This is a genomic window from Candidatus Chloroploca sp. Khr17, from assembly GCF_004138165.1.
Classification (GTDB): Bacteria; Chloroflexota; Chloroflexia; order Chloroflexales; family Chloroflexaceae; genus Chloroploca.
This window is the reverse complement of record NZ_RYFF01000033.1, coordinates 1-57,671: the sequence shown is the minus strand read 5'-3', so window position 1 is coordinate 57,671 and position 57,671 is coordinate 1. Positions and strand designations below refer to the sequence as shown.

General features: G+C 58.5%; 45 protein-coding genes and 1 pseudogene. 18 read left to right on the top strand and 28 right to left on the bottom strand.

Features of this window, described 5'->3' with window-relative positions:
* Nucleotides 1-95 precede the first annotated feature (95 nt).
* From EKD05_RS17695 to EKD05_RS17680, 4 genes are all read right to left on the bottom strand, one after another.
* Complete coding sequence (locus EKD05_RS17695; protein WP_129675165.1) at nt 96-1,025, bottom strand: serine/threonine-protein kinase; 930 nt, start codon at nt 1,023-1,025, stop codon at nt 96-98.
* 29 nt (nt 1,026-1,054) lie between these two features.
* On the bottom strand, nt 1,055-1,531 hold the full coding sequence (locus EKD05_RS17690) for a PH domain-containing protein (RefSeq protein WP_129675162.1): 477 nt from the start codon (nt 1,529-1,531) through the stop codon (nt 1,055-1,057).
* A 325-nt stretch (nt 1,532-1,856) separates the two neighbouring features.
* Nucleotides 1,857-3,818, bottom strand: coding sequence for a DNA-binding response regulator (locus tag EKD05_RS17685; protein ID WP_129675160.1), 1,962 nt, complete (start codon nt 3,816-3,818; stop codon nt 1,857-1,859).
* A 102-nt stretch (nt 3,819-3,920) separates the two neighbouring features.
* Complete coding sequence (locus EKD05_RS17680) at nt 3,921-10,478, bottom strand: GAF domain-containing protein (RefSeq protein WP_165360788.1); 6,558 nt, start codon at nt 10,476-10,478, stop codon at nt 3,921-3,923.
* Nucleotides 10,479-10,894: 416 nt separating this feature from the next.
* Here EKD05_RS17680 and EKD05_RS17675 point away from each other — a divergent pair, with 416 nt between their 5' ends.
* Nucleotides 10,895-11,203, top strand: coding sequence for a hypothetical protein (locus EKD05_RS17675; RefSeq protein WP_129675154.1), 309 nt, complete (start codon nt 10,895-10,897; stop codon nt 11,201-11,203).
* Between the two features lie 176 nt (nt 11,204-11,379).
* On the opposite strand, the gene EKD05_RS17670 is transcribed toward EKD05_RS17675, so the two are convergent.
* Together EKD05_RS17670 and EKD05_RS17665 are read right to left on the bottom strand one after the other, a co-directional pair.
* Entirely contained in the window at nt 11,380-11,661 is a 282-nt protein-coding gene (locus EKD05_RS17670; protein ID WP_129675151.1) for a hypothetical protein, read from the bottom strand.
* Nucleotides 11,662-11,901: 240 nt separating this feature from the next.
* Nucleotides 11,902-13,080 carry a PD-(D/E)XK nuclease family protein gene (locus EKD05_RS17665; protein ID WP_129675149.1) on the bottom strand — a complete coding sequence of 393 codons (1,179 nt, stop codon included), beginning with the start codon at nt 13,078-13,080 and terminating at the stop codon, nt 11,902-11,904.
* Between the two features lie 420 nt (nt 13,081-13,500).
* Between EKD05_RS17665 and EKD05_RS17660 the strand changes: the two genes are divergently transcribed.
* Together EKD05_RS17660 and EKD05_RS17655 are read left to right on the top strand one after the other, a co-directional pair.
* Nucleotides 13,501-14,613 carry a helix-turn-helix domain-containing protein gene (locus EKD05_RS17660; protein WP_129675147.1) on the top strand — a complete coding sequence of 371 codons (1,113 nt, stop codon included), beginning with the start codon at nt 13,501-13,503 and terminating at the stop codon, nt 14,611-14,613.
* Nucleotides 14,594-15,091, top strand: a complete 498-nt coding sequence (locus EKD05_RS17655; RefSeq protein ID WP_129675145.1) for a type II toxin-antitoxin system VapC family toxin — start codon at nt 14,594-14,596, stop codon at nt 15,089-15,091. Before EKD05_RS17660 ends, EKD05_RS17655 begins: the two co-directional genes overlap by 20 nt.
* Here the strand turns inward: EKD05_RS17655 and EKD05_RS17650 are convergent.
* The 11 genes and pseudogenes from EKD05_RS17650 to EKD05_RS17600 form a co-directional block, all read right to left on the bottom strand.
* Nucleotides 15,088-15,582, bottom strand: coding sequence for a hypothetical protein (locus EKD05_RS17650; RefSeq protein ID WP_129675143.1), 495 nt, complete (start codon nt 15,580-15,582; stop codon nt 15,088-15,090). The two genes, EKD05_RS17655 and EKD05_RS17650, sit on opposite strands and share 4 nt — an antisense overlap.
* A 321-nt stretch (nt 15,583-15,903) precedes the next feature.
* On the bottom strand, nt 15,904-17,322 hold the full coding sequence (gene brxL / locus EKD05_RS17645; RefSeq protein WP_129675142.1) for a BREX system Lon protease-like protein BrxL: 1,419 nt from the start codon (nt 17,320-17,322) through the stop codon (nt 15,904-15,906).
* A 6-nt stretch (nt 17,323-17,328) separates the two neighbouring features.
* Nucleotides 17,329-19,647: a hypothetical protein gene (locus tag EKD05_RS17640; protein ID WP_129675140.1), complete on the bottom strand. Its 2,319-nt coding sequence runs from the start codon at nt 19,645-19,647 to the stop codon at nt 17,329-17,331.
* Nucleotides 19,644-24,737 carry a hypothetical protein gene (locus tag EKD05_RS17635; RefSeq protein ID WP_129675138.1) on the bottom strand — a complete coding sequence of 1,698 codons (5,094 nt, stop codon included), beginning with the start codon at nt 24,735-24,737 and terminating at the stop codon, nt 19,644-19,646. Before EKD05_RS17635 ends, EKD05_RS17640 begins: the two co-directional genes overlap by 4 nt.
* Before the next feature lie 2 nt (nt 24,738-24,739).
* A complete protein-coding gene (locus EKD05_RS17630) occupies nt 24,740-25,210 on the bottom strand; it encodes a hypothetical protein (RefSeq protein ID WP_129675136.1) in 471 nt (156 codons plus the stop codon).
* Nucleotides 25,207-26,019 carry a DUF4007 family protein gene (locus tag EKD05_RS17625; RefSeq protein ID WP_129675134.1) on the bottom strand — a complete coding sequence of 271 codons (813 nt, stop codon included), beginning with the start codon at nt 26,017-26,019 and terminating at the stop codon, nt 25,207-25,209. The genes EKD05_RS17630 and EKD05_RS17625 overlap by 4 nt, the downstream gene beginning before the upstream one ends.
* Nucleotides 26,020-26,028: 9 nt before the next feature.
* Nucleotides 26,029-26,862 (bottom strand): phosphoadenosine phosphosulfate reductase family protein, encoded by an 834-nt coding sequence (locus tag EKD05_RS17620; RefSeq protein WP_240695836.1) that lies wholly within the window; start codon nt 26,860-26,862, stop codon nt 26,029-26,031.
* Nucleotides 26,859-30,323, bottom strand: a complete 3,465-nt coding sequence (locus tag EKD05_RS17615) for a hypothetical protein (protein ID WP_129675132.1) — start codon at nt 30,321-30,323, stop codon at nt 26,859-26,861. Before EKD05_RS17615 ends, EKD05_RS17620 begins: the two co-directional genes overlap by 4 nt.
* On the bottom strand, nt 30,316-31,254 hold the full coding sequence (locus EKD05_RS17610; protein WP_129675130.1) for a DUF4007 family protein: 939 nt from the start codon (nt 31,252-31,254) through the stop codon (nt 30,316-30,318). Before EKD05_RS17610 ends, EKD05_RS17615 begins: the two co-directional genes overlap by 8 nt.
* Nucleotides 31,255-31,574: 320 nt before the next feature.
* Nucleotides 31,575-31,703: pseudogene (locus EKD05_RS27085) on the bottom strand (type II toxin-antitoxin system PemK/MazF family toxin); the annotation flags it as partial.
* The gene (locus EKD05_RS17600; protein ID WP_129675126.1) at nt 31,700-31,945 is read right to left on the bottom strand and encodes a hypothetical protein; all 246 of its coding nucleotides are present in this window, start codon (nt 31,943-31,945) and stop codon (nt 31,700-31,702) included. The pseudogene EKD05_RS27085 and the gene EKD05_RS17600, both read right to left, overlap by 4 nt.
* Before the next feature lie 361 nt (nt 31,946-32,306).
* Here EKD05_RS17600 and EKD05_RS17595 point away from each other — a divergent pair, with 361 nt between their 5' ends.
* The 6 genes from EKD05_RS17595 (at nt 32,307) to EKD05_RS17570 (ending at nt 37,018) form a co-directional block, all read left to right on the top strand.
* Nucleotides 32,307-32,858 (top strand): PadR family transcriptional regulator, encoded by a 552-nt coding sequence (locus tag EKD05_RS17595; RefSeq protein ID WP_129675124.1) that lies wholly within the window; start codon nt 32,307-32,309, stop codon nt 32,856-32,858.
* A 45-nt stretch (nt 32,859-32,903) separates the two neighbouring features.
* Entirely contained in the window at nt 32,904-34,703 is a 1,800-nt protein-coding gene (locus tag EKD05_RS17590) for a CocE/NonD family hydrolase (protein ID WP_370374912.1), read from the top strand.
* Nucleotides 34,704-34,759: 56 nt separating this feature from the next.
* Nucleotides 34,760-35,077: a hypothetical protein gene (locus EKD05_RS17585; RefSeq protein ID WP_129675120.1), complete on the top strand. Its 318-nt coding sequence runs from the start codon at nt 34,760-34,762 to the stop codon at nt 35,075-35,077.
* Complete coding sequence (locus tag EKD05_RS17580) at nt 35,074-35,538, top strand: type II toxin-antitoxin system VapC family toxin (protein WP_129675118.1); 465 nt, start codon at nt 35,074-35,076, stop codon at nt 35,536-35,538. The genes EKD05_RS17585 and EKD05_RS17580 overlap by 4 nt, the downstream gene beginning before the upstream one ends.
* A gap of 149 nt (nt 35,539-35,687) precedes the next feature.
* Entirely contained in the window at nt 35,688-36,578 is an 891-nt protein-coding gene (locus EKD05_RS17575; RefSeq protein ID WP_165360787.1) for a GNAT family N-acetyltransferase, read from the top strand.
* Nucleotides 36,579-36,670: 92 nt separating this feature from the next.
* Nucleotides 36,671-37,018 (top strand): hypothetical protein, encoded by a 348-nt coding sequence (locus EKD05_RS17570; protein ID WP_129675114.1) that lies wholly within the window; start codon nt 36,671-36,673, stop codon nt 37,016-37,018.
* Nucleotides 37,019-37,239: 221 nt separating this feature from the next.
* On the opposite strand, the gene EKD05_RS25830 is transcribed toward EKD05_RS17570, so the two are convergent.
* The 3 genes from EKD05_RS25830 to EKD05_RS17555 all read right to left on the bottom strand — a co-directional run bounded on the left by EKD05_RS25830 (nt 37,240) and on the right by EKD05_RS17555 (nt 38,958).
* Nucleotides 37,240-37,611: a hypothetical protein gene (locus tag EKD05_RS25830; protein WP_165360786.1), complete on the bottom strand. Its 372-nt coding sequence runs from the start codon at nt 37,609-37,611 to the stop codon at nt 37,240-37,242.
* A gap of 203 nt (nt 37,612-37,814) precedes the next feature.
* Nucleotides 37,815-38,369: a hypothetical protein gene (locus tag EKD05_RS17560; RefSeq protein WP_205703969.1), complete on the bottom strand. Its 555-nt coding sequence runs from the start codon at nt 38,367-38,369 to the stop codon at nt 37,815-37,817.
* A gap of 1 nt (nt 38,370) precedes the next feature.
* A complete protein-coding gene (locus tag EKD05_RS17555; RefSeq protein WP_129675112.1) occupies nt 38,371-38,958 on the bottom strand; it encodes a DinB family protein in 588 nt (195 codons plus the stop codon).
* Nucleotides 38,959-39,442: 484 nt separating this feature from the next.
* On the opposite strand from EKD05_RS17555, the gene EKD05_RS17550 reads away from it, so the two are divergent.
* From EKD05_RS17550 to EKD05_RS17540, 3 genes are all read left to right on the top strand, one after another.
* Nucleotides 39,443-41,104, top strand: a complete 1,662-nt coding sequence (locus EKD05_RS17550) for a response regulator (protein ID WP_129675110.1) — start codon at nt 39,443-39,445, stop codon at nt 41,102-41,104.
* Nucleotides 41,105-41,527: 423 nt separating this feature from the next.
* A complete protein-coding gene (locus EKD05_RS17545; RefSeq protein ID WP_129675108.1) occupies nt 41,528-42,922 on the top strand; it encodes an ATP-binding protein in 1,395 nt (464 codons plus the stop codon).
* A 65-nt stretch (nt 42,923-42,987) separates the two neighbouring features.
* Complete coding sequence (locus tag EKD05_RS17540; protein ID WP_240695835.1) at nt 42,988-43,416, top strand: rhodanese-like domain-containing protein; 429 nt, start codon at nt 42,988-42,990, stop codon at nt 43,414-43,416.
* Nucleotides 43,417-43,522: 106 nt separating this feature from the next.
* Here the strand turns inward: EKD05_RS17540 and EKD05_RS17535 are convergent, their stop codons facing one another.
* Nucleotides 43,523-45,265 carry a protein kinase gene (locus tag EKD05_RS17535; RefSeq protein WP_165360785.1) on the bottom strand — a complete coding sequence of 581 codons (1,743 nt, stop codon included), beginning with the start codon at nt 45,263-45,265 and terminating at the stop codon, nt 43,523-43,525.
* A 164-nt stretch (nt 45,266-45,429) separates the two neighbouring features.
* Nucleotides 45,430-45,918 (bottom strand): hypothetical protein, encoded by a 489-nt coding sequence (locus EKD05_RS17530; RefSeq protein ID WP_129675093.1) that lies wholly within the window; start codon nt 45,916-45,918, stop codon nt 45,430-45,432.
* A gap of 178 nt (nt 45,919-46,096) precedes the next feature.
* On the opposite strand from EKD05_RS17530, the gene EKD05_RS17525 reads away from it, so the two are divergent.
* Together EKD05_RS17525 and EKD05_RS17520 are read left to right on the top strand one after the other, a co-directional pair.
* A complete protein-coding gene (locus tag EKD05_RS17525; RefSeq protein ID WP_129675091.1) occupies nt 46,097-46,468 on the top strand; it encodes a VOC family protein in 372 nt (123 codons plus the stop codon).
* Between the two features lie 128 nt (nt 46,469-46,596).
* Nucleotides 46,597-47,316 (top strand): Uma2 family endonuclease, encoded by a 720-nt coding sequence (locus EKD05_RS17520; protein ID WP_129675089.1) that lies wholly within the window; start codon nt 46,597-46,599, stop codon nt 47,314-47,316.
* A 248-nt stretch (nt 47,317-47,564) separates the two neighbouring features.
* Here the strand turns inward: EKD05_RS17520 and EKD05_RS17515 are convergent, their stop codons facing one another.
* The 4 genes from EKD05_RS17515 to EKD05_RS17500 all read right to left on the bottom strand — a co-directional run bounded on the left by EKD05_RS17515 (nt 47,565) and on the right by EKD05_RS17500 (nt 50,004).
* Entirely contained in the window at nt 47,565-48,623 is a 1,059-nt protein-coding gene (locus tag EKD05_RS17515; RefSeq protein WP_129675087.1) for a permease, read from the bottom strand.
* Between the two features lie 108 nt (nt 48,624-48,731).
* Nucleotides 48,732-48,968, bottom strand: a complete 237-nt coding sequence (locus EKD05_RS17510) for a thioredoxin family protein (protein WP_129675085.1) — start codon at nt 48,966-48,968, stop codon at nt 48,732-48,734.
* Nucleotides 48,962-49,357, bottom strand: coding sequence for a helix-turn-helix transcriptional regulator (locus EKD05_RS17505; protein ID WP_129675083.1), 396 nt, complete (start codon nt 49,355-49,357; stop codon nt 48,962-48,964). The genes EKD05_RS17510 and EKD05_RS17505 overlap by 7 nt, the downstream gene beginning before the upstream one ends.
* Nucleotides 49,358-49,764: 407 nt before the next feature.
* The gene (locus EKD05_RS17500) at nt 49,765-50,004 is read right to left on the bottom strand and encodes a hypothetical protein (RefSeq protein WP_129675081.1); all 240 of its coding nucleotides are present in this window, start codon (nt 50,002-50,004) and stop codon (nt 49,765-49,767) included.
* 128 nt (nt 50,005-50,132) lie between these two features.
* Between EKD05_RS17500 and EKD05_RS17495 the strand changes: the two genes are divergently transcribed.
* Complete coding sequence (locus tag EKD05_RS17495; protein ID WP_129675079.1) at nt 50,133-50,447, top strand: hypothetical protein; 315 nt, start codon at nt 50,133-50,135, stop codon at nt 50,445-50,447.
* A complete protein-coding gene (locus EKD05_RS17490; RefSeq protein ID WP_129675077.1) occupies nt 50,447-50,911 on the top strand; it encodes a type II toxin-antitoxin system VapC family toxin in 465 nt (154 codons plus the stop codon). The genes EKD05_RS17495 and EKD05_RS17490 overlap by 1 nt, the downstream gene beginning before the upstream one ends.
* Nucleotides 50,912-51,333: 422 nt before the next feature.
* Here EKD05_RS17490 and EKD05_RS17485 read toward each other — a convergent pair whose 3' ends face one another.
* Nucleotides 51,334-52,131, bottom strand: a complete 798-nt coding sequence (locus EKD05_RS17485) for a hypothetical protein (protein ID WP_129675075.1) — start codon at nt 52,129-52,131, stop codon at nt 51,334-51,336.
* Between the two features lie 435 nt (nt 52,132-52,566).
* Between EKD05_RS17485 and EKD05_RS17480 the strand changes: the two genes are divergently transcribed.
* Nucleotides 52,567-53,511, top strand: a complete 945-nt coding sequence (locus tag EKD05_RS17480) for an Rpn family recombination-promoting nuclease/putative transposase (protein ID WP_129675073.1) — start codon at nt 52,567-52,569, stop codon at nt 53,509-53,511.
* A 451-nt stretch (nt 53,512-53,962) separates the two neighbouring features.
* Here EKD05_RS17480 and EKD05_RS17475 read toward each other — a convergent pair whose 3' ends face one another.
* Nucleotides 53,963-56,629 carry a PD40 domain-containing protein gene (locus tag EKD05_RS17475; RefSeq protein WP_165360784.1) on the bottom strand — a complete coding sequence of 889 codons (2,667 nt, stop codon included), beginning with the start codon at nt 56,627-56,629 and terminating at the stop codon, nt 53,963-53,965.
* Between the two features lie 345 nt (nt 56,630-56,974).
* On the opposite strand from EKD05_RS17475, the gene EKD05_RS17470 reads away from it, so the two are divergent.
* Complete coding sequence (locus EKD05_RS17470) at nt 56,975-57,598, top strand: PIN domain-containing protein (RefSeq protein ID WP_129675069.1); 624 nt, start codon at nt 56,975-56,977, stop codon at nt 57,596-57,598.
* The last annotated feature ends 73 nt before the right edge of the window (nt 57,599-57,671 follow it).

Below are 57,671 nucleotides of genomic sequence, written 5' to 3'. Positions count from 1 at the left end.
TTAAGGAGATGTATTTCTTTGATTAAGTCTTGATTAACCTTCGGCTGGCGAACGATGGTGCCATCGTTCGCCAGCCGAAGCATGCCTACGCGTTACTACGCCAGCACTCCTCCCAGGGCTAGTCCTCCGATCACCAGGATGGCAAGCAGCGTGATGATGCAGAGGCCGATGATAAGGGCTTGTTGAGCGCGTTGCCGCCGAGCGGTGTGCAGATTGACGGCTGGCAGGGTTGGCACTGGTTGCGCACGGTGGCGACGGGTGCGTTGGGCGATAGCGACCGCCCGGCGGAGATCGGCGAGCCCTACCCGGCGTCTGGCTTGCAATGGTTCCTGGGCCTGGGCCAGGACGACCTGCACGACCTCGGGCAGATTCAGGTGGGCAAAGAGATCGGTTAGCACCAGGCTCAAGGCATAGATGTCACTCGATTGGTCGAGAGGCAACCCGGCGTACTGTTCGGGGGCGGCATAGCCGGGTGTGCCGATGCCGCGCAACTCGGGTGGGTCGCTGGCACATGGGCGGGCGAGGCCCATATCGAGCAAGATCACGCTGCCATCAGCCTGGACCATCACATTGCCGGGATGGAGGTCGCCGTAGACCAGATTGGCCTGATGGACGAAGCTGAGCGCCTGGATCAGCGACGCGGCGATGGTGAGGGCCCGGGCTTCGGTGAGCGCTGTACCCTCAAGGATAGCGTCAAGCGTCTGGCCTTCGATATAGGTTTGCACCATATACCAGTTCGACTGTTCACGGTTGACGGTGACGAGCCTGGGAAAAGGCCCGTCAAGCTGGGCGAGCGTTGCCGCCTCGCGGAGGAAAGCGAGCAACGCATCATCGGGGGCCAAGCCTCGCGCGGTGGGCGCGAGGCTTTTGACGACACAGACGGTACCAGTGTGACAATCGTAGGCGCGAAAAACGTGACTCATTGCTGTCCGTGCGAGTTGCGCCTGAAGGATAAAGCGTCCGCCAATCATCAGATCAAGGGGGCGTTCGTTGGTATAGAAGCCGGTTTTGCGTGCTTGTTCCACAGCTCTACCCCCTTTCTGTTGTCTTGAGGTCACGTAATCATCAGGACCCGTCGTTGGGTTTGCGTTGACATCATCGCGGACTGGCGTGACATAATCAGCGTACGCAGCCGGGTAAAGTCCGCGAGTTGATGCATGGTCAGCGGGCTTGCGCCTGCCCCGACGCGGATCGTGCCATAATCGAGCATCCGCCCCATAAGCTGTTGGTGATAATCGGGCGTACACGTCCAGAGCGGCAGGCTATAGGTGCGCACGGCCAGCACCCCATAGCGCAAGATCAGCAGGTCACCCTGGATGCAGACCGCTTCGGTGCGATAGCGGAGCAAGGCGAGCAGCGCCAGGGCCAGCGGGATCAGGGCTACCATTGCGAAGGCGACCTGTTTGACCACGACGGCCAGGCTCACGATGATGACGGCACACGAGACATAGATCATCATCGTGAGGGCAATCCAGGGCAGGTAGCGACGAAACACGTAGGTGACACTCGGGTGACGGTTATGACTTGGCATCGCGTACCCCTTTCTGCTCTTCCCGATACTTCACGGCCATGCGAACCTGACTCTCGTTGCCACGATGCTTTTGAAGGCTATCTGTGGCTTAGTCTAAGCATACCGTATAGGGATAAAGATACCCTCGTAAGCTGCTACGATTTACCATCGTAATGCTCACAAGGGCAGAGATTTTCTCACGCAAAAACTCACAAGACGCTCTCAGGTGGCACGCAGGGGGGAGGGCCGCCGCCAGGGGAGGGCCGCCGCCAGGGGTGCCCGTACAGGGCCGGGGCCGGGGCCGGTGTAGGGGCACCCCTGGCGGGTGCCCTGGCGGGGTGCTGGCCTAGAGTTTGAGGCGATAGCCGCTTGAGCGGACGGTTTCGAGGTAGATGGGGCGTTGGAAATCGGGTTCGATCAGTTGACGTAGGCGCGAGATGAGATTCTGGAGGGTACTTTCGTTGCGTTGCACATCAGCTGAGGTTTTAATATCTGGCATCTCGAGGGCTTCACGCAGCAACTCTTTTTTGGTGCAGACCTCGTTACGGTGTTCGTAGAGGTAGGTAAAGAGGCGCAAAAGTTGTGGGGTAAGGGTGACTTCGCGGCCATGGATGGTCACGCTGCGCTGGTTTTGATCAACAGTAACATGTTCTTGTTCACGGGTCAGGTCGTCATAGATGAGGGCGGCACAGAGCAGACTATGCACTAGTTTGATCAGAACGCCGGGATCTTCCTGATTTTCGACGGGGGTAGCAAGGAGATGGCGCAGTGCGGCGAAGAGGATGCTAGCGTGATAGGCTTTCAAGTCACGGATAGGGCTGTGGGTTCCGGCGAGGTAGCGCACGCGGGTAATTGCACGCATCAATTTTTGTACCTCGGGGTCGAGCCCGGTCATATCGGGAGGTGTGGTGAGATTAGGCAGCGCGAGCAGCGCGGTTTCGCATTTGAGCCGGGTGCTGAGACTGACGGCGGACGAGAGTTGGAGGCGCAGACTATGTTCAAGCAAGGCATAATCGGCGCAGAGGGGACCGCGCGTCGCGTGCGCAAATTCAATCAGGGTACACCCTTTGCGTTCGGGGTCAACCAGCACCGTTTCGAGGTCAACGGCCCCATTCACGGTGCCGACCAGTTGCTCGCCACCCGAGAGCAGGTACTCGACGCGCAGGGCATTGGTTGGCAGGGCCAGGCGGCGCACGGCGGGCTCGGCATCGGGCAGATGAAACTCGATCGCCTGACCGACCAGATTGATGCGGAAGGCCCCCAGGCGCAGGGTTGCCTGGGCGAGGGTTGTCATGCACTGTTGCAACTGGCGTTCTGCCGAAATTGGGCTGTCGGTGTGCAGCCACGAGCGAAAGAAAGCGGCTGCTTCTTTGGGATTGGTCACAATGGGCGCACGCGCAGACCAGGGTTGGACGACATGGCGCAGCAGGTCGTCGAGCATCTCGGTCATACTTGCGGCGTCGGCGGTGTGGTAGAACTCACGGAGCGATACGCTCGACGCGAGGCGCAGCCCGTGGAGTAGGTACGCATAGGCGGTGTATCCGGGGATGCGGGCAGTGAATTCTTTATTCAAGACGCGGGCATCGCCATCTTTGGGGGCATAGTGCTGGCGTTGTTGTTCATAGCCTTCCACATCCGCTTCGCTTCCATAGACCACCAGGTAGTGTCCAGGGCCGCGTTCAGGATGATTGCCGCGCACTTCAAGGGCGACGCGCCTTGGCGTTGCACTGACGACCCGTTCGATGGTAATCTCTTCGTGCTTGCGGAAGAGCAGGCGCAATAACTCATCAATCTTTTGCGCCTCGACCATGGGATCGTCTGACGTAGGGACAATCAACTCGGTCAGGCGGGCGAGGGACAGGCGTTGCCAGACCGGGAAGCGTTCGCTAAAGCGGATCTTCAATTGCCAGTTAATCGGGGCATGTTTCGCCAGGGCATCCTGGATGCGCCTGAGCAGATGCTCGAACCCATCTTGTTTGAGCACATAATCAACAATGAACCCATTCTGGCCGGCAGCGGGGAGCGTACGGTAGAGCGTATCAAAGGAGGGGAACTTGGTAATAATGATTTTGGGGATGGCGCTATCAAGCGTTTGCGCCAGATCGAGCCCCCCGTCCGAGGGATCGCCATCCCCGGTCAGGCAGAGATCAAGCAACACCAAATGAATGCGGTTTGTCTGAACAATCTGCCGCGCCTCATCGGGATGCGTCGCGGTATAGACGTGAAAGCCGTGCAGGGCAAGCAACTCACCGATGGTCTTGACCGTTTCTGGCACATCATCCACAAGCAGAAGGTTGTAGTTTGACATTACCGTTCCCCTGTCAGGATGCAGTGCCCATCGTAGCGCTTCATACCATTGTAGATTGCTGATTTTAGATTGCTGATTGTAGGCAAAAGCTCATGGCAGGGGTTAGGTACCCTCTTCGATGGGCAATTCAAGCATCATCGTGGTTCCCTCGGGCCCGGTCTTGACGAGATCAACCCGTCCTCCATAGGCCTCAATAATCGCCCGTACCATCATCAACCCGGTTCCGCCGACTTTTCCTCCTTCGGGACGCAAGACCTGCTCTTTGAAGATGAGCGGCTGGATGGCTGGTGGGATGCCGGGGCCACTGTCTTCGACTGTCAACTGGACATGCCGATCGATGCGCTGGGTCGCTAGGCGTAGATGGCGCGTGGAGGCCTCACGCATCGCGTGAATAGCATTACGGATCAGCATTTCGATCGCAATGCGCAAGAGTTCCTGATTCACTTGCACACTTACTTGGGCATGCAGATCAAGTTGTGGTGAAGCAATGGTTGCGGTGTACCGTTCAAGAATCCAGAGCTTGGTGACACAGCGACGGACAAAATCATCAAGCGGGGTTGTTTGCACGCCTTCGTCGGCTTTGAGGGCCGGGGTCAGTGAGCGATCAAGGATCCGGCGGGCATTGATATCAATTTCACCGAGACGCACCTTAATCCACTGCTCGAACGACTGGTCTGCGGGGGGCCGCATTGCGGCCATCAGCACCTGGTTGCGGATATTCTGGGCATAATCTTCAATTTCGTGGCGCCAGACATTGACCATTGTCCGCATCCATTCAAGGCTGGTGCGCCCGCCGACGATGCCTCGCATCGAAGAGAGGGCCTCGATATGGTCGGCGTTGTGCAGCGCTGACGCAATCTGCCCGGCGATAATGCCGAGCAATTGTTCATCATCGTGGGCAAAGGCGGCCCGCCGCGGGCTTTGCACATCAAGCACGCCCAGCATATCTTCTTGCTCGTTGCCCCATGTAATAGGTACACAGAGCTCTGAGACCGTGCGGAAGGGCTTGTCAGGTACGAGGTCGAGATAGCCTGGTTCACCTTCAAGTTGATGGACGTCGGGGCAGTTGACGACACGGCGGTGCGCGGCCACATACCCACAGATACCTTCGCCAAAGGCTTGGGTGATCTGTCCCCCGTGGCTGTGGGGGGAACTCCAGCTTGGTTTGAAGGTCAGCACTGGGCGTTCATGATTGTGGCGAGCGGCCAGGCGAACGGAAACCAGACACCCGCGGAAGATATCGGTTGCGAGGCGATGGCAGAGCTGGTGGAGGAAGAGGTCAATCGGCTGGTTCATCGCGACCCGACGGCCCATCTCTTGTACCAATTCGAGACACGCATAGAGGCGATTGTGTTGCAAGGCAGTGGCGGCATAATCGGCCAGCAACTGCAACGCGTGCTCATCTTCCTCATCGAAGGCGGCCTCACTGGGATGTTCGAGGTTGATCACCCCGAAGACCTGGTTGCCCAATTTGATTGGCACAGCCAATTCTGAGGTCACGGCGGGATCGTAGCGCAGATAATCGGCATCATACTGAACATGATCAATGCGAATCACCTCTTTGCGTTGCACGGCGCGTCCCGTGATCCCAATGTGCGGCCCAGCCAGATCAATCTTGCCAACCTGATGGTGCAGTTGCTCCAGATAGCTTCCGGGATGGGCCGCAGTAAACCGTAGATAATTGCCTTCGACCATCGCCAGGTGGCTGAAACTCCGGTCACGGACTTCGGGCGAGATCAGCAAGAGCGATTGTTCGGCGATACAGTCGAGCGTCAGTTGCAGCGAGGCCGGGTTGGGTGTGGTGTGGACAAGCGAGTCAGCGACGGCATGGCCAGCCTGGCGCAGAGCTTCAAAGGTTGAGCGTTGGCGCTCACGTTCACGATAACACTGATCACTTCGGATCGCAATAGCTGCTTGGTTGGCGAGCAGGGTCAGATGCTCCAGCTCTTCGGCGCTAAACGGGTGTGGCTTGCGGTAACTCACAAAGAGCGCCCCGACGCGCATGGTGCCACAGATCAGCGGAGTTGCCATCGTCGCGACAATCTCTTCGCGGCGCACAAAATGGGAGATACTAAAGCGGGGGTCGCTGCTGACGTCTTCAACCATCACGACGCCATCGTGGTGGATCACCTGCGCCACGAGTGACTCGCGCAGCACGCGTACTTTCTGATCCACACTGCGCGGATCGAGCACCCCGCTTGCCACCGGTGGATACGTCAGGTGGCGTTGGTCGGCGTCGCAGACATAGATAACGGCCGTATCAGCATTGAGCAACGCCCTGACGCCCTCGACGATCGCGGAGAGACCCTCGGCTGGATATTCCAGCATACTGGCACTGCTCACGAGGCGCATCGTCTCTTGGGCGGTCTTGAGGCGGCGCTCGGCAAGCATGAACTGATCAAAGAGGGTAGCTTTGCTGAGCACCATAGCGGCCAGATTGGCAAAGAGGCTGGCGGTATTACGATCTTCAGTGGCGAAGCGTTGCGGGCGTTTATAGATGACGGCCAGGATGCCGAGCACAGCGCCTTGATGTTGGAGGGCGACGAGTTGCAGTGCGCGTGCACTGGTTTGCGCAAGCAACAAGGCCATTGGTTGATCCGGAGCGATGCTTGCCAGAGGGCCGCGGAGATCCGATTCGGTGTACCATCCTCGACTAACGGCCTGGTCTAACAGGCGATCGCTGGTCGCGGGTTGCAACTTGAGGCGATGCCAATCATCGCGGGCCAGTTGGTAGCCAGCCGAGCGAGCCGGTTCGATCTGCCCGTTGGCGGCATTGTAGGCCCAGACGATCGCTGCGGTACCCCGCAGGAGCAAGCACCCGTGGCGGGCAATTTGCTCGAGCACATCATGCCAACTTGTGGCCCGACCGATGTCTTCGCCGGCATGACGAATCTGCTCAAGCACCCTGACTTGCACGGCGTGCTGATAGGTGGGCGCCACCTGATTGAGATAGAGGCGCACCGCTTCAAGCTCGGCGGGCATGTTTGGGTGCGCCTCACGCCAATGGATCCAGAGCACCCCCAGGTGCCGTTCGCCCGTGATGAAGGGGAGACAGGCGGCGGCACCGACGTTGCGTTTGAAGATAACACTTTGCAGGCGATCTTGATACTGGCTGGTTGGATCAAAGATTTGTGGCTCGCCACTTTGCAGCACTGCCATCGAGATCCCGTGGGGCCGTACGATCGCCTGGGCTTCAAAGATGCCGTCGCGGGTAGAGATAGCACGCGTCACTTCACCCCGATCATTGATCAGGATAATGCTCACCCATAGCGCCTCAACGGCCGCACCGATCTGATGCACAGCTGTATTCAGCACCTGTTCTGGTTCTGGCGTCTCCCCGCCTTCGGCAGTGAATTGCTGGTTGTCGGCCAGCAGTGTATGGAGGTAGTGCTGCGTTGCTTCATACTGGCTGACCAGATGCTGATTTTTGAGCGCGACCGCGAGGGTGTGCGCAAAGGTCAGCAAAGCCTCACGATCATCTTTGGTAATGGTCGCCTGGGTGAAAGCGTTATCAACGATGACCATGCCCTGGATCTTCTCACCGACAAAGAGCGGGGCAATGGCAGTCGGGCCACGAGGCGTCAGCACGTCGAGCAGGAGCGGCGGCAAGCACTGATCGAGTTCGCTGCCATGCAGTGTGAGCGTGCCTGGTTGGCGCAGTAACTTATACAATAGGTCGGGCTCGTCCTGCGTCAGCGGGATACGTAGCGCCTTGATCCGCTCATAGAGCGGGGTCGGGGGCAAGTCATGCTTGCTCAGGTGTTCCAGATAGGTCTGGAAGGTCGTCATCCCATCCTGTTCAAGGGTCGCCCAATCCTCGTTGGCCTGTTCAAGACTCATATGGCCGATGCCCATGTGGCCGATCAGATAATCCTGGCGTTCATTGAGTAGAAAAACGATCCCACGATTGAAGCGCAGCCCATAGCCGGCGGTAATCGCCGTCAAAAAGGCATGCACCATCAAATCTTTGCTGGTCGTCTCCTGGCAGAAACGACTCAACTGGCCGAGCAGGGCCATCCGCAAGACGACGCGCTGTTCGCGGCCCGACAACTGAGCGGTTTGCAAGACCGCGGCAGCCTGCCAGACAAAGCGGTTTAACACGGTCAAATCAATCTCACGCCGTGCGGTATCGCGGCGCACGCCACCGACCAGCACCACGCCAACCAGTTCACCCCCGCATTCGATCGGCGCGGCATACGCGTTGTGCCAGCGATAGAGTGCCAGGGGATCCGCCGGATCGTCAGCCACGGAAAAACCGACCAGTGACGAGCAGGTCTGAACCACCGGCCCGACCAGGCCGATGCTGGCCTGATGGACATAGCCGAGCAGGGCTTCGGGCAAGCCATAGACATGCGCGATTTCAACTTCACCAAGGTGGGGCCGCACCAGATAAAAGACACCCATCGTCTGGCGCAACATATCAACGGCTAGCCGCAGGATCTCATTGCGTAATTGACTGGTATCGTGATCGGCCCGCAGCGTGCGTACGGCGCGTTCCATCTGGTCGAGGCGATTTTGATAGTATTCGTTCAATTCTTGCTGGCGCATACGGTCAATCAGCGGGGCTGTATGCGTGGCAAGATCCTCGATCAAGGCGCAGTCCTCTTCGACAAAATCTGACCTGGTCGTTGCGACGCCGCGCCCGAGTTCAAGGAGGCCCACCAGGCGATCACGGTGGCGCAAGGGCATCAGCACGACACTGCGCACGCTCGAGGGCAACCCTGTTTGCAGGCCCCATGCCTGAGGCTGATTGATCACTGTGGATCCTGTCTGCTGCATAGCACTCGCCAGTTCAGGCCATGCGCTGATCACCATCGTCTTGCCGAGACCGGGATGCCAGGCGAGGCCCGACACGGCTTGACTGGACTGAAGCACCAGTTGTTCGGCGGTGTCGGCAAGATAGATTCGGCAGCAAGTCAGGCTCAGGCGTTTCACAAGTTCGTCGCCGAGGCTGCGCAACGCTTCAGGTAACCCATCGGCAAGCGTCAGCATTTTACTGGCCTGGGCGAGCAACGCGTGGTGGGTCTGCGCTACGGGCAAGTGGGGCAGTGCTTCGAAGGTGAGGACGATACCGTCCTGGTCTTCCCCTGGCAGGTAGCACTGGCGAGCGCGCAACTTGACGAGCAGCACCTGGTGGTGGGCGGTAGCCAGGCCGACCTCTTCGACGAGGCACGCCTTGGGGTTGCTGATGAGCGCGCCGAGCAACCTGGGCAGCGCTTGTGGCTCGACCATGAGGGAACCGAGCGTCTGTTCAGGGAGCATTGCGGCAGGGTACCCCAGCAACGTAGCGGCACATGGTGAGGCTGCAACCACCTTCCCGGTATGATCCGTCAACAGCATGGCCCCGGGCGCCTGGGCGATGAGCGACGGCCAGCCAGGGTCGGGCGTAGCTTGGGGAGGGGGGGCAGTCGGGCGGATAAGCGTCGTGCGGACATTGGCAAAGAGTTGGTTGATCCGCCGCGTGAGTTGGGGATCGTCGTCGCGTTGTTTGGGCAGGGGAAACGGCGGTTCGGGAAGCGGCGGCGGTGTCGCAAGTTGATTGGCGATGGACTGCACCTGCTCGTCAAGGTTCGGGCCACGCATCGTCTGCACAAGCGTTTCGAGACCGGTGAGCACGCGTTCGAGCTGCGCCGCCGCTACCTCGCGGGTATGATGCAAAAGCGCATTGCCGAGGGCAAGGGCGGCATAATCGGCAAACACGCGCAACAGACTAGCATCCTGGGTTGTAAAGACGCGCCCACGTTCGGCATCAACAAAGAGCACCCCAACGGGCTGCATCTGCCAGCGAATTGGCACCGCAATCACCGCCTCGAAGGGGCTCACATCGTGATAAGTGCTGACCCGTTCGGCCCAATTCGCATAATCAGAGACGATGAGAAAGGGAAGTTCCTGGGCCACCAGCATGCCTACGATGCCCTCGTGTTGCGCCACGTGGAGCGCAAGGGGATGATCAACATGCCCATAGACACTGCCGAGCAAGAACGCCTGCTGGCGCGCATCATAGACATAGATGCCGCCACCGTGGGCGTGCAACTGTTGGGCCGCCTGCATCAAAATCAGATCGAGCAACTGCCGCTGATCATACTCAGCGGTGAGCGTATTGGCCATCGTCCGCAGCATCACGACCTGTTTTTCGTGCTCCTGCGCTTCACGCACCAGCCGGGCCTTGGCGAGGGCCGTCGCAATGTTGGCTGCAAAGATGCGGCATAACTCAATATCCTCTTCGGTAAAGGTATACGGATGCTCGATCGCATCGAGACTAAACGAGCCAATCACGCGGCCCTCGCTGACCACAGGCACGACAAGGATGGCACGAATCGCAAAGCTCGCAAAGGTCTGCGCTACCGGGCCAAGTTCAGCGGCGGGTGTTTCGGGAACGGCATTGAGCAAGATCGGCTCTTGCTGATAGATGAGGCGTTCTTCGGCAGGAATGCCACGAACCGGAATCCGCGTTCCGAGCGTCCCCAGATCAGGGAATTCAGCCACGACCTTGCCACTATCACCGTCTTTATCAAAAAGCACGAGCCCGCTATGATCAATATCGAAGAGTTGCACGGCAACCTGACAGATCTGCAACAAGACCTGATCGAGATTCGTAGTCTTATTGATTTCTGATGCTGCGGCTTCGATACTAATAAGCACATGCTCTGACCGCTTCATAGGCACCCCATTCCCTGCGCATGAAAACATCTCTCGTAGCATAGCAGATATGCTACGCTGCTTCCTCGTAATTTGCTCTCAATTTGGGGTTGCATGTTCGCAAACGGGGCTTGGTTGGCCGGATTTGGCGCAAAGGCGCCAAGGCGCAAAGGGTGTTGCGACCGCATGATTTGACGCAAAGGCGCCAAGGCGCAAAGGGTGTTGCGACCGCATCTGGACGCCAAGTATGCGACGGATAGTGGTGCCAGAGGTAGAGAAGAAAACTTCGGTGACAGACTACTTACGCGTGGGCTGACGTCGAGCGATGAAGATGCTGTGTGCCAGGATGGTATGCACGACCTGGTGAGAATATGAACGCATATATGCATGCGATCGACCCCAGTAGTGACTGAGACGGGGTGGAAGGGAAGTTTGCTATGAGCACTGCAGTACTCGTGACCCGTGACGCCGATAATCATCTTACGGCTCGTGCTCTGGCACTCTCGGATGTGGTTGCCACCGGTGCGAGCGAGGCCGAGGCTCTTACTGCTCTGCACGCGGCCCTCGCCGATTTGCAGGCCCGTAGCCATATTGTCCAGGTCGATCTTCCCGTCCTGGCGGCACCGGTGGATGATTCCTGGCTACGGGCGGGCGGGATCTGGGCGGATGATCTCTCGTGGGAGGCGTTTCAGGAGGCGATCAGCACGTACTGCATGGCGGTTGATGCCGAGTTTCCGACACCATGAGCAGACTGTACGTGCTGGACACCGATCATCTTTCGCTCAGCGTTAGGTGCGCCGCTGGCAGGTTCGTAGATCGACACTGATGTCAGCGCGCGATGATATACATTGTAGAAACTGCCGACGGTCGGGCTGCGCCAGCGGCGCGACCTGCACGCGATGTTGGGCGGCGGGATTGCAAACTAATACGACAGCTTTGTGTAATCCTTAATGAGGTAGCTGCGCTTTGCTGGAACCTCTCGGATAGTCTTCATGGCAGCTATTTCTTTTACATACCGCCCTATCCAAGAGTTTACAACTTTATTCCCTAATGTACCGTTAAGTTCCTTATAATTCTGTAGCCATTCAGTGTTTGCCTCTATAGCCAAAAACACTTCTTCGATGATATCCTCAGAATATGGTGAATTCATCGTTTGAAGTACGCGCTTTGTCAGATCGTATACGCCTTGCGTCTTGCGCTTCATCACTTTCCCCTTCCTCATTGTACACTGATATAGGATGTGGATATACCGTGCCTGATGGGATGCGGTGTGATAGTGTCCCGATGGCATCTATCGTACATCCAAAGATCTGTCCCTGCTCGTCATAGAGGACTTCACGAATGATATAGTCCCCATCATCCTCGCGAAACACGCGATACTCCCAGGTTATCATAGATCCTCCGGTCGCCCGCGAAAAAAGAAGCGATTGCCGCAAACGGGCCATTATGGAATGGCTTCGATCTGCTGGCAGAGTATCGTTTCATTTGCCCGTATCAGGTGTGCGTAGGCGACAATGATATCCACCAAATGTTGTGGTGCAATGCTTTCGATACGCTTCCAGCGGTACAGGAACTGTCCACTATATTGGTTGAATGCATGTTTCTTCGGACGTTCTTCTGACCCAGAGGGTAGCAATCCAAAGTTGAACCACACCTGATTCCCATCTTTGGGTTGGCGTAACGCTGCCGCGATCTTGGGCGCGCGGATGCGATCACCAACCTCAACCACGAGTCGGAAATCAGCCCCTTGGATTTGTATCCCCAAGATCACTGGTGTGCCAAAGCGATCTTTATTCATTAAGCAGTATTTGAAGTCAAAGAGACCGGTACCGCGAGTCATACCATGGTCGACGAATACCTGTCCTACTTGTCCGCGCCAGAAATTCTGGTTGTCGGTTCGGAAGCCATCAGTCCGAAGCACCGCAGTAATCTGTTGGGCCAGCTGCGCATAGCGCATTTTATCGATAACGTCGTGGAGACGGATGGATCTGAGCCGCTGGATGTCTTGCTGTCCGCCAAAAAAATTACTATTGTCGTCATCCCAATTGATGATAAAGCGGGTTTGGAGTGCATCAAGCTGCGTGATGAAATCGGTATAATCGCGGAGTAGTTGCCCATGATAGCTGTTAACCGCAGTAATGTCAGGCAGCAGATCGCGGAGTTTACTCGCTAGTTCGCGGTACGTGAGAGAGTGCCACACCACACCGTCAGATATAGGGATGGTAGTTTCGTGAAGCGGCAAGAAGGTAGGGCGTGTAAGACTCAGCAGCAGAAAGCTAGTTTGCGCTTTATTCTGGATCTTGGCTGTGTACTCTTGCAATTGCGCTAGCGTAGGCAAACTTTTGACTTTATTCTCGATGATTAGTGCCTCGCCGCCTGAATATTCAAGCCACAAATCGATTTTGTTTCGTTCACGGTCGACCTTCAGATGCTCATAGGTTAGTGGCGGCTGTTTGAGAAAGCGTGCGAAGAGGTGACCGGCGGCGTTCGGATAGGTTTCACACAACCAAGCCAGAAAGTTACTATGAAACAACTCTTTGGATGCGAGCGAGAGTTGAAAAAGCGGGGAGTCCTTTAAGGCGCGAAGGATTGGGTCAAGGGGTATCGTTGGCGTTGAGGTCATGAACGTATATCCTTGCTATCGCACAAAAACGAATGAGCGTATGAGTTCAATTGTAGCATAAACTTGGGTTCGCTTCATAGAGCCGCAAGGCCGCCTACTAGGGCGATTGCATCTTCCGTTCGTGGGGCCGCTCTGCTCGCGGATCGCGCTCATCCGTCCAGACCGTCGGCGTAAACGCCTCGGCTACGCTGGGCAAAGTCGGCCTTCGCCGGCTGGATGAGGCCACGCAGGTGGCCTTCGCCGGCTGGATGAGGCCACCTGCGTGGCCTTTGCTGTCGAGGAGCCGAGCCGTTCACGGCCACGGCAGGAAGATGCAATCGCCCTATAACGCACGACCTGCTCTATTGACAGATGGCAACCTTGGGTTTACAATTACATTATATAAATGTATTTTGTAAACCTTAAGGAGGAGGCTCGTTCATGTTTCCCCAACGATTGCGGCTCGCTCGCAAGCGGGCGGGCCTCTCCCTGCGTGATCTAGCAGAACGGATGGGTGGCGAAGTGACCCACCAAGCGATCAAGAAGTATGAGGACGGCGTGATGTATCCAAGCTCGCGCGTGCTCGTCTCGTTGGGTCAGGCTCTGGACGTGTCACTAGACTTTTTGATGTCGAGCCAGGTCGAGGGGCTTGCAGGGGTAGAGTTTCGACAACACAGCGGGACTACCAAGCAGGATCGAGCGCGGGTTGAGGCTGCGGTCATTGATGCAGTCGAACGTTATCTTGAGGTGGAGGGTGTTCTAGGCCTGAATGAAGACCAGGTGGATCTAGGTTCGTTGCGCGAACATGATCCGGTAGCCTCTATGGAAGACGCAGAAGCACGGGCAGGGGTGTTGCGTGACTACTGGGGCTTGGGAGGCGATCCCATTCCCAGTGTGACTGCACTATTAGAGGAGAAGGGCTTCAAGGTTGTCGAGGTCGATTTGCCCGAGCACGTCGCTGGCTTGACCTGTACCGTAGAACGGGAGGGGGAGGCGCACCCGTTATCGGTGATTATCATCAGCCGCCATAATCACAATGTCGAGCATCGACGGTTTACCCTGACCCATGAACTCGCTCACGCCGTGATGCCTAGGGTTGCAGCAGAGATGAAGAAGGAGCACGTAATGCACCGTTTTGCCGGTGCGTTCCTTGTGCCGGCCAAGCATGTCCGTGATGAGGTCGGAGACGACCGGCGCGCCTTCGCCTATCGTGAAATTATCCGGCTAAAGCAGTTGTATGGAGTTTCGGCGGCCTCGTTGCTGATGCGGCTACGTGACCTGAACATGCTGTCACCAGAAGCCGTCACGAACGCATTTCGTACCTATGCGCGCCGCTGGCGTACCGAAGAACCGGAACCGATGGCCCTCGGTGAGCGCCCATCATTCGAGCAGCCGATGCGATTTGAGCAACTAGTCTATCGTGCGCTCGCCGAACGGATGATTTCACTCCCCCGAGCGGCGGAGTTGCTCAATTGCCCTCTTCAGCACGTGGAATTAGAGGTGAGAGGCCCAGACGGAGGACGAGCGGCACGCTATGAGGATCATCCTGAATGATAGTTGCTGCCTGATTGACCTGCGCAAGGTCGGGCTCTTGCGAAAGATGCTCGACCTTCCCTACCGCATGGCAGTGGTCTACCCTGTACGAAAATTCGAACTTCTGAGCATCCCAGAGCCTGAATGGTCTATCCTTGAAGCGGCCGGACTTGAAATTATCGACGTATCTGGCGAATTGGTTCGGGAAGCAGAACAGGTCAAGCGCCTTGTGCGCGGGCCAAGCATATACGACTGCTTTGGCTTCGTTCAAGCGCGAGCTCTGGGTCGAGAGAGCATCCTTCTGACTAATGACCGCCAGTTGCGACGTTTGGCAGTTTTGGATCAGGTGGAAGTACACGGGACTCTGTGGCTTCTCGATGAATTTCGGCACCATGAGGTGCTCGGTACAGCAGAGTATATCGCTGTACTACAAGCTTGGGATGCGGACGAAACGGTACACTTGCCGAAGGATGAGGTGCAGAAAAGGTATTGCACCTAGGACGGCGGGCCGCCCGCGCGCTGCCAGATTTCTAGGATTGGGTACAGGCGCTTCAGATCGACGCCCTCCCAGGGTACGTAGCCTTCAAAGCCCTTCTGGAGTTTGAAGATGCCGAAGCGACAGCCTGCCGGGTGGGCGCACGGCGGCGGTGCGTGTTGCAAGCCGGCGAAGCAGCGCAGCCCACAGGTGTGTACAGGGAAGATCGCTGCCAGGTCGCACTCCACTGCGCCTTGCCACCTCGACAGGGTGACCTCCAAGACGCTGCGCAGCAATTGCTCGCGGGCAGGCTCGGCGGCAGGTAGCGCCGTAGCGGCAATGATCAGACTCACATCAAGGTCTGACTCAGGGCGTGGTGTCCCGCCGATCCCGCGGGAACCAGAGAGAACCAGGCGCTCGACTGCCGGGTGGAGCACAAGATTGGCCGTGTCGAGCAGGGCGGCCGTGTTCGGCAGATACTGGGTCAATCCGGGCGCGAAGGTCGTGATCAGCATAGTGTTTGGCTCGGGATCGGGCCGCTCAGTAGTTTGGGAACTAAGTTTTCTGGTAGCGCCGCCGACCACGAATGCTGAGAACGAATAAACGAATATGGGCTGCTCCATGCGCTATTCGTGGTCGACGGTGCTCTCGGGAAATGTCGTTCCCAGACTAATCAGTGGTTTGTCAACAAAGTTTCTTGATGATTTGACGCAAAGGCGCAAAGGCACCCTGCATTATAGCCGATGCGGGCCTTGCTGCGAAGGCGATATTGTAGGGCGATGGCAGCATCTGCCGTTGCTGTAATCTGGGGTTAGGCTCAGCCTAGCCTCTCAGGGTTAGACACAACCAATGTTCACGTGCGCATATTCAGGATCCAGGATGGAGAGTTGGTCACGCACACGCTGCCGCAGCTTGATCGCGGGCTTGAGACAATATTCGCGGAGATCCTCGTCGGAAAGCTCGCCGTGGGGGAAAAGTAGCTTGCAATAGCCTGCCGCAAGGCGCGTGATGGCGATAATGTCGCGGCGGTCGTTTGTGCCGATGATGCTGCCACGCTGCTGCACAATCTGCTCATAGCCCGCACGCGTGCGCAAGTGATGCAGTACATCACCAAAGTAGTCGGCCTTGAAGCCGACGCCAGTGGCGATGAAGGACTGTTCGATCCGCGGGAGCTCCCAGCCGGGTAAGATGCCATGCATCCGGTCGATAAACGCTGTTTCGCCAAGAAACTCTGGTAGTTCGCGGAAGAGGTTTTCATACCGAGGGCGTCGGTTTTCGTCCAAAGGGATATTGGCGAGCATCATCAATCCGGCGCTTGCCTCCACTTTCTGTACACCGCCACGGGCGAAACTTCCTGACTCCAGGTAATCCTTGAGCACGCCGATCATTTCGCCGGGGTTGCTAAACGACAGCGACTGCGCTTCATCAAAGACCACGAGATCGTAATGGGTCAGCAGGCCTGGTTGCCGATTCTGGTTGTTGTAGAAGAGCGCTGCTGCGGTCACTTTGCCGCCCGACACAAGCCTGGCGTAACGTGAGAGGTTGAGGAAGACAAAGGATTTGCCCGTGCCCTTCGGCGCTAATTCGATCATGTTGACCCGCTCTTGCACCAGTGGCAAGAGCCGGGTGAGCAGCAGCATCTGCTGTGGGATGGTGTAGGCGTCGGGGTTGTAGCCCATACTGCAGATCATCAGATCGCGCCATTCATCGAGCGAGAAGGCCTCGCGTTGCTCACAGTATAAATCCAGATCAAGGCTGGCATTCTGCATCGGGCGAAAATCGGCCATCCAGATCTGGCCCTCTTTGCGCAGATGATCCGGCGGGTAATACTGGAGTTTCCCGACCCCCCAGACCCCGCTGCCGAAGAGGAGGGGGTATTGCTCGGCGATAGGTCGGTCGACGCCAGCCTTGCGTTCGTCCAGACAGGGTACCGCCAGCCGCAACTCGTTGCGTTGCAGATCGACGACAATGCTGAATTGATCGAGCACAGTCAGCACCTCGCCGCTCTGAAGTTGGGCCTTCAGTTGCTCCTTCTGGTCGCGGGTCGGGAGGTGCTGATTAAGAAATTGGCGGATGCGCTGGCGCGCCTGATCATCAAGCACGCCGTCAGGCGTATGGCGCGTGACAATCCACTCGCTCACATAGGCTGGTACGCTACGCGTGCCAAAACCTGCCTCTTGGACGAGGGCTTTGTTCACACAAACCTCACCGAAGAATGTCTGTGCCTTTTCTTCGTAACGCTTTTGGTTGGTCATAAGCTTCTATCCAAACAGGTCATCGATCGAGTTGCCGCTTTGGAGCCTGCGTACCTTGATGCTTGCTTCGCCTTGCTGGTGATAGGCAACGCCAAGTACTTGTCCGTCAAGCGTCCATTGCAGCGAAAGCTTCGTGCCATTAATGGGTCGAGCGGGAAACCTAATCGTCGTTTCATAGCGATCCTGTGCTGCGATGCGCTCAATGGTCACAGGCTCAAGGTCGGCCACGCGCACCACAAGACCGTCAATCGGCGCAGGGTTGGGATTCGCTAGCAGGAGCGAGAGAACGCCCTCCCTTTGCGGTTGGAGTTGCCCGTCGAGGGTGAGTTGCAGGTTGTGAACCACAAGTGGCTCTGGGGCAAGATGAATGAGTGGGACAATGGTCTCCTCTGGGGTAAGGCCGCCGTGTGTCCAGCCTGCTGGTCGTCGCCCGACTGCTGCGTAGCCCCGCGGGACGAGATAGTCATGAGGCAGTTGGTAGCGCAGTCGATCAAGATGGTGCCATTCGCCGCCGTCGATCGCAAGGCTCCGGCCATCGCTTACCTGCGCAGCGCGTGCCGAGGTCGTGGCTGACGATGGTGACTCGCTCTGATCCTCCCATACATCGATGACTTCACGGGCGGTTGGTGGGACACGACGGGTCGGGGCAGTTGAAGGCAGAAGGGTACTCCCATGATCGCTGCCGATCAGTGCATGGAAGGGCCGACCGCGCTCGAGACACAAATCGCGTAGCCGACTCAGCGTTTGGGCGAAGTTTTCAAGCACAGCCCGTACCACGCTATCGTCGGTAAACGTGATCCGCTCGTGGGCCTGGCGGTCGAGTTCATTGGCGAGCCAGATGAGACATTGTGGCGGCGCGGGGGAGCGGACAGCCTCTAGCACTTCGTGGGCGTGGTAGCTGACGAACCCACGCAGCCCGACCCGCGCCAGCTTCTCATGCGCCGCCTGAGCAATCGTCCCCTGTGGCTCGTCGGTGATAGCCATGCCGGTGACAAGTGCTCGCTTCGAGATGCTTGTCACCGAGGGCAGCATTGCGACGGCAGGCTCGTAGCGCTGTGGGTGAAGGCCGTGATGCTTACAGCATTCCCTCAGTATACGACCCTGCCACCACGTTAAACCATCAGCCACGAGCCAGACCACAACCGCATCAGGTTGCGCCGCAAGTAGATCGCGCATCAGCGTGAACTGGCTAGTGATCAGCGGTGCGCCGACCGTGATGAGCCAGTCAGGGTAACGCTTGGCAAGCCAGTCCTCATAGCGACTGGCGTAGGTGGCTTGCGCATCGCGGGATTGCTGTGAGCGCACCGTCCAAGCAAAGTATGGCAGATAGGCTTCTGTCGCCCAACGCAGCCATTGCTGGTCGCTCCACTCCTTTTGTGGTTGAGCAGGCTGCGGCGGCGGAACGAGGCTTTCAAGCTCATCCAGCGTGGCAGCCGCTTTGGGAAGTTCACCAAATGTCTGGCGAAGCTTGTGAACGAGCGTGGTGTCGAGAAGGCCGGGATCGCGCCGCATCACATCTTCGATCACACGCAACTCCGCGTGGCTCCGTCCAGACATCGTGGCTAGCGCAGATTGAAGCCACATCTGATCAGGCTCGCGTTCTGCTCGCTGCTCGCGCCAGTATTGCTCGATAGCTGGCCCGAGATCACGCAGTGCCTCGCCCCAGATCTCGCCGCTCAGCTTCAGCGGGGCCACCGGTAGGGCTTGCAGCCCCCGCGCTTGGAGCCACGGCACTGCGTAGTGCCGCAGCGCCGCACGGCGGATGAGATTGGTCGCATCCGCCGCCAGACTGCCCGCACGCAATGCACCATAGGCAGGCATTGCGATGGCCCACTGGGTAAGACAATACTGCACAAGTGGGTGCAGCAACGGCAAAATAGTGTCGCCATGGCGAATAGCCCATGCGCTCAGTTGTGACAGGTGGGCTTCGCTGACCTGGGGTTCCCCCCACACTGAGTGTAGACGCTCCCCGAGCACCCAGCCAACCGGATCGACCTCGATGCCGGGTGGCGGCTTGTTGATGGTCGCAATATCGATTGCGATCAGCACCTCAGGGGCAAACAACGAGGGCGGATCAACACCGAAGATGCGACGGTAGTCCAGTTCGGGCGCAATCTGCTTCCAGTCGACACCGGTATAGCCGTTGAAATCCTCTAGCCAGTGCAGAAGCAGGTGGCTGGTGACGTGCAGTGTCAGCGAGTTGTCGAGGTCAAGTGCCCGACGGATCGCTTGCCGTGCGGCAACATAGTCGCGTGGGCTCGCGGCTTGCATCACACCTGGTACATCACCCTTGTAATTGTGCGGGTCAGCGATAATGGTGATCATTGCTGAAACTCGTCTCGGAAGGCTTTGACAACCCAGCGCTGCTCATCGGCACCGAGCTCAGCCAGGCGTCGTCGGAAGTCGTGCCAGAGCGCTTCGCCCTGGTCGTTCGTGCGGTGTACGGCGTACTGCTCGATCTCTTCTGCCGACAGTTTGAGGGCGTGAAGGTAGCGGTCACGCAGCGACCAACTGCGCCAGCGACCGTACATCTCGCGCACCTCCCCCATTTTGGCTGGAAGCCGCTCTAAGAGTAGCGTATCCGGGTCATCTTCTCGGCCCGCGAGGGATTCATATACCAGCCGTGCATTGTCAGAGACCGCGTCTTTGGGAAGAATGACATAAGACGAGCGCCAGGCCCGCATCTGCGCTAGCAACTCGGCAGACGAGGTGACCGGGGTGATCGCGTGGAAGATCTGGCTGATCTCGATGTACAGCCCCCGACGGAGTGTATCGGGGAGGGTGCCAACACGATGACAAACACCGACAAAGCGCTCGACCGCCAGTTTTACGCCTGGCTCATCCCACTGCGTCTGCTCCAATGGGAGGCCGAGGGCAACGGGCAGCGCCTGGCTGACCAGGCGCTGCGCTGCGGTCACAGCTTCACGGTGGAGCAGCCAATGCAGGGCGTTGAGCGTCGGCGCATCGGCGTCTGGGAAGATGCTCCTGAGCTGTTCAAGATCCAGGTCGGCGACAAAGGGCGGGAGGCGGCGCTCACGCAGCCAGACGCTTAGCTCGGTGGCGACAAGCTCGGTCAGCTTTCGTCGCTCGCGTGGCAGCGTCGCTTGCTCGCGTTCGGTGGCACGCAGCACGCCCGACAACCAGCGGTATGCCGGTGCGCTCAGTGGTTCGTAGCTCGCAATTTCGCCGAGCAGGCTACGGAGTGCTTCGACATAGCTCTTGAGCAGGTCGAACTGTTCCCACTGACGAACGGGACGGCCCACCGCGCTGAGCGCACGGGGCAAGGTTGTCAGTACGAGGGGTTCGGCTTCGCCAGCCCAGTTGTTGATGTGGAAGAGCATGCTTTTCGCGTCAGCCGACAGGTCGTTTGGTTCTGGAATGGAGTAGCGGTCACGCCACTGAGCAAGCACTTCGTTCGCTGTTGCGTCGGCAGCCACGCCAACCGTGGCCCCAAACAGAGCTACAATCTGCTGCTGGACATGGCGCTGCAGCCGTGTCTCAAGGCTTGCGGCAAGGGGCAGCACCGTTTCGAGACGGCGCAGCGCCGCCATTACCTCGCTCCTGGTGTAGCCCTGCACGCCTAGCTCTTTCGGCAACCCCTCGATCAAATCGCGACGCCACCGGCTGGCGTCATAGTCTATACGTTTGAGCATCACGACCAGGTCGTGCGCCGCCTCAGGGGTGATCTCCGTGTAGATTTCGCGGATCTGTCTGGGGCTCAGTGACTGAGCGCACGCAGGCCAACTTAGCTCACTGTTCCATGCGGCCAACTCAGTCGCAGCTTGGTCGGCGCTTACGCCGCTCACCGCTCGACCCGAGACGGTGCGCACCAGACCCTCGCGCCAGATCTCGTCACCTTGCGCAACTTCGGCCCAGGCGCGGTCAATCTCGTCACGGGCTTTCGTCAGTTCATTGAAAACCTTTTCGATCTTCTCAAGATCTTGCCAGCGCTGATACTCGACGCCGACGCCGATGACACGGCGAGCGAAGTCATCGAGCAGTGTCTGTTCGATGCTGCCGCCTACCATATTAGTTAAACGGAACAAATCCTGCGCAAGCCCCTGTAGGCGTCCTGAAGGGATGGAACCACGGTTCAACCGCCAGCGGATCACCGCCCCCCAGTGATCTTCAGGGGCATATTGCTCAGCATCGAAGAGGGCGGCCGCTCGGCGAATTGTGCGTTCTTTCAACACCACGGGTAGGTGCGCAAGCAACTCGCACACGGTCATCCAGCTGCTGAGTAAACCCTCAACTGTGGTCTGATCCCAAGCGGCGTGCTGCTCTGGTGCGCCAAGACAGCGCGGTAACTCGGTGAGGAGAACTTCCATGAGATCGCTGTCACTGCTCTGACTCTTGAGCAGGAGCTGAATCGCGTTCATCGCCTCAGGACTGCTGTCGGGCAGCAACTCGGCGATCTGCTCTACACTAAGGGTTTGCGCGAACACAGGGATCTGTTGGCGATTTAGCCATGGTTTCACTTTACTCGCAACAGCTGCTCGCAAGGTTGTGCCTGGAGGCAGCGTGAAGTCGGCCTGCCGAAGCCCTCGCTCGACCATGCCACGGAGCCAGCGCTTCTCGGGCTCGGTCAGCTTGTAGTAGCGCAGCGTGTAGTCTTGGGGCTTCTCTAGCAGCGCCTTCAACACGTTCTGATCAACCGCCAACGGACGATTTACCAATCCACTGCGCAAGATGGAGACTGAATCGGCGTTGCGAGCAATGAAGACCGCTAGGAAGAAGATGAGGATCGAGTCGTAGAGGCCGAACGGAGGCTGACGCAGCTCGCGTACGAGGGAGTTCCACGGTTTCCCGGCAGCAAGGTGATCACTCATACGCTGCCAGATGGTGCTACTGGCTGAGTTGGCACTACTCGTTGGATCAGCTAGCACAAAGACCTCAAAGGCACCCTGCGTCTTCTCTTGCTGCAACAGACCGAGCGCCACTCCGCCGATCTGCAGGATCTTATCGGACGGGTTCTTGGTGTTTTTGGCAATCTGGATATTGCCCTTCAGGATCTGCTCAACGGCTTTAAGAATCGGGCTACTAAAGCCTGTATCCTTGAAATGCTGACGGAAGCTGGTATTGGGAGTGCGCGGGAAGACCATCTCCATCACCTGACTGGCTAGCGTGGTGACCGCCTGATTGCTCAGGCCTGAATCTCCACGTCCATTAGCGAACCACTCCCACTGGCGGCGATCGATCAGGTTGCTCAACTCACGGTCGAGTTGATCTTTGTAGGCTTTGCCGAGCTTACCTTTATCCTCAAGGTAGGCTTTGCTACCTGGCTCAAGGTTGGGGTCACGGCGCACTGCATCAAGGGCCTGGTAGTCGCGCAGGGCTCTTAAGACTTGCGAGGGCGCTACGGGCACTGCCACCACCAGGCGATTGTGCAGCCTGGTGAGCTCGCGGGCAAGGCTTTGGGCCTCGGCGCGTTCTTCATCGGTCGAAGTAATGACATACCAGAGCAGACCATCCTGATTGCGCGAGTCCTCAAGATCGCTTTTCAGTCGCTCACGAGAACGCAGCGTGAGCAAATTTATGTAGTAGGCGCTGAGTTCCCGGTGAGAGCCGCGCTTGGAGTTGTAGTCCAAGGCATCGATTGGCTCTGGAGGGTAGGTTGCCTGGAGTTTCGAGGCATCGGTAGCCGAGAACTTACGCGCCTGTTCGATAATACGTTGGCGTAGACTGCTCGTGCTCACCCAGCCACGGGTTGGTAGGCTGTAGATGCCGGTCGTGCTATCGGCTTCACCTGGGGCAACAAGCGCATCCTCTTGTTCCAGCAAATTCAGTGCGACCTGGAAGTCAGTTTCGTCCGCTGAGGGGAGATTCAGCGCACGACGTAGAAAGAGTCGGGTTGGACGGAGCACCTGGTCGTTGCCGATAACTTCGCACAGGGCGACGATTTTCAGGATACGGTCGGCAAGCTCGCGCCCGGTTTCCGCCGAGCGTACCTTCTGCTCAGCGCTCTCAAAGGCGTCGAGGATGTCCGAGCGCTTGCTGAAAATGCTCTCGTGGAAGTAGTCGAATAGCCGATCAAGCGTGAGCAGGCGACGCCAGCCGGGGTAGGTGTCGTCCAGCGGCTCACGCTCGATGAAGCCGCGCAGCCCTTTGTCATCCTTGAGGAAGAGGAACATTGTCCGCTGGCTCTGCGCGACACGCTGGTTCACAAGTGGGAGAGCATACGTGCTGAATGGGTGAAGCGGGAAGGAGCCCTCAACAATCTTATCGCGAACCCACTCGCGGTTCCGCCACTGGGCCTGGAGCTGGAGCTTTCCGATCTCTCCGGCGATCTGCATCAGTTCGTCACGCTGCACGTTGGAGAGCAACTCGACCCTCTCGGCGGCTGGCAGGCGCTTGATCGTGCCGCGGATCAACTCCTCGCTCCCCTGTACTTCTAATGAGTGTTGTTTGAAGCGCCCACCCGTCCGCTCTGTCGCCTGAGCTACCGAGCCACTGCCGATACGCCCCGCCGCGCTGGCAAAAGGCTCAAGACTGGCGACAATGAAATGAATCTGGGCACGCCCTGAGGAGGCACAGCGCTCAGCGAGATTCTCGACCGCCTTCGTTTCGGCATCGACCTCGCGCAACTGCTGGTCAATGGCACTCTGGAAACGCTCAAAGAAGGCTGTAAACTCGTCACAGACCAGCAGGATACCGCTGAAGGTCCCCGCTTCGACAAGAGCCTGGGCGACCTCAGCGTACGCCTCGTGGGGTTGGCTGTATCCATAGATAGGGAAGTCCGCCCCAATGACGGTCTTGTACGTGCGCATAAAGCGTCGCAGTGCGTCGTCGGACTGCGGCCCACGCAGGGCCGCGAGGAGGCCGGTTATATCGATCTTCTCGTGCTCTTCAATTGTCTTACAAAAATCGCTATAGCGAGGATGTTGAGTACGCTGCCATGATTCAATCTGTTCACAGGCCGCAGCGTACCGCGTCTTTTGTATCAGATGGCCGAGGTTCTGCTGTTCGAGAGCCTCCTGGAGGCCATGCAAGACAAACCCCGGAAAGGACGAGACGATATCGGCTTGCAACAGGACAACCAAAAATGGCGGTTGTCCTTCGCGGCGCCGCCTGATAATCGCGGCCTGCGTCGCATCAACGCCCTTGAGTCGCTCATAGAAGGGCTGCATCAGCGGATCTTCTACGCTTCGCCCCAGGTAGTTGCAGATCATCAAGAGCAGGTCTGACTTGCCTGTGCCGAAGGTACCGACCATCGACCGCGCACGCTCGCTGCCATTCAGGTCGAGGCTGTGGGCAATCTCGGTGAAGATGGCAATTGATTGCGAGGTCGGGATGAAGCTACGGATTAAGCGCTCATTGATGGCCTCTTGGAAGAAGTCAAAGGGGAGTTGTACCGATGGTTTGAAATCGGCGTCTACACTGATGAGGTCACGGAGATAAAGAACGTCGGTGGTCATAGCTAATCTCCAGGTAATTCGCGACAGTAGCGCGCATCGCCATCAGGCAGGTAAGGCTGCAATTGTTTCAACGTGAAGAAATGCGAGACGAGGATGAGGCCGCACGGAAGGTACTGGAGCCGGGCTACGAGGCCAGCCCAGTTGTAACGCTGGGTGCGCTCCCAGGTAGCCAGCAGTGCATCGATCTCGTCGAGCACCAGAACTGGTGCGGTACAGGCTTGCGACCAACCACGAATAGCGGTTACGAACTGCGTCGGTTGGTACGCGTCAATACAGTCGGCGAGAGCGTCGAAGTAGCTCGGCGTGCCGGTATAGTCAAGGTAGTGCCATCCGTTGTGCTCACAGAGTTGTTGGGCAAGCAGCGTTTTGCGACTGCGCTGGGGCGGCCCGAGCAGCCAACCTACGCGGTAGCGCGGGGCTTCGATGCAGCAGCGGGTAAACTGCTCGCTTGCTTGTGTCAGGAGATCGCTCATAGGGTTGCGTAAAAAGTTTTGAGTAGCTGGATCGGTTCATCGCGATAGCGGCGGGTCACCGGCTCGTGTTGTGAATCGATGATCGTGACCAGGCCAAGGCTCTGGAGCATCTGGAGCAAGGCTACAATCTGATCGCGCTGTGCGGCGAAGACCCGACCTGGAAGCTCGGCCTCCTCACAAACCTGAGAGATGCGCAGCGTATCCGTGTGGGGAAAACGACGCTCCCAGGCATTGAAGAGGGCAAACGCAAAGATGTGACCCTCAGGAAGTCTGTTCAGGCTAACCTCATATGTCTGTGGCTCAACCTCCCGTATGAGGTCGAGTTTGCCCAGGGCGGCGAGGTCAACGTAGCCTTTGACGAACTGCTTACAATCGTCCTTTACGCCAGACTTATTGGTCGGTGAGCTTTCGAGCGACCGTTCAACGTAGGTTTGCAACGACTCCCGCGAGAAACGCATTCCGGGGCTAAGAAATTCGTTGAAGGCGCGATACCAGACCTCTGCCCGCTCGTTCTGGTCAGTCACGAGGTAGTAGTGCATCAGCCAGAGCGTGCTCTGTTGAGCGAGCTCCGGGTCGTGCGCGGCGATGAGGGCACCAAGCGGCGTAAGACCATACCCCTTCTCCTTCGTCTCACTCAGGCCAGCCTTGAAGAGCCACCCGACACTTCCTTCGGCTGCCGGCTCACCCGCCCCTATATATGTGGCTACCATCTTCTTTGAGACGACCTGATGCTCAGCCATGCAGCGCATGACCGCAGCGAGCCGTGCGCGGTCGGGCTTGAAATTCTGGTGGAACTTGATACTACGCATATTGCTCCCCTATAAATGGCAGATATCGCACCCCGCATCGTCGTCCTCGGCGTCGAGCGCGGCTCCGACCAGTTCGATCAGAGGCTGGTCGGGGCGGCGTGTGCGCTCAAGTTCGAGGCGAATGTGGTGTTGGGCTTTAATTTGCTCAACACGCTCGGGCTGCTCAAGTTCAGCCAGGCTTTCACGCTGACGCCAGTAGAACTTTTCACCACCGCGCTCTGTTTCGTAGGCCTTAGCTAGTTCAAAAAGATCAGGATGTCGCTCTTTAAGTCCAACCCATTCTCCTGAACGCATGTAGAAGCAAAAGAAGCATCCACTTCGCTGTCGCCAATCATAATAATTAGGTAGTCCTATTCCACTTAATTCTAATATTTTTTCAACTTCGGATATTGTAATACCGCATTCCTTGAAGGGAAAGACTGGGTGAATGTTTGGTTTTGTTGATGTGTAGCCACTTCGCTCCTCGTCTGCTCTAATGCCAACATAGCTCCAGACCGTCTCATCTTTGACATATGCCTCGAATGGCTCAATTTTTAGCTTCCGTGTACACCATCGCACTCGTGGCGATGGAAGCATGCCACCATACATGTCAAGCCAGTGATCGAAACCGCGATGATCGTTAAGCTTGATGATTGGTCGCTGTAAGAATGCTTCAAGGCGATCTAAATACTCGTATGTCTCTGGCAATTCTTTGTGGGTGTCGCAAAAGACGTATTCCAACTGTGGAATCTTGTCGCGCAGGAAGATAGCCAGGGCTGTGCTGTCTTTCCCGCCACTGAGATTGCATATATGGCGACCTGGACGCTCTGCCCAGGAGCGGACAAGCTCATCGTTTGTCATCATCGCAGGATCTCGTCTTTCTGGTTAGCCTGATCAAACAAGGCTTTGAGCAACGATGCCAGAGCTGCAGCGCGCTGGTCAGTAGAAAGTTGGTTATGCCGACCCAGTGACTCCATAAGTTCGGTACGCAGTCGTTCAACAGCGGGATCATGGGCGTCAGCATGAATGACGCGACTCAACTCGCCTTGCCCGTTGGTCAAAGCAATACGCAGGATCGGCGCTTCAGCAGGAACAATGCGTGCCGCTACCGCTAAATCTTCTGCTGTCCGAAAGCGCCGCACAAGATCAGCTAGGGCAACCTCAAAAGCTGGAATGTCACCATCATGCCACTGCTCCGGCGAGCGCTTGGCTATCAACGCAGCGACACTCTCAATCCAGGCCACATCTCCATCATCAGCGGTCTCTAGACGAACGCCAAGGGCACGGATCTGTGCATCGTTGGTTGAGTCCACAATGGCACGATGGCGTTCTTGAAGTTCACTTCGCGCCTTTGCTCCAATTGATTGTACACCAAATGCAGTACATATTTGAGTGGTAAGTCTAGCAAGAAGTTGAGGGTATGCATCCAGGAGTTCCTGACGCCCCTCGCGTAACGCAGCAATAAACACCTCAACTCGTTCGATCGCTTCTGGTTCGTCAGCACGAAATGGCTGTAAACGACATGCTCGTGGTAGGCGGTCAAACAACAATTCATCGGGCGAGCGGGCCTCGCGCAGAGCTTGTCTAATTGCCTGAGCCTTTGTGCTGAGCTGACGTGTTTGCTTGGTGTAGAAAGGCAAACCATTCAGCAAGCGAAATAGCGGCATTGCCACCGCAAGGAGCGCGGGTTGCACTGGTTGAGCGAGGGCACGGGGCGCAAGACCTTTTGCTAGGCGCTCGTATACTTGGCGGCGTACACCGTCAGCGCGACTCAAGCGTACCGCAAAATACTCTGGACGGGTGAGGAGACGCTCAAAGACGGACATGTCGGGTAGTGGCACATAGTTGCCTCGCTCATAGAGATTAATCTCGCCGGCTCTTGACATATAGAGAGCAACAAAAAGCAGAGGGATCAATCCGGCCTTCACGCCGTAAGGCGGATTCTCGAGAGTGGCAAAGACCTTAGTAAGCGGGTGCGGGTCTTCCGACTCCTCTTGAAGCAGTTGATCCAAAGCGTCCCACGTAGGTCTAAGCTTCAGAGGATTATCTGATGGGGGTGGCCCAATACGCCAAACACCCGTCTCATCCTGGTGATGTAATCCGCCTTGCTTCAGAATACTTTCGTAGATGGCGCGCTCAGGCGGATAGCCTATTAAGCCTAATTGTTCTTCGTTCGCTCGCTCAAGCATTGCTTCAACAAGATTACGACGCCCTTTCGCGGCAGCCGACGAAAGCTGACGGCGAACAATCAGTTCATTCCAGACCTGTGGTGCTAGAGGATAGGTGGCCGATGCAGCGTCGGAAAGAACATCATCTATATGCCGAGAGTTTGTCACTTTCTGCTCATCAGCTTGATGGAACCACCGACTACGCTCACTGCCATAGGTATCTGCAATAACCTGAGCAAGGGCCTCCTGCGCCTCCAGCAATCGCCCCGCCACTTCGCGCCGAGCCGCCCGATCCGTTTCGAGTTCGGGCCGTTCGTCGAGCAGAACACGCAGAGCTGCCGCATCCAGCAGCAACTCGCGTAGCTCGCGTACCCGCCGTGGCACGACCGTAATGCGCCCGGGTTCGGCCCGTCGTTGCGGATCCTGAGCCCAATGCAGCGCCTGCGCTAGTTCTTCTTCATCGGCGGGGACAACGTAGAGCAGTTCGCCATCGAAGCCAGCGACGCTGGGTAGCTCGGAGCTGAGCTGCCCCAGATCAACATAGCGCACGGCAAAGAGACGCGCAGCGCCAGTGCGGTAGCTATGCCGCCGGGCGATGCGTGGCGTGGCGTCGGCGTAGCGCTGGAGCAGGGCTGGCAGCGATGCACGCTCGCCAAGCTCACGCCGGGCCTCTTGAGTAAGGGCGTCAAGATCGAGATCACTGCCCTCCCAGATAATGTAGCTATCGCGGTGCTGCCGATACGCGAGCATCCGACGCCCCAGCAGAGCTAGGAGCGCGTCGGCCACGGCAGGGTCGTCAGGCTCGTTCGCAAGGGCGAAGGCTACCTGTGCCTGGCTAGCGCGTAGCCCCGACGAGCGTTCCAACGCACCTATTGTGCCTACAGTGGTGATGACGTCGAGCAGAAGCGGGTCGCTGTCCAAGAGAGCCGCTCGTGCCTCGGCCAATTCTGACCAGCGCTGGCCCCGCGCCCGGACGAAGAGACCTGGCCCCAGACTCGCCTCGACATAGGCGTACAGGTGGGTCAGGCGATAGGCCGGCAATGCGCCGGCAGTCGCTGGGCTGTGCGCGACGTCGCGTAGCGCCCAGGGCTCATCAGAGTGGAGGAACGCAAAGAGCGAGCGCTCGTTTTGCGCCAACTGCCGGAACAGGTTTGGCAGGGCCACCAGAACCGTCGGGTGAAGCGGGTAACTGTCGGCGACAATACGAGCCCACTCTTCCACACCGATCTCAGCCGGACGCAGCCCGAGCGCATCGGCGGCTGGCGCAAGGCGCGCTGCCCACGCCGCCCTCGCCTCGCGCAGAGGATCGCGGGCATCGGGGCGCAGCGCTGCGGCCACCATACGTATCATCTGGCTTGCTGGCTCCTGGAACGTCAGATCCACAAAGCGGCCCTGGACTTTGGCCCACTCAATTCGCCGGGTTGAACCAGCATTGAACGTGTAGCGCTCGAACGCTTGGTGCAGGATCGTCACCACCAGCACCGGCGCGTCGCCACTACGGGTTGCGGCCTCGGCAAGGCTCTGGAGCACAAACAGGTCACGTTCCTCTTCCTCACGAGCGGCATAGTCCAGGAACTGGCCTAACTCGTCCACGAGGAGGAGCAACCCCTGATACGGCCCATGCGCCCGCAGGGTTCTTGCTGCCTCGACCACAAGCGCAGCCACGCGCCCCGGATCGAGGGCCGGGTCAGAAGCCAGGGTGCTCACCTGTTGGCGCAGCACGTCGAGGGCGGGCGAACGCAGGTGTGCGCCCTCGATGGCATCACCGAGCGCCTCAAGCACCGCGGCCCGCAGCGAGCGATTATTCCCAGGGACGAGGACAGCCAGAAGTGCGGGTGCATCAAGGGGGAGCAACGCGGCAGCATCATCGACCTTCAGTGAGCCCAGCAACTGTCGCCGCGCCGCCGACTTCCGCTGAAGGAAGTGGGCGACAAAGAGGCCGAAGGCCGACTTGCCCGAGCCGAATGGGCCGATGATCGAAAAGGCGCGTTCAGTCGCCTCAGGTGCGAGGCCAGCGACAATGCGGCCAGCCGTCTGGTACACCAGGGGCGTTACCTGGTAGCCATCGAGCCGATAGCGCAAGTCGCGGAAGTCGCGCCGGATATGGATCGCCCGCGTAAAGCGCGGCGCGACCGCAATCGGTAGCTGATCAGGCATAGCGACCCTCCTGGGAGAAAGCGGCTTCAAGAAGGGAGGAGTCGAGCGTCTCTTCCTGCGGATTACGCCACGCGATCTGACGGATGCCACCGGTCTCAGTATACATAGCAGCGCTACTCGTGACGGCCTCGAGGCGGAGCAAACGCGCATGCAACGCATCTTCATCCAGGCGGAAGATGCGTCCCGGCGAACTAACCCCGTAGGCCAGTTCGTTAAAAGCAACTGTCGAGCGTCCAAGGAAGCGCGCTTGCTGGAGGGCAGCAAAGGCCACGAGTTGGTCGGGCAGATCAGGGCGCGCACCAGTCATGATTCGGTAAGTTCCCTGACCGGGGATAACCTGGAGCAAAGCGAGCTCATTGAGCGGGCACTGGAGTGCCTCCTCGACGGCGGGGCCAAGCTGAGCGACATCGGGTCGCACATAGCAGCGGAGCATGCAATCAATATCGCGTCCGAGGGTCGCGGGCGAAGGTGCCTTGCCGCCGTGCTGTGTGACGAACTGCATGATCTGTTGGGCAAGTTGTGTGGTAGTGAATTCACCACCGCGGAGTAAATTAAAAGTGTAGTACCAAGTACATGCCATCTCGGGACGTGCGACAAGGTGGTAATGGAGGATCCAGCGGCTTGTTGGCGTCACCAGAAATGGATCCCAACCGGTCTGATCATTGAAGAGAGCATCACCCAGCCACGTCGCCTGATGGAAACCGCGCTGTTCAGATCGAAAGACATGACAGACGCGGCCCCAGTGGCGGATCGACTGGGCCATATTCTTGCCGACGCCCAGGGAGACGAAGGCATCTTCCCTATAAAAGAGCTCGGGGTCAAGGCGAAGGAGATCGTATGCCTTCTTCAGCCAATTGCTGCGCAGAATGAACGTCTCGTGGCCGCTGAAGGTGAGGGCCATCGGGTTGAAATGCGGGGTTGTGCGTATCATAGGACAAGTATATACGACGTAGAGATGGTTTTGTCAAATAAGAATGAAGTCTTCTGCGAAGGCGATTGCATCATTAATCTTCCAAGCACCGATGCCAACGCATCCTCGCTGAGGGAGGAGCCTCGCAGCGACGCAAGCAGCGCTGTTTCATCGTCGTTGCGTCTGGCTCTGTGCGCCCTGGCTTGATTATTTTAACGCAGAGGCGGGGAGGCGGTGAGGCGCAGAGGTTGGCGCACCATCCCTCTGCGCCTTTGCGTCAAGCATTCCGGGCGATCTTCCACCTACGGGCGTGAACGTTCAGCACCCAGAAGAAGGTAACTCATGACGGTGGTCGTCAAACGGTTGAGGGCATCATGTTGGAAAATCAGCACGGGACGAACCCCAGCTTGCTCAGAGCCACGGATCGGATTCAGATCCGCTAGCCATATCTCACCCCGGCTGATCGTCATTGGGTATCTTCCATGTGCAACTGATCGCGATAGCTGTCCATCCCGGCTTCAGCAAGTGCACGATCCTCATCCGCACCTTCCGCATAGAGCGTCACAAGGTGTGCCTCATCAACGAGCGCCAGCGGTGTGACCCGCGTACGGAAGCGCAAAAAGGCCACATATTCTGCGACCTGCTGAAGCTCGGCCTCGCTCAGCGTGTCCAGCGCCCGAGCGACCTGTTCTTTCACTGATGCAGCGGACATACGGATCCTCCGATGAAGAGAGTCAAGCGGTGTTGAGGTATGCTGACGTATTGTACCACCGTACCCGGCTGGCGGCAGGTAGCACGCACAATAGTATACCCGATTTCAAGCACGAATCTGTGACGCTTGGCTTGCTTATGGTAACGCAGAGCCGCCGAGACGGGTAGGCGCAGAGGTTGGTGTGTCTTTGCGTCTTTGCATCTTTGCGCCTCTGCGCCTCTGCGCCTCTGCGCCTCTGCGTTAAACCGGGCGGGCGAGCATCGACTTGGCAGGTCGGACGGCGATAGCCACTTGACGATATTCCATAAGTCATATACCATTAGTGGAGTATAAATAGAGATAAGGCAAGCAGAGAAACGTCATGCTGAAGTATGTTCTCCTCGGTGCGCTAACCTATATGCCTCTCACCGGATATCAGTTGAAGCAGTTTATGGAGCGCTCGACGCAGCATTTTTGGCATGCTCAGCCGAGCCAGATCTATCGTACCCTGGATGCCCTGGAGCAGGAGGGGTTCGTAACATCGCAGCGTCAGCCACAGCAAGACCGCCCTGATCGCCGTGAGTACCAGCTTACTGACGCCGGACGTGCCGATCTCGTGCATTGGCTTGCTCAGCCAATGACTGCGCTTGAGCCAAGCAAAGAGACGTTTTTGTTGCGCATGTTTTTTTCAGCGCTGCTCGATAAAGCGACCGTGCTGACCCAACTTCGTTTGCAGCGGGCGCTGCGCCAGCAGCAACTCGCGCTTTTTCGCGGGCACATTAACCAGACGATTCGTCAAAGTGCCGCTGAACATCCGGATCTACGCCGCGATGCGCTGATGTGGGATCTGACCCGGCGCTGCGGTGAGGCTACCGAGCAGGCGATGATCAATTGGTTGGATGAAGCAATTCAATACGTCGAAAACGAATTTTGAAGTCGTAGTGTAGCGCGTGAGGATCATCTATAGAACGCCCAGAGGCTGTCCGAACTTTTCGCTCACCCGCCGGAAGCCCGCTATCAACAGATTGCATCTGAGTCGCGCTACCTTGCGCTGCGCGATGGCACTCAACTTGCGCTTGATCTCATGCTGCCCGCCGATCTGCCGCCAGGAACGCGCCTGCCTGCCCTGATGATCATGGCGCGCTACTGGCGGAGTCTTGAACTTCGTGTGCCGGATCGCCCCGGCAAAGCCCTGATTGGCCCGCGTGAAGCAACGCCGGATCATTTCCTTCCGCGTGGTTTTGCGCTGGTTATCGTTGATGCCCGTGGAACCGGTGCCTCAACCGGGGTCTGCCGAAGCCCCTTTGCCCCCGAGGAGAGCGTTGATTATGCCGAGGTTGCGGCATGGGTGCGGCAACAGCCCTGGTGCAATGGCAGCCTTGGGGCCTATGGCATTTCGTACGAGGGTGCGACCGCGCTGCGCCTGGCGGCGATGGGTGTGCAGGGGGTCAAGGGCGTCATTCCCCAAGAGATCGAGTATGATGTGTATGCCGATATTGCGCTGCCCGGCGGCATTCTGAATGCTGCGTTTATCAAAGCCTGGAGCGATAGCAATAATAAGCTCGATGCCGGCAAGCCGAGCGACCTCTTTCCACTGATGGCACGCCTGCTGACCAAAGGTGTTCGGCCCGTTGACGCTGATCGCCCAACCCGCACAATGCTCAACCAGGCGCTTGCCGAGCACCGCAAAAATACGGATGTTTTTGCCGCCCTCTCGGCCATAACCTATCGCGACGATCGGTTTGGGTCCTCGGGGTTGACGCTGGATGACATGAGTGTCTTTGCCCACAACGACGGTCTGCGTAAGCACGAGGTGCCAATCTTTGCCTGGGGAAGCTGGCTCGACGGCGCATCGGCCGAGAGTGTGTTGAGACTATTTCAAACGTTTTCGCAGCCACAGATCGCGGTGATCGGTGCATGGAAGCACGAGATGACCGCCCATGGCAGTCCGTTTCAGAAGCCAGGTGCAAAGCCCGATCCGCTTCAGGCTCAGCAATGGGCCGCGATGACCACATTTTTCCAGCATACGCTGGTGGACAATAAGCCGCCCGTCGGCAAGGTGCTGCACTATTACACGCTTGGCGAGGAGACCTGGAAGCAGACGGACACCTTCCCCTTGCCGGATACGCAATGGCAAACCTGGTATTTTGGGGCTAACCAGAGCCTGTCTACGGCGGCACCAACCGAGGCGCACGCGACCGACAGGTACACGGTTGATTTCACCGCAACGACGGGCCTGACCAATCGCTGGCATACGCAATTTGCGCGCCCGCTGGTCTACCGCGATCGGGCCAAGCAAGATCGCCGCTTGCTGACCTATACCTCGGCCCCGCTGACGCAGGATCTTGAAGTAACTGGGTATCCAATCGTGACCCTGCACGTCACCTCAACTGAAGACGACGGGGCTTTTTTTGTCTATCTCGAAGATATTGATCCACAGGGGGTTGTTCGTTATATCACCGAAGGCCAATTGCGCGGCATCCATCGCCGCCTTGCCGATACGTCACCGCCCTATGTCACCGGAATGCCGTACCATACCTGCCGACGGGCCGACGCGGCCCCGCTGCCACGCGGTGAACAGGTCGAACTCGTGATTGGCTTGCAACCAACCTCGGTACTCTTCCGGCGCGGCCACCGCATCCGTGTCGCCATCGCAGGTGCCGACAAAGACACCTTTGCCCGCATTCCAGCCCGGGCGACGCCGACCCTCCAGGTGGCACGGAGTAGCGTTGCGCCATCGAGGATCGTGCTGCCTGTGGTTTCGCGTACGGAAGCATGATCCATCACCCCATCGCCGCCATCTATGGTAGAATCCTCGCAACCCAAGGAGGAACGATGACCACCCTGACCCTTGAGATCCCAGCGGACGTGTATCAACGACTCCACGATGCGGCGCTGCGGCGTGGCGCCTCGGTCGAAGCCCTGGCCGCCGAGGTGCTGCGTACTCACCTTCCACCGGCACCCGTGAGTGAGCGTGAGCGAGTGACGGCGGTCTTACGGGCCGCCGGTTTGCTGACCGAGTTATCGCCAGAGGAAAAGGAGCGTGCGGCGCAGTCAACCCTGACGCTTGAGGAAGCGCAGGCGATCCTGAATCGTGCCGGAGGCCAGCCCCTGAGCGAGGTTCTTCTGGAGATGCGTGGGCCAAAGGGATGAACATCTTTTTTCTTGACTCGAGTGCGCTGACGAAACGGTATCTCCAAGAGATAGGCAGCGGGTGGGTGGTGGAGTTGACTGATCCAGCCGCTGGCACCGCCATTATGATTGCCGAAATTACCCGGGTCGAGGTTGCAGCGGCTCTCGCGGCACGTTGCCGCGCTGGTGCCATTGGGGTGAGCGAACGAGATGATCTGGTAAGTCTTGTGCTGCGCCATTGCGACGAGGAATACCAGCTTGTTGCCATCGAACCAACCGTCACGAGTAAGGCCGTAGCACTGACGCAGCGCCACCGGCTACGCGGGTATGACGCCGTGCAGCTCGCTGCGGCTCTGGTATCCAACGAGCTCCTGGTCGCCGCTGACGTACCCGCCCTGATCTTCGTCACCGCCGATGCTGATCTGATTACGGCGGCCCGTGCTGAGGGGTTACGAGCCGAGAATCCGAACCAGCACCTCTAACGTTTGATCAGCCGAAGGTACAAACGACCCCAAACCTCTGCGCCTTTGCGCCTTGGCGTCAACCATTGCGCCCTTGCGCCTTGGCGTCACATTGCTTGATCGTGTTGCTATAATGGCAAGCAGAACCGCGATACGTTTGGAGCATGCCTATGTCGTACCATAGCCAGCGCAACTACCGTGGTGATGCCGACCGCGCCGCCATCCTGGATCTGTGGCTGGCTGCCAGGGCGCTTGGCCAGGGCGATCCCTGGCCTGGTTTGCACGTGCTGGCAGCCGCCCTCACAGAGCCATGCGGTGCTCAGCTCTGGTGTGATCAGCACGACGAGCTGGTCGCGGCGGCGCTGCTGCTCGAAGGGAGCGTCCTTGTCTGGGCGATCCGTCCGGGTGCCGATGACGAGGCCATCGAGGTGTCTGTGCTCGCCTGGGGGCAGAGCCAGGTGGATGGCGGGGGGCTCTTTGTGCCCGTCCGCGACGATGACCTGCGCCTGGTGCAGTTGCTTGAGCGTAGTGGTTTCGCGGAGGAGCCGTGGCAGATGTTGCGGATGGTGCGCGGATTGCTCGATCCGCTGACGCCGCCCAGTCTGCCGGCAGGCTGCACGATCAGGCCCCTCAATCCTCCTCACGACCTGGCTGCGGCTACGGCCTTGCACAGTAAGCTCTTTGCCGGTGATCGCAAGCAGATCAGCGAGCGCAAGCAGCTGATGGCTGCACCTGGCTATCATTCCCAACTCGACCTGATCGCGGTTAGCCCGCAGGGCGAACTGGTTGGCTACTGTCTGGGGATGCACTACCCGGTCGCCGCGCACCACCATCCGACGCCCTCTGGCTGGCTCGAACTGATCGGCGTCGCTGCGCCCTGGCACGGGCGCGGTCTTGGACGGGCCTTGACCCTGGCGATGGTAGAGGCCATGCGTGCCGAGGGGCTGAGTCACGTGTTGCTCAGCGTCAGTGCCGACAACCTCACCGCCCGCAGGATGTTCGAGCACTGCGGCTTCCAGGTACGTCACCGCATCCGCTGGTACGTTGATGCCACGGGGTAGCTGACCCGTCTTGACGCCAAGGCGCAGAGGCGCAAAGGATACTATGCAACGAAACCCTTGCGCCCCTGCGCCTTGGCGTCAAAAGAGATTACATGAATCACGTTATCAGCATCGTTCTCTGGCTTTACGTACGCCTGGCGCTCCTCTACCCCCGTGAATTGCGCGAGGCGTTTGGCGACGAGTTCCTGGCCGTATTTGATCTGAAGCTACGCGAGGCTGGATCCAGGGGAATGCTAGCCGTCACCGCTGTGGTGTGGGCTGAATTCCGCAACCTGCCTGGCATCGTTGTACAAACTGGCTGGTCCACCGAGCGGATTCGCCCCACCTGGCAGCAGCGCGCCGCAATCTGGGCGGCGATGGCGCCGTTTCTGCTTAGCGCACTGCTTCAGGCGGGCAAGGGTCTCACCGTGGTGGGCACGCACAGCTCGGCTACCGGATAAGGATCTTTCGGCAATCGCGCCGAATTCCACCACACTTCACACACTTCTGCGCGGGTTCTCCATAAACACGCGCTATGCTAGGAGTATCAACTTACTAGGGTGCAGCAAGGGCCGCACCCCACTGAAAACTAAGGAGCACAATGATGAATGCACGTCTATGGATAACTGGCGCTCTCGGCACTGCTGGACTAGCCATGATGTTGGCGTTTGCACCCCTGAGCTCAGCCCAGGAAGCGTCTGCCGCAACAACCCCCGCGAGTACCGTCGAGATGATGGCCCACGGTCGTGGCGGCTCGGGCGGCGGCACCGGCACCGGTGTGTGCGACGAAGCGAACTTTGTGGATGCCGACGGTGATGGGGTTTGTGACAATGCCAGCAGCGGCAACCAGGGCCAGGGCAACCAGGGCCAGGGCAACCAGGGCCAGGGCAACCAGGGCCAGGGCAACCAGGGCCAGGGCAACGCCCGCAGCGGCAACCAGGGCCAGGGCAACCAGGGCCAGGGCAACCAGGGCCAGGGCAATCAGGGCCAGGGCAATGCCGGCAGCGGCAACCAGGGCCAGAGCGGCCGTAATTGCCCGTAAGACAAGCTTCAAATCCACTTGACCTTGTTTACCGTTCATTCGCAGCGAAGCTGCGAATGAACGGTAAACAATCCTGAGCGATGCTTTGCCATGTGCGAACACGGTGAACGGCTACCCCGTCGTGCGGCTGACGCGACCGTTGTGCTCATCCACGACCAGCCCAGGCTGCGGACAGTGACCCCGACTAGCGGCTTGCGCGAAAGCCCCGCTCTCTGCTAACAATCCGAGGATGATGGGAACGTGGCACGCTGATCATCCGTCGTGCCAGAGCCATCCTGGTGGGCGAGATGCCGGCGCAGCAGATCGGCGCGCTCGATCCGACCGAGCATGCGGTAGGCGTGCTCTTCATAGGCCAGAGCGAGCACGGGGATGCTGAGATCAGCGAACTGCACGAAGCACCGGTGCGTTCGTACATCAACGACCGGCTCCCAGTCACGATCGGGCAGCCGTTTCTGCACGCCACCCATCAACTCCACGATGACTCCGCTGAGGGTGAGTACCCCGAAGTGCGACCGGATCCGCTCTGTCCCTGAGAAGCCCACCGGACGGAGCACCTCGTTGGGGAATAATGTGGCGATCCGGTAAGCGCCCGCTGCGTCAGTCTGCACGTCAATGTCGTGCGCAGGCACTGCCACGCCCTGCAGCGCAAAGCTCATACTGCCGGTTAGTGCCCAGACGATGTCTGTCACAGCAAGGCGATCAGCAAGCGCCCGCAGCGCCGCGACGTGCTGCGGTGAAATCAGCTCAGGGTAATGGGTCTGGTCGCTCATCCTAGCGTATCGGCTCGCCACCAGGAAACGCAGGCAACGCGAGCAGGTGCGATGTCTGATGCAGATGGTGCTGTAAATGGACAACAATGATGCGGAAGGTGTCAAGGAGACTGTAGGTGACAAACCACGCCGCAGGCGAGGTGATGATGATCGAGCGCAGATCCAGGTCGCGGCAGCGCTCCATCAGGCTGATCAGTTCACGTTGCTCGGCGGCAAAACGCGCCATCACATCACCAGAAACGCTGGTCGTGCTGGGAAGGAAGACCTTCGGTGCCTCAACGCGCCCTTTGGCTCCGGGTAGCAAAGCCCGAATGAGCAACGGGCCAAACAGCCCCGGCAGAAGGGGCACCTGCTCCCAGAAGGTGGGCTTCCTGGTTCCCGCAAGAATCTGCTCGATCGGCGCAAAGTAGCACCTATTCACGGTCATCACATGCTCAACGCAATAGCCAATGCTCCACTCCTCAGGATGGGGTTGCCAGTTCAACTGAGCTTCGCTCAGATGCCCAAAACGCCGCTCAAACTCGGCGCTTACAGCGACAGCTTCGGCGATCAGATCCGGCAATTCAGCGGTCTCAATCGTGATTGACATAATCCCTCACTAGTCTGGAACGTACGTTTTCTGGCGTCCTCAGCCGTCGACGAATGGGGGCCACGAAGAAACGAGTAATTGCGTCACCAAGCCTGTCTTCGTATATTCGTGAGGGTTCTTCGTGGTCGGCGGCGCTACCAGAAAACTTTGTTGACACACTACGCACTTCATCGGAATATGTAGTTCACACGCGAATCAGTCGTGGGTAACGGACGTATTCCAGGTTGTGTCACCCTGAGTACCACGTGGCCCATGGGCCGTGGTACCCCGAAAGACCTTACAGGTCTTGAAGACCTGTGAGGTCTCAGGCGAAGGATCGCGGGCGTGCAAATGACATAGGCATAGGCTCGCACGCGCTACCTAAGTATAGCCTGGATCGGCCTCGAGTGTGAACAGGTACCGCCTAACGCACCCTTGCCATGCAAGGGCAAAAGAGGGTATAGTTACCGCAGTTTCCACACCTTGATTAAAGAGAAGACCAAGTATGGCCAAGCCTGTTATCTTGACGGTTGATGATGACCCGAATGTGCTCAGTGCGGTGGCACGCGACTTGCGGCGTCGGTATGCGGAACAGTATCGCATTGTGCGCGCTGATTCGGGGGCGGCGGCGCTCGAGGCGACCCGTGAGTTGCGTCAGCGCGGTGAGGCGGTGGCGCTCTTTCTGGCTGATCAGCGCATGCCCGGGATGAGCGGGGTTGAGTTTCTGGCGCAGGCGATGCCGATCTTTCCGCAGGCGCGTCGGGCGCTCTTGACGGCGTATGCCGATACCGAGGCGGCGATCCAGGCGATCAATAGCGCCGCGGTGCATTATTATCTCTTGAAACCCTGGGATCCCCCCGAAGAGCAACTCTATCCGGTGCTGGACGATCTGCTCGAAGAGTGGCAGGCGAGTCATAGCCCGATCTTCGAGGGCATTCGCCTTCTCGGCCATCGCTGGTCGCCCGAGGCGCACGCACTCAAGGATTTCCTGGCACGCAACCATGTGCCCTATCTCTATTTTGATCTCGAAACTGATCCGCAGGCCCGCGAGTTGCTCGAACAGTATGGGCAACCCGAGCCGAAGTTGCCCCTGGTTCGCCTCGTTGATGGGCGCTGGTTGGTGGCACCGACGGTCGCCGAACTCGCCGATCAGGCTGGATTGTTGCGCCAGGCGGCGCAGACGCACTATGATCTCGCGATCGTCGGCGGTGGGCCAGCCGGTCTTGCTGCCGCTGTCTACGGTGCCTCCGAGGGTCTGCGCACCGTCTTGATCGAGCGCGAGGCGCCGGGTGGTCAGGCCGGGACGAGTTCGCGGATCGAGAATTATCTTGGCTTCCCTTCAGGTCTCAGCGGGGGCGATCTGGCGCGGCGGGCTGTTGCCCAGGCGCGCCGCTTTGGCGTCGAGATCCTGTCGCCCGTCGAGGTGGTCGGGATGCGCATTGATGGGCCGTACCGCTTTCTTCAGCTGAATGATGGATCGGAAATCAGTACTTTTGCCGTTGTGGTTGCGGTCGGGCTTTCGTACCGCAAACTCGATGCCCCCGGGATCGAGCAACTGACCGGGGCCGGGGTCTACTATGGAGCTTCGTTGACCGAGGCGCTCTCGTGTCAGGCGCAGCCGGTCTTCATCGTGGGGGCGGGGAACTCGGCGGGCCAGGCGGCGATCTACCTGGCCGAGTATGCCGAACGGGTGATTATGCTGGTGCGCGGCGACTCGCTGGGGGCCAAGATGTCGCAGTACCTCGTCGATCGCATCGAGGCGAGCCTTAATATTGAAGTTCGCCTCAATAGCACAGTGAGTGCGGTGCATGGCAGTGCTCACGTCGAGGCGGTGACGGTGCGTGCCCCGGATGGGGGTGAAGAGCGTTGCCCTGCGGCGGCGCTCTTTATCTTTACCGGTGCGATGCCGTGTACCGGCTGGTTGACCGAGATCGTCCACCTCGACCGACAAGGTTTCATTCCAACCGGGCCGCAGGTGTTCGAGGAAGGTCGACGGCCAAAGGGGTGGGATGTTGACCGTGAACCCTTTTTGCTCGAGAGCAGCGTGCCCGGCATCTTTGTCGTCGGCGATGCCCGCGCAGGCTCGGTCAAACGAGTCGCCTCGGCGGTTGGTGAAGGCTCGATTGCGGTGCAGTTTGTCCACCAGCACCTCGCGCGACTGCGTTAGGTTGGGGATCGGGGATCGGGGATTGGGGATCGGGGATCGGGGGGCACCGGTTAGATTCTGCCGTCGCCCTGAGTATCACATGGCCCACGGCCAGTGGTGCCGCGAGAGACCTCACAGGTCTGTCAGACTTGTGAGGTCTGGTTGAGCGGATTCATTTCTTGAAAACCATCAGGCCGACGGGAAGTTCATTAGTGGTCTGTGAAATAAGTTTTCTGGCGTCCTCAGCCGTCCACGAATTGGGGCCACGAAGCAACGAATAATTGCGTCACAAAGCCTGTCTTCGTCTCTTCGTGAGGGTTCTTCGTGGTCGGCGGCGCGACCGGGAAATGTAGTTCCCAGACTATTTCATGCGCACAACGGCATCAAGTGGCAAGCGAATCGGGCGCGTGCTTTGGCCTTACAAGAGCGGTATGAGGTGGATTGATGCTTACAAGCAGTGAGTTGGCCGGTTTGCCTCTCTTCGAGGATCTGACCGATGATGAGCTTGCGTGGGTCTTGGCCAATAGTTACGAGCAGGCGCTTGCGGTTGGCGAGGTCTTTATGCATGAAGGCGATCCGGCCGATCGGTTTTATGTGGTGCTTGAGGGTGAATTGCAAATTGCGCGGACGCTTGATGGTACCCGCAAGGTCATGGGAACAACCCCGCGGGGCATTATCGGTGGTGAGATTTCGCTCTTGAATGCCGTTCCTTCGATGGTAACCGTGCAGGCGATTGCCCCTTCACGCATCCTTGTGATGGGGGTGGAGGCCTTTCGCCAGATGTTTGCGGCTGCCCCGACGCTCGGCTCAAAGGTGCTGCAGATTGCATCACAGCGGATGTATGGCTTTGCCTCGATGCGCCAGCAGCAAGAGAAACTCGCGGCCCTGGGCCAACTGTCGGCAGGCCTAGCGCACGAGTTGAACAATCCGGCTTCGGCAGCGCGCCGCGCTGCGGTCTCGCTCCGCGAGATGTTGCCCTCGCTGCAGGCACGTGCGTTGCGGCTTGGGGTAGACCATCATCATCTACCGCTTGAGCGTTTGACGCGCTTTCAGGGGCTCTTGATCGAACGTCAAGAGAGCCTGCCGCCCATGTCGAGCCTCGAACGCTCTGATTACGAAGATCAGTTGGGGGATTGGCTTGACGACCATGGGGTTGCCGAGGCGTATGCGCTGGCGGCACCGCTTGTTGCGGTAGGCGTCACGGTCGCTGAACTTGCCGGGTTGATTAGCGGGCTTGAGGCCGCTACGTCCACCGAAACGCTCGGCTGGATTGCCGAAGCAGCCACCGTTGATGGTCTGCTGGCCGAGCTTGAGTTGAGCACGCGCCGCGTCGCTGAACTCGTCGCAGCGGTGAAAGCCTACTCGTATATGGATCAGGCTCCTATTCAGGAGGTTGATCTGAACCGCGACCTTGCCCACACCCTCGTCGTTTTGCGTCACCGCCTCAAAGGAATCACGGTTGTCAATGAGTATAGCCACGATCTGCCGGCGTTGATGGGGCGCGGTGGCGAACTGAACCAGGTCTGGACCAACCTGATTGTCAATGCCGCCGACGCGCTGAAGGGCAGTGGCACGATCAAGATCATCACGCGCTGCGAGCACAACTTCGCCATGGTCGAAGTCGCCGACGACGGCCCCGGCATTCCCCCCGACGTCTTGCCGCGTATTTTTGAGCCCTTTTTCACCACCAAAGGCGTTGGCACCGGAACGGGCCTCGGGCTTGACATAAGTTACCGAATTATCACCCAGCACAACGGCACGATTGAAGTCCAATCGCAACCTGGTGCGACCCGTTTCATCGTGCGGTTGCCGGTGAGTGCTTCCGGCGCGAGCGCGTAGGGGTGTATACTATTGTATGGATACGCCGATGAGCACCTTCAAACAGGCTAGATAAGGATTGATCGATGCGACGGACAATGCTCCTCTTCTTTGCGCTCCTGGCCGCCTTTGGGTTAGCGGGATGCGGTACGACAACGACCCCTGCTGCGGCACCGCCGCCTGCGGCACAGGTTCCCCAGGTGGCCGAAATCAGCGTTCAGCAACTCAAGACCTCGCTTGACGCTGGCGACCCGATCTTTCTGCTTGACGTACGAACACCCGCCGAATTCGCGGGCGACGGACACATCCCCGGATCGGTGCTGATCCCCGTCGAAGAACTGGCCTCGCGGATGGCCGAGGTACCCAGCGACCAACCCATTGCCTGCGTCTGTCGTTCTGGCAACCGGAGCATGACGGCCTGCAACATGCTGGCGGCCAACGGCTTCGACGTCGAACTCTACAGCATGGCCGGCGGCATGCGCGCCTGGATTGCTGCCGGTTTCCCGTATGAGTAGATCATAACCAAAACGGTCGGGAGGGTCTCAGGGAGGGCAAGCCCTCCCTCAAAAAACCACGCACCTTCCCTTCCTCCGCAATGCAGCAAGCGCAGCTTGCAAGCATTTAAGGCACCCAATACGGGTAGATGTCCTCGCCCGTGTCGGCAAAGATCTGTTGCAGGTTGCTGCCGTCCCGGTCGATGAGGTAGATTTTGCTTTGGCGCTCGTCGCCTGTTGCGGGCGTGGCACTGAACATCAGGCGTTGCCCGTCGCTTGACCACGATGGGTTGGTTGCGTTGCCGATGTCGTTTGTCACACGCTCAGCTGGCCCACCTTGCACAGGGATGCGATAGATGTTGCTCTCGCCATTGCTGCGACGCTCCGCAAAGGCGATCATGCGCCCGTCGGGTGAGACCGCTGGTGCGCTGAGTCTGCCCTCGGTGCGGTAGAGCTCGACCGGGGCGGTGTTTCCGTCGAGCGTGAGAAGCATCAGCGCCGAACTGGTTTGTTCCTGAACCACATAGACCAACGCTGTGCCGTCGGGAAGCCATGCCGGGTGGTAGTCGTGGCTGGGGCTGTCGGCCAGCATGCGCGTGTTGCTTCCATTTGCATCCATCACATAGAGATCGAGATTGTTCAGGGGTCCGGCGTTGTAAGCGATGCGTCGCCCATCAGGGGATGGCATCGGCGTGCCGTAATTCCAATCTGGCTTCGGTGGCATCAGTTCCCGCCGCTCCATCGTGGCGAGATCGAGGCGCGCAATGCCGTACGTATCCCTGTGTTTGAAGAGGTAGACGAGATAATTTTCGGTAGGCGCAAAGATGGGCGCCACTTCATCCTGGGGGCTTTGGGTGAGGTTCCACGGCGGCCCGCCTCCCGCATCCGCCAGAAAGAGGTCGTAGCCACCTTCACGATCCGAAGCAAAGACCAGCCGACCCGAGGGCAGTTCGACCAGGGGGATGAGTGTTGGCGGCGGAGGCGTGCCTGGGCCATTTCCAATGACAAAAACGATGATCACGCACATCAAAACGAGTCCCGCCAGACCCGCCACTATATCGTCGGGCTTCATCGGTTGCCCTGACGAGCGCTTGATCAGCGGGGGAGGATCGCGCAAGATCAGCAGCGCTTGCGCTGCGCTGGCCGGGCGATCAGCGGCCCGGAGTTGCAGCAGCGCCATGATCGTCTTCTCTAAGCGTGGCGGGACGTTGGCGAGGTGACTGCTTGGAGGCGTAAGCGCAGCACCACCGAGGCGTATGTACACGTTGGGTGGACTTTGCCCAACCAGCAACTCATAGGCAATCATGCCAAGACTGTAGAGATCGCTCTGGGGGCTGGTCGTCTGACTCAGAGCTTGCTCTGGTGAAGCATAATCAGGCGTTCCAAAGCCCTTGGCCATTTTCTGCGTCACATTATCCAGTTTGGAAATGCCAAAATCAATGAGGATATAGTCGTCTGCGTTGTTACGGATAATATTCCGTGGCTTGAGATCGCGATGAATCACCTGGTGCTCGTGGCATCTCTGGAGCTGATCCAACATGACACTCAAAAAGCGCTCGACACTCTCGGGTGCCCAGGGGAGTGCGCGCACCTGATCGAGCGTCTTGCCCTCGATATACTCCATCACCAGGTAGACTTCCGAGCCCTCCTGGTAGGCACCATAAAATCTTGGCACAAAACGCAGCCCTGCGAGGCGCTGGCTGATCGTCTTGATCTCATTTTTGATCAACTCTTCCTGCGAAAGCGTCCCAACCCGGAGCTGTTTCACGGCCACACGTCGATGGGACTTCTGATCGTAGGCATAAAAGACGGTGCCAAAGCCACCTGAGGAAATGATCCCGTTTAGCAGGTACTGGCCATTCACGAGCACGACCCGCCGACACTTCTTACAGCGACCCTCGCGGTTGTAGCTGAGGGGGGCACGGCAGTGGCAACAAGTTGTGGTTTGCGTCACCATACGGTTCGAGGGAACGATGCTGGGTGCGTGTTCGCGGTGTAGCCACGCGTACGTACCCGAAGCCTTTTATCAACCGATTAAACCATACGATCCAATGTGGCAAGAATAGTATGTATGATAGCAGTATACCAGTTATCTTCATCAAGATACCCATCCTCATCTAGATCATCGCCAGCATAGCGAAAGTGGATCCCCTCCAACGCTTGGCGAATGCGTGCGGCGTAGGCTTGCAACTCCTCGCCTTCGGCGGGTGGATGGTCGTGCAAGATGCGGCGCGTGTCCCGCCAGGCATGGCGAAACCAGCGCAAGCCATCTCCTTCCGTGCGGCACGACCACTCGTGTACCCACATGTCCAGGAGAACCTCTTCAAACTGCTGGCGGAACGCTTCGGCGCTCGTTGGGGCTGGGCGCTCTGGATAACGGGCGGCGGCAGCAGCATCTTGCGCTGCCCACATCTCCAGGAACACGTCCTGCAACTCATCGCGTGCCTGTTGATCGTTCGCCTGGTCAAGTCTCGCTTGACTTTGGGCCGATAATTTCTTCTCCCTACGCTTGCGCCTGCTCATTGACGTCTCCTTCCATATGCATGCCGATCAGAAGGTGTCAGTGTTCTGCGTATCATCATCATGATAGCGCTCCTGGTTTCAATTTTCCTTGACAAAATAGATCTTTTGTGCTAAAATAGTAGAGACATCCCCCCCTCATATTGCCATCTTCAGCAAGCAGAGAGAGAGGAGCAAGACTATGCCCCGTGTGGTTCATTTCGAGATCTGTGCCGATGATCCGGAACGTGCGAGCAAGTTTTATGCCGATGTGTTTGGTTGGCAGATCAGCAAATGGGATGGGCCAGTCGATTATTGGATGACCGCGACTGGGTCGCGTGAGCAACCCGGCATTGATGGTGGCATCATGCGTCGCGAGTCACCAACGATGCCTGGGGTGATCAACACCATTGATGTTGCGTCGGTTGATGCCATGGTGGAACAGATCGTAGCTCATGGCGGTAGCGTGGCGATGCCCAAAATAGCCGTTCCGGGGGTAGGCTACATGGCGTATTGTCTTGACACCGAGGGCAATATGTTCAGCGTGATGGAGGAAGATCTGTCTGCGGTGTAGATTTAATCTAAGACCTCACAGGTCTTCAAGACCTGTGAGGTCTTAGGCATGACCATGCCGCCCCTGCAAGCGTAGTGGTAAAATGAAGATAGACGGCAAGGTTTATATGCGCTGATGAGGAGCAACAGATGGCAGTTTTGGTGAAGGATGAACGTGGACAACCAAGGGTGACGACCACCGATGTGCCGCCACTCAACTCGGGCGACCGGCTCTCACAGGCAGCTTTCGAGCAGATCTATCGTGCCCACCCCGAACTCAAGAAGGCCGAGTTAATTGAAGGAGTTGTCTACGTGGCTTCACCGGTGCATTTTGAACATCATGCCCGCCCTCACAGTGATATTGTCACGTGGGTTGGGGTTTACCGTGCGGCTACCCCCGGCGTCATTGGGGCCGACAATGCGACGGTGCGGCTGGATTTCGAGAACGAAGTGCAGCCGGATGTCTTGCTGCGCCTGCTCCCCGAGCGAGGTGGTCGTTCACGGGTGAGCCCGGATGACTATCTGGAAGGTGCGCCCGAGTTGATCATCGAGGTTGCCGCGAGCAGTGCGGCCTACGATCTGCACGACAAGCGGCGCGCCTATGCGCGCAACGGGGTCGCCGAATACCTGGTGTTCAGCGCCTACGAGCAAGAAGTCCACTGGTTTGCCCTGCGTGAGAGTGTCTACACGCCGTTAGCGCCCGATAGCGAGGGCCTGCTGCGCAGCGCGGTCTTTCCCGGGCTCTGGCTTGATCCGGCTGCACTCTGGCGGGGCGACCTGGCCGCCATGCTGGCTGCCCTGCAGCGCGGCCTCGCGAGCCCCGAGCACGCCACGCTTGTCGCACGCTTGCGTGACGGGGCGACGGGGTAAGGAAATTGCTCTCTTCCCGTTGTGACTGGCCTGGGGTGAAGTGTCAACGACCGTGGTCAGAATGGCCGCAAGCACCGGGGTGGTGCACTGCGAGGCGACGAGCCCGAAGGCCAGGCCCAGGGCCAGGGCACCGGGGAGGCCACGCCAGGTGATCCGGCAAGGCAAGGTGCCGAACCAGATCGGCATAGGCAGGTTGATCATCCCCAGCAACTGCAAGCCGATGCACGCCCTTGAACCCGTGTTTTCATTCAGATCACCAGGTTAAAGAGATAGCCGACCAGCATAATCCCGGTTGCCACGATCGCCACGAAGGTCGCGATCAGACGTGGCTTGAGCACCCGCCGCAGGATGATTATTTCGGGCAAACTCAAGGCGACCACTGACATCATAAAGGCGAGCATGGTGCCCATCGCCGCCCCTTTGGCCATCAGTGCATCAACCACTGGGATGACCCCGGCCACGTTCGAGTAGAGCGGTACGCCCAGGATGACCCCCGCTGGGACTGACCACCACGCCTCTTTCCCCATGATTCCCGCCAAGGCATCTTCGGGCACGAACCCGTGAATACCTGCCCCTATCGCGATCCCAATCACGACATAGGGCCAGACCTTGCCGACAATCTCGCGCACTTGCTCCCAGGCTTCGTCGAAGCGACGTGTCCAGGTGTACTGCTCCTCAGCGACCGCCCCGTCACCGCCGCGGATCTCCCAGACGAAATCCTCGACATGGCGCTCCATGTTCATCCGCCCGATGATAATCCCGGCAATGATCGCGATCGTCATCCCGGAGACCACATAGAGTCCGGCCAGTTGCCAGCCAAAGAGACCCAGGAGCAGCGCCAGGGCGACGCCATCAACCATTGGTGCGGCGATCAGGAACGAAAAGGTAACGCCTAATGGCACGCCAGCTTTGACAAAGCCGATGAAGAGCGGCACCGCCGAACACGAACAGAACGGCGTCAGTACGCCAAGCCCGGCCCCGATCACGTTGCCGACGCCCTCACGCTTGCCGCCCAGGGTCTGGCGTACGCGCTCTGCGCTAAAGAAGGTGCGCAGCGTGCTGATCGCGAAGATCATACCGGTCAGCAGCAGCAGGATCTTGGGTACATCGTACAGAAAAAAAGCGACCGCATCGCCTAGCCGCGAGTCAGGCGCAAGCCCCAAGAGCGCGAAGGTCAGCCAGTCAGCCAGGGGCTTGACACTGTTATAGGCGATCAGCCAGAGCGCTGTAACGCCACTGACGATCAGCCAGGCGCGGGTATCAGCGCTGCGCTGCGCTTTGGCGGGTGAAGGCAATGATTGAGCCATTGCGGATAACTCCTAATATGCAAATTTTTGAATATACCCGACACAAAACAGGGTTTTGACCAGATTGACCCGACGGGGATACGGGGGCTATGCCCCCGCAAGCACTCGTCACTTTGCCAGCCAACCGGCGATCTCGTCCTCGTTAGGGATGCGGCCCGAGGCGACGAGCACGTCATTGACCACCAGACCAGGGGTTTTCAGAATGTTCCAGCGCATCATCTCGCCGTAGTCGGTCACCTTCTCGACTTCACCGTCCAAACCGCAGTCAGCGAGCACTTTTTGGACACGCTGCTCGAGCCGTTTGCAGTTGGTGCAGCCAGAGCCAAGCACTTTGACGTTCAACATGGGATCTCCTCTATAGACAATAAGCGTAGCGGATAGGTGTCTTGCTCGAGCGCCGGGCTACAACGTGGGCAGGGGCAGTCAACGGCGAGGCTTGTTTCGGGTGCCTCGTCACCACCAACGATGGCTCGTGCCGTGTCGAGCATGGTCAGCACCTCAGGCTGCGTGATGCGGTAGTAGCTGTTCAAGCCATCGCGTCGGTCGCTAATCAGGCCCGCTTTGCGCAGCACGGCAAGCTGCTGCGAGACGTAGGCCTGCCGCTGGCCCAACTGGGCCTCGAGGTGACAGACACACTGCTCGTCGTTGCGTAGCAGATCGAGGATCTGCAGCCGGACGGGATGCATCAATGCTTTGAAGATTTGCGCGTGGCGCTCGGCGGTGGAGTTGTTCATAGGAATAGTATATGCCTTTTTTTGCATATGCTCAGTATTGTTAGCTTCACCTTTGGTAGTGGTGCGGCAACCGAATGCGTTGCTACTAGACTTGATCGGCAAAGCGCTGGGCAAGCTCCTGGCGGAGACCTTGCCCCAGATAGCGTTTCTCCCCGCCCCCGGGATGGGTCGGCGATCCGCGTTCCCCCCCGTGGGCGGCATCATGGCCCCGTAGGGGCGCAGCAGCGCCTGGCCTGCCCCTTGCCCACAGGCCTGCCTGGTGGCTGCTGCGCCCCTACCCTGGTGATCGGGCGATGCCCGTTCACGGGATTGGTTGATGACCGGATGCTCCCCGCCCCCGGGATGGGCCGGCGATCCGCGTTCCCCCCGTGGGCGGCATCATCGGCCCCGTAGGGGCGCAGCAGCCCCTAGCTCACCCCTTGCCCACAGGCATGCCTGATGGCTGCTGCGCCCCTCCCCTGGTGATCGGGCGATGCCCGTTCACGGGATTGGTTGATGACCGGGCGATCCCCGCCCACCAGGGTTGTTACCGTCTGACCACTGGCGCTGTTCGCCGGGTGCAGCGCGGTTGGCCCAGCGACGACCCGGAGCACCACAGCGGACTGCGCCGACTCGCTCAGGCCACGCAGGAGACCTTTGCAAGCCAAAAGCCGAGCCATTGACGGCCACGGCAGGAAGATGCAATCGCCCTGGTTGTTCGGGTCGCTGTAGCTGCGCTACAGATGACACCGTGGTACAATGAAGATGTCTGTACTGCGTTGGGAGGAGAAACGGTATGCACCGCACCATTGATGTCATCATTCATGCCGACGGCACGATTGAGCCGCTCGAGCCGCTTGCTGTCTCTGGTTCGCAGCGTGCGCTCTTAACCATCCTAGAGCAAGCTCCCGCAGATGGAGGTGCCGTCGTTGATGATGACGAAGTGATCGATGCGCTCCTTCTTGCCGCAGGGCTTCAGCATATACCAGAAGATATCCCCGCCGACCTTGAGCCGCTTTCAGAAGAAGCCGTAGACGCTTTGTGGATGCGTATCCCCGCTGGGACGCCGCTCTCTCAACTCGTGATTGAGGATCGCGAGGAGACCTTCTGATGCCGGTATTCTACGCGGACAGCAGTGTCCTGGTAAAACGTCACGTACCTGAGCGAGGATCGGCGTGGTTTCGTGCGTTGACCGCACCTCGTGCGGGTCATCGTATTGAGACAGCGCGGCTAAGCCTCGTCGAGGTTGTCAGTGCGTTCAATCGGCGGGTGCGCGAAGGCACCCTGCAACCTGATGACTATCGAATTCTACGGGATGACTTTCTGGCCCGCTGCCGCCGAACCTACCGGCTCGTTCCAATCACAAACATGCTGCTCAAACGCACCCGAAGCTTGTTAGAACGGCATCCGCTACGCACCTACGATGCATTGCACCTTGCCTCCGCCCTTGAAGTGAATGGACAACTGGTCGGCTCGCAACGAGATGCTCTCATCTTCCTCGCCGCTGATCAGCGCCTGATTACGGCTGCATTAGTCGAGGGCCTCCAGGTTGATAACCCAAACAACTACTCTTGATGGGTACCTGCGATGCAAGCCGTACTCGGCGTGGTTGACAGAAACCATGGTTCAATCCATAACCATGCCCCTACGGGTGCGAGGATCCTCGCATCCGCGTAGACGGCACATCGCGGCGTCGGGGCGCCGCAGCGCCTGGCCCGTCCCTTGCCCACAGGCATGCCTGATGGCTGCTGCGCCCCTCCCCTGGTGACGGGGCGATGCCGGTTCCCGGGATGGTTGATGCCCGAACGATCCCGGTTCACGGGATGGGCGGCGATCCGCATTCCCGCCGTGGGCGGCATCATCGCCCCGTAGGGGCGCAGCAGCGCCTGGCCTGCCCCTTGCCCACAGGCATGCCTGATGGCTGCTGCGCCCCTCCCCTGGTGATCGGGCGATGCCCGTTCCTTCCCCCCCCGTGGGAGGAAGATCCAAGCACGGGCCTACTCACGACCCAGGCGCTCGTCGGCCAACGGGCCACTGACCGATTCGATGCGTTGCGCCCCGCCGGTGTACATGCGCAACTCGCTGTCGCCATCGGGGATGGTCAGCCAAACCCGCCCAAGCATGAGCGTATTGCTGGTAAAATCTACCTCGTTTTCGATTTTGATCTCCGCACCGGTATCGGGGTTGCGGAAGCGCAGCGAGACCATCACCAGGGCCTGAGTCCCCTCATCCAGCCCGTCCATGTAGCCATACTTGCCCGTAACCTCGCCAAACAGGGCCTGCATCTCCGCAGATCCGGGGGTGAACACGAGAGTGTGTGGCTGTGGGTCATGCGCATTGCCGGGGGTTTCGTAGAAGCGCCATGTTGCGCCGCCAAAGAAGTCGCGCATGGCCTGGTAGACCACTTCGGCATCATCGCTGGCGATACAACCCTCGGAGGATGATGACGCTGTGCCGATGGGGCAGCGTTCCAGTGCGACCTTCCCAAAATCGAAGACTGTTCCAGAAGCATCTTCGACCCGCCCGACCATTATCCAACCAGGGGTTTCGAGCACTGGCGTAGCAGTGGCGGGGAACAGTTCCGCAATGACGGTGGCGGCTTCTGCGGTGGCAATCGCTGGGTCGGGGGGAACACTCGGCGGCGCACTGGTTGGCGCAGCGGTGGACGCACTGGTTGGTGCGGCGGTTGGCGCGTCGGTCGGGGTCGTGGAGGTGGCGGCGGGTTGGGTGCCGCAGGCGCTGAGCAGCAGCATAACACCGAGTAGCAGCGCGAGGATCAGGCGACGGGTGGGCATACTTCTTCCTTTGCGATGATCAGACGGACTGCCACGCCCTCGTGTTGGGTGACCGGCTCTGGGTTGCATCACGCTGCGGCAGTTTGACCCGCCGCCTGCAATGCTCCGACGCCTGGCCCCAGGATCAAGGCGTGCAGCAACATACCTCTACCCTAGCAAGAGCCGGTGCTTCCCGCAATACAGGCAAGCTTCCACCTGGCTTACAGATCAGGGAGATTCCATCCTTCCGTTGGTGGGGGCCGCCCGACCTGCGGGCGATCCGTCGGCCTGGCGGCCCCTACTAACAGAAGATGCAATCGCCCTACGTACGCACGCAACCGTCCTTGCGTGCGTACGACGGTTGTGGTACAATGTAAAAAGAACATAAGTTCTTTTCTGGTGCTCGTTACGCGTTCACCCGCACGGGACGAGCCGCCTGTCCACTGAGGTTACGCGATGGCGCTCGATCATGATGGCATCTTCAAGCAACTGCTCAGTTCGTTTCTCGTCGAGTTTCTCGACCTCTTTGCCCCGGATATCCTCGCGCTGCTTGACCCTGACACGCTGACCCTGCTCGCGCCCGAGTCGTTTGTGGACTTGCTTGATCCGGATCGCCGCACCGCTGACCTGGTGGTCCAGGCGCAGGGGCGCGAGGGGCTGGCGACCTTCCTCATTCACCTGGAGCATCAGGCTCAGCACGATGCCCAGTTGCCCCGCCGGATGTTTCGCTACTTCGCCAGGTTCTATGACCGGTACGACGTTCCGATCTATCCGATCGCGCTCTGTTCGTATCCCAGCCCGCGTCGGTTGGCCCCCGACCGACATCAGGTCACGCTTGGCCCCCATGAAGTGCTCCGGTTCCAGTACCTCATGATACAATTGAACCAGTTGGACTGGCGCAGCTATCTGCGCAGCACGAATCCGCTGGCGGCGGCCTTGATGGCGCGGATGCGAATGGCGCGGGAGGAACGCTGGCAGGTCAAAGCGGCATGTCTGCGCATGCTGGCGGGGTTGCCCGTGACAGCGGCGCAGCGGCGGATGCTGGCGGCCTTTGTGAGCATCTATCTCCCCCTGAATGACGCAGAGACCCGTCGGTTTGAGGCGGAAGTTGCCACATGGCAGACACCAATCCAGGAGGCAGTCGTGGAACTGATCACAGAATGGGAATTGAAGGGGCGGCAAGAAGGGCGACAAGAAGGGCGACAAGAAGGGCGGGAAGAAGGGCGGCAAGAGGAACGCCAGGCTCTGCTCCTTCGCCAACTCACGCGCAAACTTGGACGATTGCCTGAGGCCACCCGGCGTGAGGTCGTGGCCTTGACGCCCGCGCAGTTGCTGCGCCCCTCCTACGGGTGCATCTGTGAGGATCGTTGCATCCGCGTAGGCGGCATCATCGCCCCGTAGGGGCGCAGCAGCGCCTGGCCCACCCCTTGCTCAAAGGTATGCCTGGTGGCTGCTGCGCCCCTACCCTGGTGACCGGATGATCCCCGTTCACGGGATGGTTGATGACCGGGCGATCCCCGTTCACGGGATGGTCGGCGATCCGCGTTTCCCGCCGTGGGCGGCATCATCGCCCCGTAGGGGCGCAGCAGCGCCTGGCCTACCCCTTGTTCAAAGGTATGCCTGGTGGCTGCTGCGCCCCTACTGGTGACCGGGCGATGCCCATTCCTTCCCGCCGTGGACGATATCATCGCCCCGTAGGGGCGCAGCAGCGCCTGGCCTGCCTCTTGTCCATAGGCGTGCGTGGTGGCTGCTGCGCCCCTACCCTGGTGACGGGGGGATGCCCGTTCCCGGGATGGTCGATGACCGAACGATCCCCATCCACAGAACGAACGATCCCCGCCCACCAAGGTTGTTACCGCCTGACCAGAGGTAGGAAGACCCCTTCCGGGCCAGCCGCGATGCTGGTCGGAACCGTAACCGCAGGTGCCTCAACGCCTGTTGGCGGTTCGCGCATCGGCGCATCGGCGGCAAGGCGATAGCTTGTCGTGGCCTCGCTGGTGCTGTTGGTCGGGTGCAGCGCGGTTGGCCCAGCGACGACCCGCAGCACCACGCGGTAGCGGCCCGGCGCAGCCCCTGCGACAGTCTGCAACAAAGCTCGTATGCCGCCATCACTCCCCACGGTGAGCGGCGCGCCTACCGTGATGCCATTGATGCTGAGTTCCACGCTGGCTCCTGCCGGGAAACCTGCGGCATTGATGAGGAAGCTGCTGCCGGGCGCACCGTCGGGGTGGTTGGAAGCAAGCGTTGCCGTGGAGGGAAAGACCCCAATCACTTCGGCAATATACACATCAGCTTCATTTCCAGGAGTGGTAAGCTTGTCGTCTGGGATCAGATTATCGGCCCACGAGCTAAATGCAATCCATGATCCGTTGGTCGAAATCGCATCCACTCCAGAGAAACCATCGCCCTGGGCACCATCAGGGGTAACCGAGACCAGAATGGTTTTGCCAGTGAGCCGATCATGCATGTAGCCGTTGGGTGAACCCATATTCAGCGTATGCTCAGTCAGATTGGCGTAACTGTCGAAACCAACATAGCGCCCATCTGCCGAAAGCGTTGGCCCACCTGAGTCGCCACGACTCTGCACGCCCCTTGAATTGACTGAGACGAGGCTCACGGTGCCGGTGAGTTGATCACGCACAAACACATCCCGGTCATTGTTCGTATCATTCGCTGTGATTCGCGCAGTCGAATCGAAAGCAATATAGCGCCCATCAGCCGAAAGTGCAGGATAGTCATTGCTGCCGTAAAACGTCTGTGAGCCATCAGCCTGCACCGATACCCGCGTTGTCGCGCCGGTCAGCCGATCATGGACAAAGACATCACTCGATTCATTGGTATCTTCAGGCACGAGGTTGCCATCACCATAGGCCGTGAAAGCAATATAGCGCCCATCGCCACTGATTGCCGGGCTGCCACAGGCGACATTGGCCTGGGTTCCATCCGAAGCGACCGACACGCGGGTGGTTGCGCCAGTCTGGCGATCATGAACAAAGACATCATGGAGATCATTGGTGTCGTTACTTACCAGATTGGTCGCAAAGGAGATGAACGCAACATAGCGTCCATCGCCACTGATTTGGGCCTCATAGCTGCTCTCATTGGCCTGGGTTCCATCCGAAGCGACCGAGACGCGGGCGGTTGCACCGGTCTGCCGATCATGGACAAAAATATCTGTGTGGGAGTTTCCATTTTCATCAACATTTGTATCATCGTCAACGAGATTACTCGCCCACGACTCAAATGCCACATAGCGCCCATCTGCCGAGATCGAAGGATTGAATGAGCGTTCATTGGCCCATTCACCGGCACTGTTGATAGAAGCCACACTCGTCAGGCCGGTCAAGCGATCACGGACAAAGATATCAATCGAGCGATTTTCCACATAGCCAGGATCGCCAGGTACCAGATTATTGGCCCGCGAATCAAAAGCAATGTACCGTCCATCTGCCGACATCGCCACTGAACTGGATTCGCCGTTGGCTTGCACGCCATTGGATGAAACCGAAGCCAGCGTAATCTTGACTTCTGGGGTTGGCACTGGCGTAGGCGTAGGTGTAGGCGCAAATGGATCAGAAGGCACAGTTGCTTGTCCATAAGCATTCAAACCCCAACAACGAGCTGTGTCACTGCTTGTCACGACACACGTATATTCATGGCCTGCACTTACCTGTTTGATCAGCCCGAGATCAGGTGGCGCGGTCGCTTGCTGATACGTGTTGTCACCCCAGCAGCGCAGGTTACCAGATGCAGTGACTGCACAGCTATGATTCAATCCTGCACTGATCTGAACGGCATTCGTCAGATCAGCAGGGGCAGTTGCCTGACCAAACACATTCCAACCCCAACAACGCACTACGCCCTCCGTTGTCAGCGCACACGTATGCTGGAGCCCCGTACGTACCTGGGTGACTGAGCCAAGATCCGCAGGGACATTTGTTTCGCCATAGCTGTTGCGGCCCCAACAGTGCACTGCTCCACTAATCGTAACAGCACAGGTATGCCCTTCATTCACACTCACCTGACTAACTGATCCCAGATCACTCGGAATGTTCACTTCACCATCCCAATTGTCGCCCCAGCAACGCAACTCACCAGTTACGAGTACCGCGCAGGTGTGATGACTTCCCATACTAACTTGGCCCACATTGCCAAGATTGTTTGGCTCGCTGACGTAGTCATGGCTTGAACCCCAACAACGGAGCAAGCCCTCATGTGTGATCGCACATGTCGATCCGCCAACCGTGACCTGGGTGACGCTCCCAAGATCAGATGGGATCATAAGCCGCCCATTTTCGCTACTGCCCCAACAGGCTAGACGACCAAGCACATCAATAAAGCACGTATGAATATCTCCGGCACTAATTTGGGGTAGAACGGGTGCGGCAAGCATGGTTGTTGAGGTGAGCGTCGCCTTCGTCGGCGTCACCGCAAGCAATGCTCCAAGCAACAAGGTGGCGAGCAGGGTCGTGACGATCAAGAGCCGCGATGCGATCGGGTTGAGCGGTGCTGTGTGCATAGGGGAGCTTCCTTCTCCATCTTCAAGCGTAGAGTCAGATGGGCTCACCATAGCAGCCAAGAGGGATCACTTCCAGATCGCCGGCCTTCCAGGTGCCTTACGTTTCCGTAAGCCTCTGGCTGGAGATTGCAACTCTTGTGGGCCATGCCGATCAATGCAAAGCTCTGGCTGGGCCATCTGGTCAGGGTAATATGTGGAGGTTGCTCTCATGGAGACGCATGCGAATTCTTGTTGTCGTATGAGAGTGTTACATGTTTGGCTTCTGCACGATTGGTACGCTCTGGTAATGCCAATCGTGTATGTTATTTACAGAAGCTGAATAACTGCTGTGTCTAAGGAGGTAATATGAAGGTCAACTATGTGCTCATTGACTATGAAAACGTTCAGCCGACAGATGTTCAAATGCTGTATCAAGATTATTTTCATGTAATCATGTTTCTTGGCGTTAACCAGTCAAAAATACCATACGAAATCGTTTCTGTTTTTCAAGAAATGGGAAATCGCGTGAAATATATTAAAATGTCCAGTAATGGATCAAATGCGCTCGATTTTCATATTGCCTTCTATATCGGTCAGCTAACAAAAGAGTATCCAGAAGCATATTTTCATATTATCTCAAATGATGCTGGCTTTGATCCGCTTATACAACATTTGCGTGAGCGGAAAATCTTTGTCTCTAGATCTAAAAGCATACAAGATATGCCAATGTTCCGTACTTCACCAAAGGTAACAGTCGAAACTGAGATAAAACTACTTCCAGATGTTTCAGTCAAAGCGGCTGTACCGGCAGCACCTATCCCAACAAACCTTCATGATAGAATAACCATGGTTAGAAAAGACCTTCAAAACAGAGGAAATGCACGCCCTAAAACGGTTGAGGCTTTGCTTAATACGATAAACTCTTTGTTTCGAAAGACTTTATCTCAAGATGAGCTTTCGCTTATTTTACGTGAGTTGCATTCTCATTGACGTTTAGACTACCCGTCCAAGGCGGAATACGCTATGATTCGCATAGCGTTGCATGTTTTGCATGATTCTGGTC

Coding starts and splice junctions, on each gene's coding strand:
- EKD05_RS17690 (WP_129675162.1), bottom strand. CDS start 1,531: ATGCCAAGTCATAACCGTCACCCGAGTGTCACCTACGTGTTTCGTCGC.
- EKD05_RS17685 (WP_129675160.1), bottom strand. CDS start 3,818: ATGTCAAACTACAACCTTCTGCTTGTGGATGATGTGCCAGAAACGGTC.
- EKD05_RS17680 (WP_165360788.1), bottom strand. CDS start 10,478: ATGAAGCGGTCAGAGCATGTGCTTATTAGTATCGAAGCCGCAGCATCA.
- EKD05_RS17675 (WP_129675154.1), top strand. CDS start 10,895: ATGAGCACTGCAGTACTCGTGACCCGTGACGCCGATAATCATCTTACG.
- EKD05_RS17670 (WP_129675151.1), bottom strand. CDS start 11,661: ATGAAGCGCAAGACGCAAGGCGTATACGATCTGACAAAGCGCGTACTT.
- EKD05_RS17665 (WP_129675149.1), bottom strand. CDS start 13,080: ATGACCTCAACGCCAACGATACCCCTTGACCCAATCCTTCGCGCCTTA.
- EKD05_RS17660 (WP_129675147.1), top strand. CDS start 13,501: ATGTTTCCCCAACGATTGCGGCTCGCTCGCAAGCGGGCGGGCCTCTCC.
- EKD05_RS17655 (WP_129675145.1), top strand. CDS start 14,594: ATGAGGATCATCCTGAATGATAGTTGCTGCCTGATTGACCTGCGCAAG.
- EKD05_RS17650 (WP_129675143.1), bottom strand. CDS start 15,582: ATGCTGATCACGACCTTCGCGCCCGGATTGACCCAGTATCTGCCGAAC.
- brxL (WP_129675142.1), bottom strand. CDS start 17,322: ATGACCAACCAAAAGCGTTACGAAGAAAAGGCACAGACATTCTTCGGT.
- EKD05_RS17640 (WP_129675140.1), bottom strand. CDS start 19,647: ATGATCACCATTATCGCTGACCCGCACAATTACAAGGGTGATGTACCA.
- EKD05_RS17635 (WP_129675138.1), bottom strand. CDS start 24,737: ATGACCACCGACGTTCTTTATCTCCGTGACCTCATCAGTGTAGACGCC.
- EKD05_RS17630 (WP_129675136.1), bottom strand. CDS start 25,210: ATGAGCGATCTCCTGACACAAGCAAGCGAGCAGTTTACCCGCTGCTGC.
- EKD05_RS17625 (WP_129675134.1), bottom strand. CDS start 26,019: ATGCGTAGTATCAAGTTCCACCAGAATTTCAAGCCCGACCGCGCACGG.
- EKD05_RS17620 (WP_240695836.1), bottom strand. CDS start 26,862: ATGATGACAAACGATGAGCTTGTCCGCTCCTGGGCAGAGCGTCCAGGT.
- EKD05_RS17615 (WP_129675132.1), bottom strand. CDS start 30,323: ATGCCTGATCAGCTACCGATTGCGGTCGCGCCGCGCTTTACGCGGGCG.
- EKD05_RS17610 (WP_129675130.1), bottom strand. CDS start 31,254: ATGATACGCACAACCCCGCATTTCAACCCGATGGCCCTCACCTTCAGC.
- EKD05_RS17600 (WP_129675126.1), bottom strand. CDS start 31,945: ATGTCCGCTGCATCAGTGAAAGAACAGGTCGCTCGGGCGCTGGACACG.
- EKD05_RS17595 (WP_129675124.1), top strand. CDS start 32,307: ATGCTGAAGTATGTTCTCCTCGGTGCGCTAACCTATATGCCTCTCACC.
- EKD05_RS17585 (WP_129675120.1), top strand. CDS start 34,760: ATGACCACCCTGACCCTTGAGATCCCAGCGGACGTGTATCAACGACTC.
- EKD05_RS17580 (WP_129675118.1), top strand. CDS start 35,074: ATGAACATCTTTTTTCTTGACTCGAGTGCGCTGACGAAACGGTATCTC.
- EKD05_RS17575 (WP_165360787.1), top strand. CDS start 35,688: ATGTCGTACCATAGCCAGCGCAACTACCGTGGTGATGCCGACCGCGCC.
- EKD05_RS17570 (WP_129675114.1), top strand. CDS start 36,671: ATGAATCACGTTATCAGCATCGTTCTCTGGCTTTACGTACGCCTGGCG.
- EKD05_RS17560 (WP_205703969.1), bottom strand. CDS start 38,369: ATGAGCGACCAGACCCATTACCCTGAGCTGATTTCACCGCAGCACGTC.
- EKD05_RS17555 (WP_129675112.1), bottom strand. CDS start 38,958: ATGTCAATCACGATTGAGACCGCTGAATTGCCGGATCTGATCGCCGAA.
- EKD05_RS17550 (WP_129675110.1), top strand. CDS start 39,443: ATGGCCAAGCCTGTTATCTTGACGGTTGATGATGACCCGAATGTGCTC.
- EKD05_RS17545 (WP_129675108.1), top strand. CDS start 41,528: ATGCTTACAAGCAGTGAGTTGGCCGGTTTGCCTCTCTTCGAGGATCTG.
- EKD05_RS17540 (WP_240695835.1), top strand. CDS start 42,988: ATGCGACGGACAATGCTCCTCTTCTTTGCGCTCCTGGCCGCCTTTGGG.
- EKD05_RS17530 (WP_129675093.1), bottom strand. CDS start 45,918: ATGAGCAGGCGCAAGCGTAGGGAGAAGAAATTATCGGCCCAAAGTCAA.
- EKD05_RS17525 (WP_129675091.1), top strand. CDS start 46,097: ATGCCCCGTGTGGTTCATTTCGAGATCTGTGCCGATGATCCGGAACGT.
- EKD05_RS17520 (WP_129675089.1), top strand. CDS start 46,597: ATGGCAGTTTTGGTGAAGGATGAACGTGGACAACCAAGGGTGACGACC.
- EKD05_RS17515 (WP_129675087.1), bottom strand. CDS start 48,623: ATGGCTCAATCATTGCCTTCACCCGCCAAAGCGCAGCGCAGCGCTGAT.
- EKD05_RS17510 (WP_129675085.1), bottom strand. CDS start 48,968: ATGTTGAACGTCAAAGTGCTTGGCTCTGGCTGCACCAACTGCAAACGG.
- EKD05_RS17505 (WP_129675083.1), bottom strand. CDS start 49,357: ATGAACAACTCCACCGCCGAGCGCCACGCGCAAATCTTCAAAGCATTG.
- EKD05_RS17495 (WP_129675079.1), top strand. CDS start 50,133: ATGCACCGCACCATTGATGTCATCATTCATGCCGACGGCACGATTGAG.
- EKD05_RS17490 (WP_129675077.1), top strand. CDS start 50,447: ATGCCGGTATTCTACGCGGACAGCAGTGTCCTGGTAAAACGTCACGTA.
- EKD05_RS17485 (WP_129675075.1), bottom strand. CDS start 52,131: ATGCCCACCCGTCGCCTGATCCTCGCGCTGCTACTCGGTGTTATGCTG.
- EKD05_RS17480 (WP_129675073.1), top strand. CDS start 52,567: ATGGCGCTCGATCATGATGGCATCTTCAAGCAACTGCTCAGTTCGTTT.
- EKD05_RS17475 (WP_165360784.1), bottom strand. CDS start 56,629: ATGCACACAGCACCGCTCAACCCGATCGCATCGCGGCTCTTGATCGTC.
- EKD05_RS17470 (WP_129675069.1), top strand. CDS start 56,975: ATGAAGGTCAACTATGTGCTCATTGACTATGAAAACGTTCAGCCGACA.